Here is a 57,201-nt window from a genome sequence, read left to right as displayed (position 1 = left end):
CGGCGGCGGCCCGGCCCAGGGCCAGCGCCCGCCGCAGGGCCAGGGCCAGCGGCCCGCCCAGGGTCCGCGCTCGCCGGGCGCCTACGGCCCGCCCGGCAACGGCCAGGGCCGCCCGCCCCAGCGAGGCGGAGACGGCTACGCCGACCGCAACTACCGCCCCGAGGAACGCTTCGACAACCCCGGCTACCGCCGCTGACGCGACTCAGCAATTGCCGGGAGGGGTCGGCCCATCGGGCCGGCCCCTCCCGCTTGCTATTCGAGCTCGCCGGAATTCGTCCGGTTCGGAGCTTGGTTGCCGGGCGGGCCGGTGGCCCGCGACGGCCTTGATCACCGACTGGCTTTCCGCTGAATCGGGGACTGGTGCTACGCCGTATCTCCGGCGTTTGGTGTTGATCTTCAGACGCGGCGCAGGACCGCCACCACTCTTCCCATGATCGTGGCGTCGTCGCCGGGGATCGGGTCGAAGGCCTGGTTGGCGGGCATGAGCCAGACGTGGCCGTCGCGCTGGCGGTAGCTCTTGACCGTCGCCTCGCCGTCGATCATGGCGGCCACGATGTCGCCCGCGTTGGCCGTGGGCTGCTGGCGGACCACCACCCAGTCGCCGTTGCAGATGGCCGCGTCGATCATCGAGTCGCCCTTGACCTCGAGCATGAAGACGTCGCCCTCGCCGACCAACTCGCGCGGCAGGGGGAAGAACTCCTCGACGGCCTGCTCGGCCAGAATCGGACCGCCGGCGGCGATGCGGCCGAGCAGCGGCACGTAAGCCGGCTGCGGGCGGGCGTGGCGCATGGCCTCGTCGTCGACCATCTCGCTGGGGGCGCGCACGTCGACGGCTCGGGGGCGGTTGGGATCGCGGCGCAGGAAGCCCTTCTGTTCCAAGGCTTTCAGCTGGTAGGCGACGCTGGACGGGGAGACCAGGCCGACCGCCTCGCCGATCTCGCGGACGCTCGGTGGGTAACCGTATTGCTCGACCCAGCTGCGGATGAACTCGAGGATGCGTCGTTGGCGGGCGGTGAGGTCGGCAGTCACCAGGTCGGGGAAGTGGCTGACCACGGGCGTGACGGCCCGCAGTTTGGGTGCCCCCTCACCGCGGGCTCGCGCCGGGGAACGACGCTGGGTGATCTGTTGTTGCCGGCTGGTCCGGTCGTCGGTCGACACGTCCGCCCTTCCTGTCGGCCAGTGCCTGTCGGCACGTGGTGCGCTCGCGGAGCCGGTTTCTCGCCGTGGGGATGGCGGTTGCCCGGCTGACCCTCTGACGGGAAACCGTAATCGGAGGGTGCGACATATTCAAACATCTGTACGACTTTCTTCCGGCGTGTCGCTCGGAAGTGCTCGACTTCCGTACGCGTGTTCTGATAGACCGTCGTACGGGCGTTCGATCGAACGGGTGTCCTACGGACTTTGAGAGGGTCGACCATGGTGGCGCACGACGTTCGGCGGGTCGAGCCGCCGCTGCGGCTGACGCGGCGGGGGCGGGCCGCGGTGCTGGTTCTCCTGGCGTTGATGGCCTCGCTCGCGAGTGCCGTGTTGTTCACCACCGCGTCGCGGGCCGACGATCAACCGGCCGGCGCGCTCCCTACGATCACCGTCCACGAGGGCGACACGCTGTGGGACATCGCCGCCCGTGTGCAGCCCGGCCGGAACGGCCGCGATGCGGTCGCTGATCTTCGCCGGATCAACCACCTGACCGACTCGAGCTTGACTCCGGGTCAGACTTTGATCTTGCCGAGAACGTGACGCAGTGCTGGCCTTTTCGGAACGAAAGCGCCGCCCTGTGTAGCGGGCGGTACACCGCACGTGTTGAGGCGGAAAATACGGCGCGTCGGCACGCGCTTCGCTTGCGTCGGCGTCCGCATCGGCTTACCGTCTACCCCAACATCTAGTAGTTACAAGGGTGTAAGTCATCCACTGGTTGGGGTTCCCCTCCCCGGTTCATCCACAGGCTGTTGACGACGGCGCACAGTTAGCGACGTCGTTTTTGGCGTGCCCGGAGGACAATGGAGAGGGCTCGGAAGGAGATCGAGGTGCGCTGCCCGTACTGTCGCCATGCCGACTCGCGCGTGGTCGACTCACGTGAGGCCGACGACGGAGCTCTGATCCGTCGCCGCCGCTCGTGTCCCGAGTGCGGCAAGCGTTTCACCACGGTCGAGGAGGCGGTCCTCGCCGTAGTGAAACGCAGTGGCGTGACCGAGCCCTTCAGCCGGACGAAGATCATGAGCGGGGTCCGCAAGGCCTGCCAGGGCCGGCCCGTCGACGAAGACTCTCTCGCGCTGCTCGCGCAGAAGGTCGAAGAGACGATCCGGGCCAAAGGTGCGGCAGAGATCCCCAGCCATGAAGTGGGTCTCGCGATCCTCGTCCCGCTACGAGAGCTCGACCAGGTGGCTTATCTGCGGTTCGCCAGCGTCTACAAATCCTTCGACTCGCTCGACGAGTTCGAGAAGGAGATCAGTGCGCTGCGCGAGGCGGCGGCGGTTCGCGTCGCCGGGAGCAAGTGAAGACGAGCAGTTTTTGACGAGGGGGAGCGGTATGGCCGGGGACGGCATCACAGCAGGGAAGCAGCGCAGCCGTGCGAACGGCAGCGCGCCGGCCGGGGGGCTGCGGGTCGAGCGGGTCTGGACGACTGAGGGCGTCCACCCGTACGACGAGGTCGAGTGGGAGCGCCGCGACGTCGTCATGACCAACTGGCGGGACGGCTCGATCAACTTCGAGCAGAAGGGCGTCGAGTACCCCGCGTTCTGGAGCGTGAACGCGGCGAACATCGTGACGACCAAATACTTCCGTGGCGCCGTCGGCAGCCCGGAGCGGGAGTGGTCGCTCAAGCAGCTGATCAACCGGGTCGTCGAGACCTACCGCAAGGCCGGCGAGCAGCACGGCTACTTCTCCACCCAGGCGGACGCGGAGCTGTTCGACCACGAGCTGACCTGGATGCTGCTGCACCAGGTGTTCAGCTTCAACTCGCCGGTGTGGTTCAACGTCGGCACCAAGTCGCCGCAGCAGGTCAGCGCCTGCTTCATCCTGTCGGTCGACGACTCGATGGACTCCATCCTCGACTGGTACAAGGAGGAGGGGCTGATCTTCAAGGGCGGCTCCGGCTCCGGCGTCAACCTGTCCCGCATCCGCTCGTCGAAGGAACTGCTGTCGTCCGGGGGGACCGCCAGCGGACCGGTGAGCTTCATGCGCGGCGCCGACGCCAGCGCGGGCACCATCAAGTCCGGTGGCGCCACCCGCCGGGCCGCCAAGATGGTCATCCTCGACGTCGACCACCCCGATATCGAAGAGTTCGTCACGACCAAGGCGCGCGAGGAGAACAAGATCCGCGCGCTGCGGGACGCCGGCTTCGACATGGACCTGGGCGGCGCCGACATCGTCTCGGTGCAGTACCAGAACGCCAACAACTCGGTGCGGGTCAGCGACGAGTTCATGAAGGCGTACGAGGACGGCGGCCAGTTCGGTCTGCGCAGCCGCCTCGACGGCTCGGTGATCGAGCAGATCGACGCGAAGAAGCTGTTCCGCGACATCGCCCAGGCCGCGTGGGAGTGCGCCGACCCGGGCATGCAGTATGACGACACCATCAACGACTGGCACACCAACCCCGAGACCGGCCGGATCACCGCGTCCAACCCGTGCTCGGAGTACATGTCGCTGGACGACTCGTCCTGCAACCTGGCCTCGCTCAACCTGATGAAGTTCCTCAAGGCCGACGGCGGCTTCGAGGTCGAGAAGTTCGTCAAGAGCGTCGAGTTCATCATCACCGCGATGGAGATCTCGATCGCGTTCGCCGACTTCCCGACCGAGAAGATCGGCGTCACCACCCGCGCCTACCGTCAGCTCGGCATCGGGTACGCGAACATCGGCGCCCTGCTGATGGCGTCCGGCCTGCCCTACGACTCGGAGGGCGGCCGCGGGGTCGCCGCCGCCATCACCTCGCTGATGACCGGCACGGCCTACCGCCGCTCCGCCGAGATCGCCGGCGTGGTCGGCCCGTACGAGGGTTACGCCCGCAACGCCGACGCGCACAAGCGGGTCATGCGCAAGCACGCCGCCGCCAACGACGAGATCAAGACCACCAACCCGGTCGCCACCGAGATCGTCCGCGAAGCCACCAAGCAGTGGCAGAACGGCCTCAAGATCGGTGACAAGAACGGCTGGCGCAACGCCCAGGCGTCGGTGCTCGCCCCGACCGGCACCATCGGCCTGATGATGGACTGCGACACCACCGGCATCGAGCCCGACCTGGCCCTGGTCAAGTTCAAGAAGCTCGTCGGCGGCGGCTCGATGCAGATCGTCAACCAGACGGTGCCGCGCGCGCTGCGCAGCCTCGGTTACCCCGAGGAGCAGGTCGAGGCGATCATCGAGCACATCTCCGACCACAGCAATGTCGTCGACGCGCCCGGCCTCAAGCCGGAGCACTACGCGGTGTTCGACTGCGCCATGGGCGAGCGGGCCATCGCCCCGATGGGCCACGTGCGGATGATGGCGGCCGTGCAGCCGTTCATCTCCGGCGCCATCTCCAAGACGGTCAACATGCCGGAAACGGCGACCATCGAGGAGATCGAGAACATCCACTACCAGGGCTGGAAGCTCGGCCTGAAGGCACTAGCGATCTACCGCGACAACTGCAAGGTCGGCCAGCCGCTCTCGGTGGCCAAGAAGCCGTCCGCGGCCGTCCCGGTGGCCGAGGCCGAGAAGGTCGTGGAGAAGGTCGTCGAGTACCGCCCGGTCCGCAAGCGGCTGCCGAAGAAGCGCCCGTCGGAGACGGTGTCGTTCTCGGTCGGCGGCGCCGAGGGCTACCTCACCGCGTCGTCCTACCCGGACGACGGCCTCGGCGAGGTCTTCCTGAAGATGTCGAAGCAGGGCTCGACCCTGGCCGGCGTCATGGACGCCTTCTCGGTGGCGATCTCGATAGGGCTCCAGTACGGCGTGCCGCTCGAGACGTTCGTCGGCAAGTTCACCAACATGCGCTTCGAGCCCGCCGGCATGACCGACGACTCGGACGTCCGCATGGCGGCGTCGGTGATGGACTACATCTTCCGGCGCCTGGCGCTCGACTTCCTGTCCTACGAGGCCCGCGCCGAACTCGGCATCTTCACGGCCAAGGAGCGCGCCGCGCAGGTGCAGGCGGAAGCGGCCGCCGAGGCGGCCGGCGTCTCCACCGACCTGGCCGGCATGGCCGCGTCGGCGCCGGTGTCCGCCCCCGTGGGCGCGGCATCCACCCCGGCCGAGGTCGAGAAGGCCGCCCCCACGAGCGTCGGCTCGTCGACGGAACTGCTCGAGATCGTGATGGGCCAGGCAGCGGACGCCCCGCTGTGCTTCACCTGCGGCACCAAGATGCGCCGCGCCGGCAGCTGCTACGTGTGCGAGGGCTGCGGCTCAACCTCCGGCTGCAGCTGACCACCACCTGACGAACCGCCCGGCCCCCACGCGGGACCGGGCGGTTCGCCGTTCCTCGTCTGCGTGCTCAGCGCGGTGGAATAGGCCCGGCCACGGCGGTGGACTCGCGGACCACCAGGCGGCCGGGCTGGCGGATGACGCCGGCGTGGTGGTTGCCGTCGAGCAGGGCGAACAGGTGCTGGGCCGCGGTGGTGCCGAGTTGTTCCAGGTTGAGGTCCACCGTGGTCAGCGGGGGGCGGCACTCGGCGGCCAGCACCTCCCAGTTGTCGTAACCGACGATCGCCACGTCTTCGGGGACGGTGCGGCCCAGGTCGCGCAGGGCCTCGGTCACGCCCGACGCGATCTGGTCGCTGCCGCAGAAGATCGCGTCCACGTCGGGGTGGGAGGCGAGCAGGCGGGAGGTGGCGTGCCGGCCCCAGCGCTGGGACCACTGGCCGAACAGCGGCTCGCCGATCAGCGGCAGGCCGGCGGCGTCGAGGACCTCCCGCAGGGCCGCCGCGCGGTCGCGGGCCGCCCGGTAGCCGGGGTCGCCGGTGATGTGGGCGATCTTCTTGCGGCCCAGGGACACCAGGTGCTCGGCGGCGAGGCGGGCGCCGCCCGCATCGTCGGCTATGACCGACAGGTCGGAAGGGTCGTCTGACTCGCAGTACGCATACACCACCGGAACGGGAATCTCCGCAGTCAGCGACGGCCGGACCTCGTTGGAGTCGCCCAGGATGATGAAGCCGTCGACCTGCCGCGCGAGCAGCGTGCGGATGTAGTGCCGGCGGCGGATGGCGTCGCCGCGGGCGTCGCACAACAGCACGCTCATCTGTTCGTTGCCCAGCGCGTTCTCCGCGCCGAGCAGCACCGGGATCGCGAAGCGGGCCGCCGACAGCTCGTCGGTGAGCAGCCCGACCGTCCGGGTGTTGCCCGAGATGAGGCCCCGGGCCAGCACGTTGGGCTGGAACGACAGCTCCTCCGCGGCCTGCCGCACCCGCTCGCGGGTGGCGGCCGCGACCTCGGCCCGCTCGTTCAGCGCCTTCGACGCGGTGGCCACCGACACCCCGGCCCGCTTGGCCACGTCGGTCAGCGTCACCTGCGCGCGTTTCCTGCCCACCGCACACCCCTCGAAAAGTTTTCGGCAGCATAGCACCGAGTCCATCTTGGAGATCGACGGAAACCGACCGTTGACAGTGGCGAAACACACTGCAACCATTCCCGAAAAGGTTTTCGTTCCATTTCGGAGGGTGGCGCGATGACGGGACCTGTCGAGCCGAGAAGAGGAGCCGTGCGGCCGGTGAGCGTGCGGCTGACCGGCGGCTTCTGGGCGCGGCGCCAAACGGTCAACGGCACCGCGACCATGCGGCACAGCCGCACCTGGATGGACCGGCTCGGCTGGACCGGCAACTTCCGGGCGCCCGGCACGGCCGTCACCCGGGGCCGCGAGTTCAGCGACTCCGAGGTCTACAAGCTGGCCGAGGCGCTCTGCTGGGAGTCGGCCCGCCCCGGCGGCGAGCCGCACGACGACGAGCTGGCCGAGCTCACCGCCCTGATCGGCGGCGCGCAGGACGCCGACGGTTACCTGCACACCGCGTACGGCCGGCCGGGCCAGCCGAGGCGGTACAGCGACCGGCATTTCGGCCACGACCTGTACTGCGCCGGTCATCTGATCCAGGCGTCGGTGGCGGCCGCGCGCACCGGCCGGGCGCCGGGCCTGCTCGACATCGGCATCCGGGCCGCCGACCACATCTGTGCCGAGTTCGCCGACGACGGCTTCTGCGGCCACCCCGAGGTGGAGACCGCGCTGGTCGAGCTCTATCGGGTGACCGGCGAGCGGCGCTACCTCGACCAGGCCGCCGCCTTCGTCAACCGCCGCGGTCACCGATCGCTGCCCGAGCACGAGTTCGGCTGGCAGTACTTCCAGGACGCCGTCCCGATCCGGTCCGGCACGGTTTTCCACGGCCATGCCGTCCGGGCGCTGTATCTGGCCGCCGGCGCCGTCGACGTGGCTGTCGAGACCGGCGACGACGAACTGCTCGAGGCGGTGGCCCGGCAGTTCGACCGCACGCTGGCCCGCCGCACCCACCTCACCGGCGGGATGGGCTCCCGGCACATGGACGAGAGCTTCGGCGAGGACTTCGTGCTGCCGCCCGACCGGGCCTATTCGGAAACCTGCGCGGGCGTGGCCACTGTCCAGCTCGCGCACCGGCTGCTGCTGGCCACCGGCGATCCGCGTTACGGCGACATCGTCGACCGGGTGCTGCACAACGTGATCGCCACCTCGATCGCCGATGACGGCCGTTCCTTCTTCTACGCCAACACGCTGCAGCAGAGGACACCGTCCGAGGCGCCCACCTTCAAGAAGTTCAGCGGCGGCGCCCGGGCCCCCTGGTTCGAGGTGTCCTGCTGTCTCAACAACATGGCCCGGCTGATCGCCTCGCTCGGGAGCTACTTCGCCACCGAGGACTCCGGCGGCGTTCAGCTGCACCAGTTCGCGCCGATGCGGGTCGAGGCGGGCGGGATGGTGCTCGACGTCGACACCGGTTACCCGGACGACGGTGTGGTCACGGTGACCGTGGTCGAGGCGCCGGCGGTTCCGCGAACACTGACCCTGCGTGTCCCGGAGTGGGCGGCCGGTGCGGACGGCGTACACCGGAGGGTTTTTCAAGCCGGGGAGCGCATCCGTCTCGACCTGCCGATGCGCCCCCGGTGGACTTTTCCCGATCCGCGGGCTGACGCGCTGCGCGGATGCGCGGCGGTCGAGGTCGGCCCGATCGTCATGTGCGCCGAGTCGACCGATCAGGAGGACGGCGTCCACCTCGACGAGATCCAGGTCGACACCTCGGTCGCACCCGAAGCCGGCGCGGCGAAAGGCCGCCGCGCCAAACCGGCCGATTCCGGCTGGCCGTACCGAAGTCACCGTCCCGCCCTCGAACGCCCTGATCCGGTCGTGGTTCCGCTCCTCCCGTACCACCGATGGGCCCGCCGTGGCCCGTCCACGATGCGGATCTGGCTGCCGACAACCTGAAAGGGAGGTACGCGATGCCGCATCCCCGGCTGGCACTCGCGTTGACGACCGTAATGACCGCAGCGGTGCTGACTCCCACGGCGCCCGCATTCGCAGCCCAGACCATCGGCTATCCGACCTTCTCCGGGCCCGCCCTCCCGGCGATGCCGGCGGCGATGACCACCGGCAACACCATGCAGGCGATGTACGACGCGGAGAAGAGCGGCACCGATTTCTGGATGGATCGGCTGCTGTCCCGCTCCGGCAACGATCCGGCCGGCACCTGGCTGATGAGCCGCGGCCGCGCCGTGTTCATGAAGACCCACACCCCGTCCGTGCTGGGCTTCGGTGGCGCCGTCGCGTACTGGGAAAGCATCAACGACCAGGCCGCGTTCACCGTGACTGCCGGGTCGGGCACCTGGACCGAGCAGGTGGCGTCGCGGTGGCAGGCGCCGAGCCACTGGAAGAGCGTCCATACCAACGGATCGCTCCGGATCAATCAGACAAAGTTCATCACCCAGAACGACGTGGCGGTCGACAACCTGACGATCACCAACACCGGCTCGTCCTCGCAGACGGTGGCGCTGAGGGTGACCTCGCCCTATGCGACGACGGTCAGCGGCTCGGAGCTGACGGGTCAGGTCGCCGTCAAAAACGGACTTACCACGATATTTCCCCGACTGTCCGGGGACAGCTTCGCAGCGGCGAGCGGCGCCCTCACCCGATCGGTCACCCTGGCGGCCGGCGCCACGACCACCGTCAAGATCCAGCTCGGATTCGTGGCGAGCGAAATCCCCGAATCGCTGTCCGAATACAACGCCTACAAGGCGCTGACCCCGGACAACGCCTTCGCCGCCCAGGTGCGGACGTACAACCAATGGTGGGCCGACAACGTCCCCTACCTCGACGTCCCCGAGCCGGCGATCAAGAAAGAGATCTACTACCGCTGGTGGCTGATGCGGTTCAACTATCTCGACGCCAACATCCCCGGCCAGGACTTCCAGTTCCCCACGTCGGTCGAGGGCGCCCTCGGCTACAACAACGCGATCGCGCTGACCCAGCCGATGCACATCGACGACCTGAAGTACCTGCGTAACCCGGCGTACTCGTACGGCCCGTGGCTCTCAGTAGGACAGGTGTCCAAGGGCGGCCGGTTCATGGACAACCCCGGTGACCCGGAGAACTGGTCGAACAGTTACACCCAGTACATCGCCGAGGCGGCCTGGAAGAGCTTCGAGATCCACGGCGGCCAGCCGGCCATCGCCGGCAACCTCGCGAAATATGCCGAAGGCGATGTCAAGGGCCAGCTCTCCTACTACGACCACAACAACGACGGCCTGATCGAGTACGACTGGGGCGCGCTCACCGGCAACGACGCGGACGCCGTCTCGTTCGACTGGAAGTCCGGCAACATGGACCGGGCCGAATCCGCCTATGTCTACAGCGGAGCCGTCGCCGCCGCCCAGGCCTATGCCGCGATCGGCAACACCGCCAAGGCCGCCGAGATGCAGGCCACCGCCGACCGGATCAAGAACGCGATCGTCACGTACCTCTGGGATTCCACGAACAAGCTGATCGAGCACCGGCACATCGCGTCGAACAGCCTGGTCCCCTGGAAAGAGATCAACAACTATTACCCGTACGCCGTCGGCGCGATGCCGAACACCGACGAGTACAAGCAGGCGCTGCGCCTGTTCGCCGACCCGGCCGAATATCCGATCTTCCCGTTCTACACGGCGAACCAGAAGGACAAGGCGCTGGCCGCCGCGGCCGGCTTCCCGGGCAGCAACAACTTCTCCACGATCAACTCGACGGTCCAGTTCCGGCTGTACTCGAGCGTGCTGCGCAACTACCCCAACCAGTGGATGACCGCCGAGGACTACAAGAAGCTCCTCTACTGGAACAGCTGGGCGCAGTACATCGGCGGCAACACGGCCTGGCCGGACGCCAACGAGTTCTGGGCCGACTGGAACGCCGGCACCTCCACGATCGACTACCGCTCGTGGATCCACCACAACATCCTCGGCAGCAGCAACTGGACCGTCATCGAGGACGTGATGGGCCTGCGCCCGCGCACCGACAAGCAGATCGAGCTGTCCCCGATCAGCATCGGCTGGCCCAACTTCGCGGCCAACAACCTGCGCTACCGCAACGCCGACCTGAGCATCGTCTGGGACGACCCGGCCGACGGCGTGGTCAAGTACGCCGGCATCCCGCAGGGCTACTCGATCTTCGTGAACGGCACCCGGGTGGCCACCGTCGACAAACTGGTCCCGCTGACCTACAACCCCGACACCGGTGCGGTGACATTGCCCGCCGGCGGCAGCGTGACCTACAGCCAGGCGTACGCCGGGCTCCAGGCGCCGACCCAGGTGGTGCAGGGCAGCGCCCAGATGGTCGACATGTTCAACAAGGCCGGCGTCGACCTGACCGCCGACCTGCCGAATTACGCCTTGAATGCCGCGACGACGGCCTCCTACACCACGTCCGGGACGGCCGGCGCGAACGCGGTCGACGGCTTCCCGATCAACGAGCCGCTCTGGGGCACCTACGGCTCGCCGAACGCCACCGACTGGCTCGAGCTCAACCTCGGCCAGCAGCGCACGGTCAACGAGGTCCGGGTCTGGTTCCGCAACGACCGGGCGACCAACCACTACCGGCAGCCGTCGTCGTACCAGGTCCAATATCTCAACGGCAGCACCTGGACCACCGTCGCGACCGCCGCCGGCCAGGCCAACTACAACGTGGCGCAGTTCCCGGCGGTCAGTGCGACCCGGCTCCGGGTGCAGGTCACCCACGCGAGCGGGGTCAAGACCGGTATCACCGAGGTCAAGGTGGCCAATCGCGGCGGCGTGGTGACAAACGCCAACAAGGCGCCCAGTGCCACGCCGACGGCCAGCTACACGTCCTCATGGGAGAGCGTCGCGGCCCTGAATGACGCCATCGACCCGCCGTCGTCCAACGACACCGTCAACCGGCGCTGGGGCACCTGGCCCGATACCGGTGAGCAGTGGGGCCTGCTGACCTGGCCCGCCGCGCAGTCGCTGTCAAGCGCGGACGTCTATTTCTTCGACGACAACGGCGGCGTACGGCTGCCCGCGTCGTGGAAATTGCAGTACTGGAACGGAACCGCCTACGTCGACGTGGCCGGCGCGTCCGGCTACCCGACCGCACTGAATCAGTACAACCACGTCACCTTCACGCCGGTGAGCACGACCCGGCTACGGGTGCTGCTGCAGAGCGGCACCGCGTCGGTCGGCCTGCTCGAGGTCAAGGCTTTCTAGAAAGGATCGGCCCTTGAAACGATGGCTGTGCGGCACCGTCGCCGCCCTGCTCGTGGTCGGTGCGGCCGGGTGCGGAGGAGACTCCGGGTCCGGCTCCGCCGAACCGGACAGCGGCGCCAACCTCACCCTGTGGACGCGCGCCGCGACCGAGACCATCTCCAAGCAGTACGCCGCGGCCTACAACGCCACCCACAAGAACAAGGTGCAGGTCACCGCGTACCCCAACGAGGAATACCCGGCCAAGATCGCGTCGGCGGCCGGTGCCCGGGCGCTGCCCGACCTGTTCGCCTCGGACGTCGTCTTTGCCCCGCAGTACGCGTCGCAGGGCCTGTGGCTCGACATCACCGACAAGTTCAACGCACTACCGATCAAAGACAAGGTCGCACCCGCACACGTACGCAACGGAACGTGGAACAAGCGCAACTACGCCGTGCCGCACACCATCGACATGTCGGTGCTGCTCTACAACAAGGACCTGTTCACCAAGGCCGGGCTCGACCCGGAGAAGCCGCCCACCACGCTGAAGGAGTTCGCCGACGACGCCCGCAAGGTCGACAAGCTCGGCGGCGGCGTCAACGGCACCTACTTCGGCGGCAACTGCGGCGGCTGCAACGTCTTCACCATGTGGCCGTCGGTCTGGGCCGGCGGCGGCGACGTGATGAACGCCGACGGCACCGAGAGCACCGTCAACAGCCCGGCGATGAGCGACGTCTTCGCCCTCTACAAGCAGCTCTACGACGAGGGAGTGGCCGCGCCGGCGGCCAAGGACGAGGCCGGGCCGACCTGGCTCGGCGCCCTGCAGAGCGGCAAGATCGGCATCGCGCCCGGCCCGTCGGCCTGGCTCGGCGTCATCGAGGAGAAGGCGACGTTCAAGGTCGGTATCGCCCCGATCAGCGGCCTCGACGGCGGCGAATCCACGTTCGTCGGCGGCGACGCCATCGGCATCGGCGCTACCAGCAAGAACGCCACCGCCGCCTGGGATTTCCTGTCCTGGACGCTCGGTGACGACGCCCAACTCGAGGTCATCGCCAAGAACAAGGGCGTGCCGGTCCGCACCGACCTGGCCAGCAACAAATACTCCGCCGCCGACCCGCGGATCGTGGAGATCAACAGTTTGATGGCGAAGGGCAAAACCCCGTACGCCAAGAATTTCAACGCCACCTACAACGACCCGCAGAGCCCGTGGGTCACCGCGTTCCGGGGCGCCTTGTTCGGCCCCGACCCGCAGAAATCCCTGAACGACGGCGCCGCCGCGTTGACGTCCGCCCTGCAGAAGTAGATCCCGGCCCGCCCGTCGGTTCGACGGGCGGGCCGCCACAACCGGAGAGATCTGATGACCTTGCTAGCTCCGCCTCGGCCGACGGTGCGCGAGGCGCTTCCGGCCCGGCGCGGTTTCCGGCGGCGGAGCCGATGGATCGGCGCCCTCTACGCCGCGCCGACCGCCTTCGTGGTGGGCCTGTTCTTCGTGGTGCCGCTCGGCCTGGTCGCCTGGATGTCGCTGCACCGCTGGCCGCTGCTCGCCCCGCCGACGATGAACGCGCCGGCCAACTTCGCCGGCCTCAGCGACGACGACCTGCTACGCACCGCGGTCTGGTTCACTCTGAAATACACGGTCGTGGTGACCGTCCTGCTGTTCGCGCTGTCGTTCGGTCTCGCCCTGATCGTCCAGCACTCCGGCCGCCTCGTGACGATCCTGCGCACCGCCTACTTCCTGCCCGCCGCGGTCGGCTTCGCCAGCGCGTCACTGCTCTTCCTGGGCCTGCTCAGCGACGAGATCGGCCCGATCAACGGCCACGTCAGCGGCAGCCCCGCCAATGCCCTCGGCGCCGCGGTCGGCCTGGTGCTGTGGCGGTTCGCCGGATTCAACATGCTGATCCTGCTGACCGGCCTGCAAGCAATACCGACCGAGGTGTACGAGGCGGCCCGGCTCGACGGCGCCTCGGCCTGGCAGGCGTTCCGGAACATCACGGTGCCGTTGATGCGCACCACGATCGCGCTGGTGCTGACCCTGATGGTGACCGGTTCGCTGCTCGCCTTCGACCAGTTCTGGATCCTCACCCGCGGCGGCCCCGACAACAGCACCACGTCGCTCGTGATGGTCATCTACCGCAAGGCCTTCATCGAACTGGACCTCGGCTCGGCCGCCGCCGTCTCGGTCGTCCTGCTCGCCGTCCTCGTCGTTCTCAACGCCGTGCAGCTGACCGTGCTGCGCCGCCGTTCGTAGGAGCCCGCGATGCGCATGTCCCGGATCACCGGCGCCGCCCTCGCCGTCCTGTTCCTGTTCCCGCTGGCCTGGAGCGCATGGGCGTCGGTGCGCACGCCGAGCGGTTTCGGCCTGGAGAACTATTCGCGGCTGTTCACCGCCGACAACGGCATCCGCTTCGAGCACGTCGTCAACAGCGTGGTGGTCAGCGGGCTCACCGTCGGCGGCACGCTGTTCGTCGCCACCCTCGGCGGCTACGCCTTCGGCCGTTTCCAGTTCCCCGGCAAGAACGCGCTCTTCCTGCTCACGCTGGCGATTCTGATGGTCCCGTACGCCACCATCCTGATTGCTCTTTATGTGCTGCTGGGCTGGCTGGGCCTGCAGGACTCGCTGATCGGCCTCAGCCTGGTCCTGATCATGTTCCAGCTGCCGTTCTCGATCTTCATGATGCGTAACGCGTTCGAAGCCATCCCCGCGGAGCTGGAGGAGTCCGCCCTGATCGACGGCTGCGGCAGCCTGGCCGTGCTGACCCGGGTGCTGCTGCACGCCGTCCGCCCCGGCCTGATCACGGTGGCCCTGTTCGCGTTCCTGACCTCGTGGGGCGAGTTCTTCGCCCCGCTGATCCTGCTCAACTCGACCGGCAAGTTCACGATGATGCTGGCCGTCGTGAACATGCGGACAGCCACCTTCGGCGCCATCGACTACCCCGCGCTCGAGGCCGGCGTGACCGTGATGGCGATCCCGTGCCTGCTGCTGTTCCTGATCCTGCAACGCAGCTACGTCCGGGGCTTCATGTCCGGCGCCCTGCGCAGCTGACCACCCGACTCCCGCAACCGACTCCCCGCAACGGCCGCCGCCGGTGGTCCGACGCGGAACTGGCTCGGCCGCTCCCCATACGCCGATCCCTATCTGGACGGCGCTCTCGACAACGTGCGGTTCTACCACCGGGGCCTGACCGCCGCCGAGGTGTCGGCGTTCGCGGCCAACGGCTCCTGAGATCCGTGGCGAAACGGGAGGGGCGTCGGCCCGAGGACCGGCGCCCCTGCACCCCCGTACCTCAGCCGATCTTGATGATCTTTGCGACGCTTGGCACGCCGTTGGCGTCCAGAGCGAACAGCATCCAGTAGCCGGGCACCGCGATGCCCTTGTCGGCCGGGATCGTCAGGTTGTAGCCGCCGCTTGCTGCCGTCGGGGTCAGCGACAGCCGCCGCTGGTCGGTGTCGACGGAGTGGGTGGCGGTGCCCATCCGGATGATCGAGAAGGCGCTGACCGCCGCCCCGGTCTTCACGTTGATCGTCGCGCCGTTCGCCGCGGTGGCCGGGGCGCTGGTGATCGTGGGGCGGGCGGCCGGTGCGCCCGCCGCGGTCAGCAGGTACGGCGGGGTGAAGATCTGCCCGTCGAAGTGGTTGGTGTCGCAGTTGTCGCCGCAGAGCCCGCCGCCGGCGCTGAGGATCCGCGCGTCCGGGAGGAGCAGAGCGACGCTGTGGTAGGTCCGCGGCACCGCCTGGGTGGCCATCGTCGTGAACGTCTCGGTCGCCGGGTCCCACAGTTCGGCGTTCATCACCGCGGTGTTGTCCGAGAACGGCACCGCGAAGTTCTCGCCGCCGACCACGAAGACCTTGCCGTCGGGCAGGACGACGCTGTTCTGGAACGCCCGGGTGTTGGCCATCGAGGCGACCTTCTTGCTGGTCACCGTGCTGCCGCTGATGGTCAGGACGTAAGCGTTGGCGGTGGCGTCGGAGCTGTCGTAACTGGGTGCCCCGCCGATGGTGAGGATCTTGCCGGTGTCGTACATGACCGCGTTGCCGTTCATCGCGTCACCGTCGGCGCCGCGGGTGCCGGCCGAGGCGACCGAGCCCTGGCCGCTGATCGTGTACCAGTTCATCTTCTTGCTCGGCCCGGCCTGCAGCACCTTGTTGCCGCTCCACGCGAACAACCAGGCGTGGTTGTCCTTGCGGTAGTCGCCGCCAGTGGTGCTGGTGTCGGCGGTCAGCATCGGCACCACGTCGGCGCCGGGCAGGGACGTCCAGCCGGCCGCGGCCGACCAGACCTCGCCGCTCTTGTGGTCGACGTCGAGGCCGCCCTTGCCGCCGTTCCACGAGCCACCGATGGTGAACACCCGGCCGTCGCCGAGCGTCACGCTCGACTGGTAACCACGCCCGATCGTCATGTCCGGCCCGCGGGTCCAGGCGTCGGTCGCCGGGTTGTAGATGCTGGTGGCCGACGCGTCGTTGCCGCCGGTGACCATGATCCGGCCGTCCGGCAGCACCGAGATGCCGGGGCAGAACATGTCGTGCCCGGTCTCGGTGACCTCGCGCTGGGTGACCACGCCGGTGGCCGGGTCGTAGGTGGCGGTCAGCGTCCGGCCGGTGCCGCCGACGTAGTCGTTGTTCCAGGACGCCGACCAGGTGAGCACCTTGCCGTTGGGCAGCACCGCCGCCGCGACCGGGATCAGCGGGAAGCCGACCGGCGCGCTCCAGGTGCCGCGGCCGGCGACGACCGAGCCGCTCGGGCCGAGCACCCAGAACTCGGCGGCGGTCGCCCACGGCCCGGTGTTGCTGGTGGTGATGATGATCCGCACGTATCGGGCGGTGGTCGCCGGGAAGAGCACGGACTGCTGGGCGACCGAGTTCGGCGAGAACGCGGCCGTGATCCGGTCGGTCCAGGTCGCGTTGTCGGTCGACGTCTGAATCCGGTACTGGCCGATCAGGCCGTTGAGCGAGGAATCCTGCCGGGGCAGGTAGGACAGGCCGCCGATGAGCTGGCTCGACTTCATGTCGATCGTGTAGGTGTGCGGGAAGTCAGGCACGTCCGACCCGCTCCACACGGTGTGCCAGAGGGTGTCGGTGTTGCCGTCGATGGCGTTGACGGCCCGGTCGTCCTCCTCGGCGGTCTCCTGGGAGTCGGCGGTTGCGGCCCAGCCGGTGCGGCTCAGTCGCGGGTCCGCTCGGCCGAGCAGGTTGATCTCGGCGGCCGAGGTCCACGGGCCGCGGCGGCCGGCTTCGGTGACGGCGGTGAGGCGTACGTATCGGGCCAGTTCCGAGGTGAACGTCGTGGTCTGCGACGTGGTGAGGTCGGCGAACGAGCCGGTCGCCACGTTCGGCGACCAGGTCGCGCCGTCCATGCTGGTCTCGATGCGGTACTGGCCGATGTCGCCGTACTGCGCGCCGTCCTGCCGGGTCAGGTAGCTGAGGCCGGAGACCAGGTTCGCCGCGTGCATGTCGATGGTGAACGTGTGCGGCAGTGCGGGCGAGGCGTCCTGCCACTGGGTGTGCCAGTAGGTGCCGGTGTCGCCGTCGATCGCGTTGGCCGCCTTGCCGTCCTCGCCCGCGGTCTCCTGGCTGTCCGCGGCGACCGTCCAGGCGGTGCGCGGCAGCACCGGGTCGGTGCCGCCGAGCAGGTTGATCTCGGCGGCGGTCGCCCAGGTGACCCGCTTGCCGGCCTCGGTGACCGCGGTGAGCCGGACGTACCGCGTGATCACCGTGCTGATCGTGACGGTCTTGACCGTGGCGGTGTCGGCGAAGGTGCCGGTGGCGACGTTCGCGCTCCAGGTCGTCCCGTTGTCGCTGACCTGCACCTTGTACTGCCCGATCCGGCCGTTGGCGCCGGTCAGGGGAAGGTAGGTGAGGCCGCTGAGGGCCACCCGGTTGTGGGTGTCGATCGTGATCGAGTGCGGCATGGCGGTGGTGGTGCTCTTCCACGCCGTGGCCGTGTTGTCGTCGAGCGCCTTGGCGGCCTCGAACCCGGCGACGGCGGTGTCCGCGGCGGCCGTCCAGCCGGTCTTCGGCAGGGGCGCGGCCGTGGTCACCGCGACCGGCACCGCGCGGGGCATCACGTGCTTCGCGTGCTCGTCGGCGCCGCCCGCCGCTGATTCGCCCGGCGTCGGTTGGTGCAACGCCACCGCAACGCCGGTGAGCAGGCACAACACCGCAGTAGCCGCCGCTCGGGACAACAGCCTGCCTGGCACGCGCATTTTTCCCCCGTGTGGTGTTTCTCGTCCGGGCATATCCAACGCGGCGAGGGCGAGCGGCGCATCCGACGAGCGGTCAGATGACGGCCCAGGAAGGGACTGTTCTGCGGCCTCGGAGCTTTAACGAGTAAGTTTCGGTGAGTGACCGCCGCCGACGTCGACCGCCCGGAACTCGAGCGCCCGGAACTCGAGCGGGCCAAGGTCGCCGTCGCGGCCACCTTCGCGACCAACGGCCTCGCCTTCGCCGGCTGGCTGGCCCGCGCCCCCGCGGTGCGGGCCGATCTGCATCTCTCCGCCGCCGGGTTCGGCCTGCTGTTGCTCTGCATCTCGGGCGCCGCGATCATGTCGATCCCGCTCTCCGGCCCGCTCGTGCAGCGGGTCGGCCCCGCCCGGACCATCCTGCTCGGCAGCAGCTCGATGGTGCTCGGCCTGATCGGTCTCGGCACCGGCACCCTCACCGGCACGGTCGCGATCGCGGCGGTCGGGCTCGTGCTGGTCGGCGCGGGCAACAGCGCCTGGGACGTCGCCATGAACGTCGAGGGCGCCGACGTCGAGCGCCGCCTCGGCCGCACGATCATGCCGCGCTTCCACGCCGGCTTCAGCCTGGGCACCGTGCTGGGCGCCGTCGTCAGCGCCTTGGCGGCGGCCTGCGGCCTGCCGATCTGGGCGCAGCTCTATCTCACCGCGGCGGTGGCGGCGGCGATCACTTTTCCGACGGTACGGCGTTTCCTGCCGCACGTGGCCGGTCGTGCGGACCGTCCCGGCGCGATGCGTGTCGCCCAGGCCTGGCGTGAGCCCCGCACCATCCTGATCGGACTGATCATGCTGGGGTTCGGCTTCGCCGAGGGCACCGCGAACGACTGGCTGGCGATCAGCCTGGTCGACGGTTACGGCGCGAGCGAGACGATCGGGGCCATCGGGTACGGCTCGTTCGTCACCGCGATGACGCTGTCCCGCCTCTTCGGCGGCTACGCCATCGAGCGCTGGGGCCGGGTGGCCGTCCTGCGTGCCACGGTGGTCTCCGGGATGGCCGGCCTCCTCCTGGTGATCTCCGGCTTCGCGGTGCCGGTGGCCCTGCTGGGCGGCCTGCTGTGGGGAGCGGGCTCGTCGCTGGGCTTCCCGGTGGGCATGAGCGCCGCGGCCGACGATGCGGCCCGCGCCGCGATCCGGGTCTCGGTGGCCGGCTCGATCGGGTACGGCGCCTTCCTGGCCGGCCCGCCCCTGATCGGCGTGCTGGCCCAGCATTTCGGCGTCCTGAACGCGATCCTCTGCGCCCTGGTGGCGTTGCTGATCGGCCTGCTGGCCTCGGGGGCGGCGAAGCCGCTCCGCTGATCACGCGGCCGTAGCGGGCGCACGGCCGTTCGTTGCAGCCAGGCCGCACCGGGCGGACGGGACTCGTGCTGCCCCCGTACTCAAGAAGATTGATTTATGGTTTGGCATGGATTTTGACGAGTCGGCAGTGATTCGGGCCGGTCTGGCGGCGGCGCCCGAGGCGGTGTGGGCGGCGTTGACCGAGGCGGGTGCGCTGCAGCGGTGGTATTGGCCGGAATCGGTGCATCCACGAGTGAAGTCCGATCCCGTGGTGGGTGGGCGATTCGGGATCGATGCGGATGGTATGGGGTTTGCGGGGGAGTATCTGGAGCTTGATCCGCCTCGCCGGATGGTGCAGAGCTGGCGCTGGGCGGGCGACGATCGGGACTCGCGGGTGACGATCGAGCTGAGTCCGGAGGGTGACGGCACCGACCTGGTCGTCACGCATGACCGGGTGGATGCCGCCACCGCGCAGATGTACCGTGCCGGGTGGGAGAGTTGCCTGGCGCGGCTGCCGAGTTATCTCAGCGGTGCGCCGTCAGGAAATCGGTGATCACGTTCGCCAGCACGGCCGGCTGCTCGATGACCATGGCGTGCGAGGCGTCCGCGAGCTGGAGATATTGCGGGTGCCCGGCGGCGGAAGCCTGCGCGACGAGGTAACGACGGTGCGCCGCGTAAAGGTCGGCGAACGGCTCCTGCTCGGGCAGGTCGCGCGTCGGAAGCACCAGCAGCTCGGGGCAGGTGGTCGCGGCATAGACCGTGGTCAGGTCGAGTTCGTTCATGAGTTTGCGCAGTTGCGACGTGGCCGCGGCGGACGGGCGGGTCGACGTCTCACCGTTCTCGTGCACCAGGTTGCGACGGAAACCCTCGATCCATACCTTCTCGTTGGCGCCCATGTCGCGGGCCGCCGCCTGCTGGCGTTCGACCAGGTCGGGCAGTTGGTCGGCGGGGATCACCCGGCCGCCGAGGGCTTCCATCTGGTCGAAGATCGCGTGCAGCCGGGCCAGCTCGGCCACCGCCTTCTCCGGATCGAGCCCGGGCAGATGCGCGGGCAACGTCGGTGGCGGGTTGCCGTCAAGGCTGATCACTGCCGGTGACTCCGGGTGACGCTGACCCCAGAGCGCGGCGAGCATGCCGCCCAGGGAGTGGCCCACCACGGCGGGCCGGTCCAGCTCGAGTTTCTCGACGACCGCGGCCACGTCGGCCAGGCCCGCCTCCCAGGTCCAGACCCCGTCGCCGGAGCGGCCGTGTCCGCGCAGGTCCATGGTGATCACCCGGTGGTGCGGGCGCAGCGCCCGGGCCAGCGTGGTGAGCTGGGCGAGGTTGCCGCCGGCGCCGTGCAGGAGCAGCAGCGGGGGCTGGTCGCCGCCGAAGTCGCGGATCGCGATCGGCAGCTCTCCGGCATCTATCAGACGATCGTTGATCATGGGTTCTCCTCGGAGGCGGTCGCGGATGGCGGCGGACGGCACGCCGCCGTCGGGATGACGGGGCAGGCGGCCGCGCCGCACCAGGTCGTGGACGCCCTGGCGGGTGATGCCGAGCATGGCGCCGGCGGTGGCGTAGGAGACCGACTCGGCCCACGGGTGACCGGCCCGCACGGCGATGACCTGGCCGAGCGGGGTGGCCCACCACTCGGGCGGCGGGTCGAAGGGGCGGTCGCTGGGGTAGAGCGTGGCGATCAGCCGGGCCGCGGCCAGCGTGGCCTCCCGATCACTGCCGTGACGCATGGTGTCGGCCCAGCGGCGGGCCCGGAGCGTGACGATGCGCCGCAGCGCGTCGACCGCGTCGTCCCCCTCGAGCAGCACCTCGAGCGGGTCGAGCAGGCGGACGTCGAGGAGCCGCACGATCTGCTCGACGAGGTCCACGGGGTCAGATCCTCGCGGCCCTTGACATCACGTGTCAAGTCACGTTGCGTGTTCGCAAGGTGCCTGGTGCGGCCTTTCGTGTTATGGCCGGGCAAAGTACGGTTCTCCCCGAAAACACTCGGGAGGATGGACAGTGCGTTCGCGTCTCATCGCTGTTGCGCTGCTCCTGGTTACCGTGGCCGGGTGCGACAAAAAGGATAAATCTTCCGAGGATGACGCCCTTCCGCCGGTCGACGTCGTCGAGCAGCCGGCCGCCTCGGCCGGTGGCGCCTGCATCCTCTGGGACTGGGACTTCATCACCGACAAGATCGGCGTCAAGTTCGAAGTGGCCGCCTCCGACCAGGTCGACGACACCTCGACCTGCGTCGTGCAGACCATCGCCACCGACTACCCTGACCTGGCGCTGAGCGTCGTGGAGAGCACCCAGGCCGACGCGAAGCTGTTCAACTCCGAGCTCAAGCCGGAGAAGGCCACCGCGATCAAGGGTCTCGGCAAGGCTGGTTACCGGCTCAACACGGCCGCGAGCGGCACGCACGGACCGGTCGTCGAGATCGGCTGGCTCAGCGAGGCGAAGCAGCTGCAGACGCTGCGCTTCACCTTCGCCAAGACCGCCAAGGCCGCCGACGTGACGGCCATGAACTCCAAGCTGCTGAACCTCGCCAAGGCGATGGACACAACAGCGGGCTAGCTTTTCTCCCTGCGACGCTCTCAGTGCGCCGCCACGAAGACCCGCGACGCCACCTCGCGCGGCAGGCGGATCTTGTCGCCCGAGCGGTCGATGGTCACGGCGTCACGTTCCTGTGCCACCGTCACCGTCGTGCCCGGGTCGATGCCCGCCGCGTGCAGCTGGCGCAGCACGTCGGAGTTGGTCTGCACGCTCTCGCAGATCCGGCTGACCACCACACTGCCGGTCAGCCCCGGGAACGCCAGGTTGCGCTCACCCGTGCTGACGTCGACCGCATCGTCGTCGCGATCCCCACCCAGTGTTTCCAAACCCGGAATCGGATTACCGTACGGCGAACGCGTCGGCCGGTTGAGCAGCTCGTAGACCTTGCGCTCGACGGAGTCGCTCATCACGTGCTCCCACCGGCAGGCCTCCTCATGGGCTTCCTCGTAAGGCATGCCGATGACGTTGACCAGCAGCAACTCCGCAAGCCGGTGCTTACGCATGACCGCCACGGCTGCCACCCGGCCGGCCGGGGTCAGCACCAGATGGCGATCCCCCTCGACCGTGAGCAGGCCGTCGCGCTCCATCCGGGCAACCGTCTGGCTGACCGTCGGACCGCTCTGGTGCAGGCGCTCAGCGATGCGGGCCCGTAGGGGCGGCACACCCTCCTCCTCCAATTCGAGGATGGTCCGGAGGTACATCTCGGTCGTGTCAACAAGATCATTCAAGGTGCGGCCCTCCCAGCAGCGATATTACCTCGTTACAAGGGCTTGACAGCGGTGTGCCCGGTCGCGCCGTGGCAGCATGGCGGCATGGCAGACCGGACGACCGCCGTGGTGTGGGACCAAGCCCTGCTCGACTACGACATGGGTGACCACCCGCTCAATCCGGTACGGGTGGAGCTGACCATGGCATTGGCCCGCGAACTCGGCATCCTGGACCGCCCCGGGGTGCAGATGATCACACCACGTCCGGCGGCCGAGACCGACCTCCTGCGGGTCCACCACGCCGACTATCTCGACGCCGTGCGGCTGGCGCCCACCGATCCCTTCTTCCGTGGCTGGGGTCTGAACACGGAGGACAATCCCGTCTTCGACGGAATGCACGAGGCGTCGGCCCGGATCTGCGGCGCCAGCATCGCGGCGGCCGAGGCCGTCTGGCACGGTACGGCGAATCGTGCCGTCAACGTCTCCGGTGGCCTGCATCATGCCATGGCGTCCCGGGCCGCCGGGTTCTGTGTTTACAACGACCCGGCCGTCGCCATCGCCCGGCTTCTCGACCAGGGCGCCCAGCGGGTGGCCTATGTGGACGTCGACGTGCACCACGGCGACGGCGTCCAGGCCGCCTTCTGGAACGACCCGCGGGTGCTCACCATCAGCCTGCACGAGACGCCGCTCGCCCTGTTTCCGGGCACCGGCTTCGCCGACGAGACCGGTGGCCCCGACGCGGCCGGCACCGCGGTCAACGTGCCGCTGCCACCCGGCACCGGCGACGCCGCCTGGCTGCGCGCCTTCCACGCGATCGTCCCGTCCGTGCTCCGCGCCTACGCCCCGGAGATCATCTTCAGTCAGTGCGGCGCCGACGCTCACCGCCTCGACCCGCTCGCCGACCTGCGCCTGTCCGTCGACGGCCAGCGCGCCGCCTACCTCGCGATGCGCGACCTGGCCGACGAGCTGTGCGACGGCCGCTGGGTGGCCCTGGGCGGCGGCGGATACGCCCTGGTCGAGGTCGTCCCGCGGGCCTGGTCGCACCTGCTCGCGGTGGCCACCGGCGAGCCGCTCGACCCGGCCACCCGCACGCCGTCCGGCTGGCGCAAGCTCGCCGCCGAACGCTGCCCCCAAGGGGTGGTGCCGGAGACGATGACCGACGGCGCCGAGCCGGAGATCCAGGCCTGGCAGCCGGGCACCACCCCGGACGCCGTCGACAAGGCGATCCTCGCCACCCGCGTGGCGGTGTTCCCACTGCACGGCCTCGACCCGCACGACCCCCGCGACTGAGATTCGCACGCCCACGACCGAAGGAGCCCGACGTGGAGAAGGACGCCGACGTTCTGCTCTCCGACGGCACCGCCGTCCACCTGAGGCAGATCCGCCCCGAGGACGCTCCGCTGATCGTGGAGCTGCACTCCCGGATGAGCGACCGCACCCGCTACCTGCGCTACTTCTCGCCCTATCCGCGCATTCCGGAGCGCGATCTGAAGCGGTTCGTCAACGTCGACCACCACGACCGGGAAGCGTTCGTCATCGTCAGCGGCCGCAACATCACGGCCGTCGGGCGGTACGAACGGCTCGGCGCCGGCGCGCCGGAGGCCGAGGTCGCGTTCGTGGTCGAGGACGCCCACCAGGGCCGGGGCATCGGGTCGGTGCTTCTCGAGCACCTCGCGTCGGCGGCCCAGGAGAACGGGATCAGCCGGTTCGTCGCCGAGGTGCTGCCGGAGAACGGCGGCATGCTGCGGGTGTTCAGCGACTTCGGCTATCAGGTGCAGCGCAAGTACGCCGACGGGGTGGTGCACCTGGAGTTCCCGATCGCGCCCACCGAGAAGTCACGCGAGGTGCAGGAGAACCGCGAGCACCGCACCGAGGCCCGGTCGATCGCCCGGCTGCTCGCGCCGCGCGCGGTGGCGATCTACGGAGCAAGTGCGAGCGGCCAGGGGATCGGCGCGGCGATGCTGGGCCACCTGCGCGACGGCGGCTACGCCGGCACGATCGTGGCGGTCAACCCGCGCGCCAAGCGGGTGGCCGGCCTGCCCGCGTACAAATCGGCTGCTCTTGCCGGCGCTGAGATCGATCTTGCGCTGATCGCGGTGCCGCCGCGCAGCGTTCCCGACGCGATCGCCGACGCCGCCGCGAGCGGCGCGGGTGGAGTGGTGGTGGTTTCGGCGGGATTCGCCGAGATCGGCGCCAAAGGCGCCGCCGCGCAGCGACGGCTGGTGGAGCTCGCGCACGCGGCCGGGCTGCGGGTGGTCGGCCCCAACAGCATGGGAATTGCCAACACATTGGTACGCCTCAACGCGACGCTCGCGCCTCGACTGCCTTCCTCCGGACGTGTCGGGTTTTTCAGCCAAAGTGGCGCTTTGGGGGTAGCGCTCCTGGCCGAGGCCGATCGGCGCGGGCTCGGACTGTCGAGCTTCGTGTCGGCCGGCAACCGCGCCGACGTGTCCGGCAACGACCTTCTGCAATATTGGTACGACGATCCCGGCACCGACGTCGTGCTGCTCTACCTGGAGACCTTCGGCAACGCCCGCAAGTTCGCCCGGCTCGCCCGGCGGATGTCGCGGGTCAAGCCGGTCGTGGCGGTCGCCTCGGCCACCCGCCCGCCCGGCCTGACCGGGGGCCTGCCGGGGCCGGACGCGCACGCGGTCACCGCGCTGTTCGCCCGCTCCGGCGTCATCCGGGTCGACACCGTGCAGGAGATGTTCGACGTCGGCCTGCTGCTCGCGCACCAACCACTGCCAGGCGGCCGCCGCGTTGCGGTGGTCGGGAACTCGTCGGCTCTGTCGCAGCTGGCGGTCGTCGCCTGCCGGGCGGCCGGGCTGGCCGTGGCCGAGGGCTATCCGCACGACGTCAGCCCGCAGGCCGGCGCCCACGACTTCGCCGACGCCCTCGCCGACGCGGCCGTCGACGACCGGGTCGACGCCCTGGTCGTGGTGTTCGCGCCGCCGCTGCCGGGTCAATTGCCGGATGAGGACGCCGACTTCGCGGCCGCGCTGGCCAGCGTCGCCCTGGCCGGGGAGAAGCCGACGGTGGCGACGTTCCTGCTGGGCAACCTGCCGTCCCGCGTCCCGGCGTACCCCTCGGTCGAGGAAGCGGTCCGGGCGCTCGCCCGTGTCGCCACCTATGCCGAGTGGCTCCGCCGCCCGCCCGGGGTCGTGCCCGTCCTGTCCGACGTGGACCCTTCCTCTGCCGATATCGAAGGACCGCCGTCCGAGCTGCTGGCCGCCTATGGGATCTCCGTCGTGCCGTCGACGCTCTGCACGTCGCTCTCCGCCGCGCTGGAGTCCGCCGCCGCGCTCGGATATCCGGTGGCCCTGAAAGCTGCCGGTGGCGCGCTGCGGCACCGGATCGACCTGGGCGCGGTGCGGCTGGCGCTGGCCGACGCCGATGATGTTGCCGCCGCCTATGAGGATTTATCCCGAAACTTTGGGCCAGATGTGCTCGTACAGACCATGGTCGCGCCCGGCGTTGCCTGCACCGTCGAGGTCGTCGAGGATCCCGCGTTCGGGCCGGTTGTCGGCTTCGGGCTGGGCGGGGTCGCCAGCGAACTGCTCGGCGACCTGGCCTGGCGGGCCGCCCCACTGACCGACCGCGCCGCCGAAGCCCTGGTCGACGAGCCCCGGGCGGCGCCGCTCCTGCACGGCTACCGCGGCTCGGCCCCGGTCGACCGGGCCGCCCTGATCGACCTGCTGCTGCGGATCGGCCGGCTCGCCGACGACCACCCCCGCCTGCGGTCGCTGATGCTCAACCCGGTCCTGGCCCGCCCCGACGGCATCTCCGTGCTGCACGTCGCCACCGAGATCGGCTCGCCGGCGTTGCGACCCGACACCGGCCCGCGCCGCCTGCGGAACCCGTGAGAAGGTCATCTCCGTGCGTGCATTGGTGCAGACCGTGAGCCGAGCCAGCGTGACCGTGGACGACGAGGTGGTCGGCAAGATCGAGGACGGGCTGCTCGTGCTGCTCGGCGTCACCCACGACGACACCGCTGAGACGGCTCGTGAGCTGGCCCGCAAGACCTATGAGGTGCGCATCCTCGACGACGAGAAATCGGCGTCCGACCTCGGCGCCCCACTGCTCGTGGTCAGCCAGTTCACCCTTTACGGTGACGCCCGCAAGGGCCGCCGTCCCACGTGGAGCGCGGCCGCCCCCGCCGCGGTCGCGGAACCGCTGGTCACCGCGTTCGTCGAAGCCCTGCGCGCCCGGGGCGCCACGGTCGAAACCGGGCGCTTCCGGACGCACATGCTGGTCGAGAGCGTGAACGTCGGCCCGCGTACGTTGTTGCTCGAGCTCTAGAAGAACAATCCGCGGCGCTGCGCCGACTGACGCAGCCAGTTGTCGAGCTGGCCGGCCCAGTCGACCCGGTCGACGGTCGCGTAGTCGACATCGAACCGGCCGAACGAGTCGTGCCCCTCGCTGAGGAACCCGCCCCGCTTGTCGACCTCCAGCACCACCTGAAGGCGCTGCGGAGTCGCGATGAAGGTCAGTTCCAGCTGGTTGATGCCGCTCGCGTACGCCGACGGCGGGTGGAACTCGATCTCCTGGTAGAACGGCAGTTGCTGCTCCGCCCCGTACACCCGGCCGCTCTCGACATCCGCCCGGCTGAACCGGAATCCCAGCCGCAGGAGAGCCTCGAGGATCTTCTCCTGAGCCGGCAGCGGGTGCACCGCGACCGCGTCCAGGTCCGACTTGTCGACCGCGCGGGCGATCTCGAGCTCGGTGGTCAGCCCCATCGTCATGCCGTGCAGATGTTGCCCGTACACCTCGGTGATCGGTGTTTCCCATGGCACGTCGAACCGGAACGGCACGTCATGCCGGGCGCCGGCATCCAGGCGGAACGAACCGGTCAAGCGCTGGCGGTGGAACTCCTGGTCGGTGTTGTACTCACTGTCGCCGCTCTCCACCTCGATCCGGGTGATCAGGCCGACCGCGAGGTACTCCACATCGACCGGGTGGTCGCCGCCCTGGACCTGCACCTGCCCCTCGAGGAATCCGCCGGGCCGGCAGTTGGGGTTGACCAGCACGGTCTCGACGGACGGACCGCCCACGCCGAACGCCTGCATCATTCGCTTGAAGACCATCGAACCGAATCCTCCTCGGGAGCGTTTCAAAAACACTATCGGCGCACGACAACACCCCAGAACCGGCATTTCGACCGCTTGTCGGCTTAGCGACGTCAGGGTTCTCCCTGATTCATGCCACCTGGACGCTTGCCTCACCTCCGCTTAACGCGTCCCGGGCCAAGCTATCGATCACCGGAACGAATGCGGCTGGGACGCATACGACGGTTACCAGCGGGGAGGGGACTGAAAGGTGGTCCTGCAGATGATGAAGACGGCGGATGACACCAACAGCATGACGGACGGTGTCGAGCTCCTGACCGACCTGGACGCGACGGACGAGCGTGGTGTCTCCGCGGATCTGGTCCGGGCCTACCTCAACGGCATCGGTCGCACCCGCTTGCTGACCGCGGTCGAGGAGGTCGAACTCTCCAAGCGCATCGAAGCCGGCCTGTACGCCGACGAGAGGCTCCCCAAAGCCGGCGACGACCTCGCTCCACTCCTCAAAATCATCGTTGCCGAGGGCAAGGCCGCCAAGAACCACCTGCTCGAGGCCAACCTCCGGCTGGTAGTCAGCATCGCGAAGCGGTACACGGGTCGTGGCATGGCGTTCCTGGACCTCATCCAGGAGGGCAACCTGGGCCTGATCCGCGCGGTCGAGAAGTTCGACTACACCAAGGGCTACAAGTTCTCGACGTACGCCACCTGGTGGATCCGGCAGGCGATCACCCGCGCCATGGCCGACCAGGCCCGCACCATCCGCATCCCGGTCCACATGGTCGAGCAGGTCAACCGCATGGTCCGCGCCCGCCGCGACCTCGCCGCGACGCTCGGCCGCGAGCCCGGCATCGCCGAGATCGCCAAGGCCATGGACGTGCCCGAGTTCCAGGTGATCGAGCTGATCTCCTACGACCGCGAGCCGGTCAGCCTCGACCAGGCCGTCGGCGAGGACGGCGAAAGCGCCCTCGGCGACTTCGTGGCCGCTGCCGGCGACAACCCGGCCGCAACGGTCGGCCAGGGCGAACTTCGCAACGAGGTGGAAATCGTCCTCGCCACGCTGTCCGAGCGCGAGTCCGCGGTGATCCGTCTCCGCTTCGGCCTGGACGACGGCCGCCAGCGCACTCTCGACGAGGTCGGCCGCGAGTTCGGCCTGAGCCGCGAGCGCATCCGCCAGATCGAGAAGGTCACGATGCTCAAGCTTCGCGACCCCGAGCGCGCCTCCCGCCTGGAGGCCTACGCCGGCTGACGCCGGAAAACCATCCATCGCCCGGCGGTGCTCCTCTTCCGCCGGGCGACGGCTTTTTCACGTACGGGGTAAAGCTGCGTCCCGCACCCGAGCGACCGCCGCGCCGATCATCGCCACCTCGTCCGGCGACATGGTGAGCTGCCGCCGCCGGAAGACCGCCGCCTCGTCGAGCAGCCGCACCGGATCGCCCGGCGCAAGCTCCAGGAACAGATCCACCATGATCCCGGCCCCGTCGACCAGCGGATGCTCGATCGAACCGATGGCCACCTGAGCCAGGATCAGAGCACTGAGCGCCGTGTCGAGGTCGCTCACCCCGTCACCGGCATTGCACCAGTCGATCACCACCGGCCCGCGCCGCGTCAGCAGCACGTTCTCCGGATGCAGATCGAGATGAACGATCGTGTCCGCACTGCTGCCCGCGCTGCCGCCGCCGCGGGGCGGCAGGTCGTGCAGCCGGCGCAGGAGATCAGTCAGGATGGCGACGCCGTCCGGAATGGACAGTTCGCCGGTCAGCGCCGCCTGCGCGAGCGTCGGCCCGTCGAGCCGTTCCATGACGAGGTCGGCGCCCTGCGCGGCATATACCCGCGGCACCGGGAAGCCGAGGCCGCCGACATACTCCATGACCTCGGCCTCGCGGGCCACGTCCGTCCCGTTGCGATAGCGGCGCAGCACCCGATCGTCGCCCAGCGCGAAGACGTCAGCTTCCCGCCCCGCCGCGAACGGTTTCGCATCCATGCGGCGACGGTAGCGGTCTCAGTCGACCGCGTTGCTGCTGGCGTCGCTCGTGTAGCCGTCGACCGGCGTCTCCATGGCTCCGGTCGTCGCGTCCCCGGTAGTGGTGTTCGCCACACCCGGGCCGGAGCGCGGGCGCGTCCGGAAGCTGTTCGGCCCCGCCGTTCCGCCGGTGGTGGTCAGCACCCCGTGCTCCGGGTGCGGCCCACCGTCCTGAAGCTGGTCGACATCAGTGCCGGCTGCGAGCGTGCTGGACAGCCCGGCCTCGTCATCGCCCTTCTCCGGCCGGTAACTGTTCGGCTCGTCGAAGATTCCCGGTCCGTAGTCGCTCCCGGCGATCTCCCGCTCGATGCTCTCGTCCGAGTCGCTCATTCTCGTCTCCTTCCGGACAGCCGGCCATGAGCCGGCGGGCCTTGGCCTTCCTGGCTTCCACGGCCGTTACCCATCCTCGGCACGACATTGGCACTTCTCCGGCGATCCGTACAGTGATCCGCGTCGCCGCCAACCCCACGCCGACCCGTTGACCGGCGACGGCATGATGCGAGGGGTGCGCAAGGCGATCATCTTTGACCTGGACGGAACGATCATCGACACCGAGACGCCCGAGTTCGTCTCATGGCAGGAGATATACGCAGCCCACGGCACGACCCTTGACCAGGCAGTCTGGTCACAGTCGATCGGCACCGCGGACTCCGGCTTCGACCCGTACAACCACCTCGCCTCGCTGACCGGCAAGCCGATGGACCGCGCCGCGATTCGCACGGCCCGCCACGCCCGCTTCGACGATCTGATGGCCAAGGCCGAACCCCTCGAAGGCATAGTCGACTGGCTCGACGAGGCCCGCGACCTGGGCTTGCGAATCGGCCTGGCCTCCAGCTCCGGCAAGATTTGGGTGGGCCGATTCCTGGACGCGCTCGGCCTGCGCGACCGGTTCGAGGTGCTGGCCACCCGCGACCGGGTAGAACGAAGCAAGCCCGCCCCCGACCTGTACGAACTGGCCCTCCACGAACTAGGCGCACTCCCGAGCGAGGCGCTGGCCGTAGAGGATTCCCCCAACGGCATCGCCGCAGCGAAGGCCGCCGGCGTGTTCTGCGTGGCAGTCCCCAACCCAATCACCATCGCCCTCTCGATGAACGCCGCAGACGTGGTCCTGAACTCCCTCACCGACCACCCACTGCACGACTTCCTCGACGCCTGACCCACCGGCCCCGCAGCCACATCCGCCAGCCACCCAGACCACACAGCCGACGTGACTGCTCTGCGCTTGGGCTGCTCTGCGCTTGGGCTGCTCTGGGCTTGGGCTGCTCTGCGCCTGGGCTGCTCTGCGCCGGGTTTGTCCCGCGCCTCGGCCGCTCCGCGCTGGGGCTGTCCCCGCGCCCGGGCTGTCCCCATGCCCGGGCCGCGCCAGACGAACTCTGTCTTGCCGCGGTGCCTCCCGCCGCCGCGAGCCGAGCCGGTGTGGTCGGCGGGCTTCGGGCCGGAGTCGGGAGCGTGGTTGGGGGTGTCACGATGTCTCCCGCGGTGGGCCGATGTGGCGGAGCCCGGCGCGGGCAGGGAGGACGCTTCCGGCTAAGGCCAGGAGCAGGCAGACTGCGACAGCGGCGGCTGCGGTCGGCCAGGGCACGGTCAGCGGCAGCGTGCTTCCGGTTTGCGACCGCAGGCCGACCGTCGCGCCCCACAGGGCGATGATCGCGGCGCCGCCACCGAGGCCTGCGCCGATGGTGACGACCAGCGTTGACTCGCCGGCGACCGCGAGCAACACCTGGCGCGGTGTGGCGCCGGCGAGTCGCAGGAGGCGGTAATCCGGTGCGCGCCGGGCCGTAGCCATGAACAGCGTGTTAGCCACCGCGAGTGCGCCGTAGCCGACGGACACGCCGATCAGCAGGAGCGTGAAGATCCAGACGAGCCGGTCTTCGTCGGCGTCGGCCTGGCGTGAGTAGGTAGCGACGTCGACAGCGCGTGCGCCGACGGCCGCGGCCTGCGACGCGCCGGTGGGCAGCGGCAACGCCGTGGCCAGGGCAGACGGGTCATGTTCGCGCACCGTCTGTCGGCTCACAAGGAAGTCCGCCGGAATCGTGCCGTCCGCCGCGACCCCGACGATGCGCAACGGCCGCCTCACCCCGTCCGCGAAGCTCACCTCGATCGCATCGCCGAGTCGCAATTGCAGCTGAGCGGCCCGCCACCCGATGATGACCACCGTGTCCGGCGCAGCAAGAGCCGGCCCACGGTCGCCGGCGGCCGGTGAGGCCGGATCGAGACCGATGGCGGGCGCCACTGTGCCGTTCAAGTAGAGCTCCGTCGGTAGCGGCGCAGCGCCGGCCGCCGTGTCGGTCAACCCCGGCGTGCCGTCCGGGATCAGGACCGTGCCCGTTCCGGCGGCATCGGCTCGGCGGCTCGCGTAAGCAGCCGTGCTGGCCTGCACGTTTCCCGCGATGAAGACCGCGAACGCGACAGTCAGCAGAACCGGTGCCGCCGTCGATGCCGTCCGCCGCGCACCGGTCAGCGCGCTCTCCCGCATCACCGTGCCGATCGGCCCGCGCACCGGACGCAGGACCACCCAGACGATCGGCGGGACCGCGGCCGGCGCCAGCACGGTCGCGGCCATCACCAGCGCCATCACACCGAGCAGCGCGAAGGTTGCCAGGTCGCTCAGATCGTCGGTAACGAGCGTGGCCGCACCGGCCGCCACCCCGAGCGCGGCGAAGAGGAGACCGGCGATCCAGCGAGGCCGGGTCATCGGCCGGTCGTCCACGGCAGCCTGCCGTAACGCCTCGAGTGGCCCGATGGCCGATGCCCGCCGTGCGGCAAGCACCGAACCGGAGACGGCGATGACCGGCCCGGCCGAGAGACCGGCGAGCAACGGCCACAGATGAACGCCAACGGAGAAGGACTCCGGCTCGAAACCCGCGTCGACCAGCACTCGGCCGATCACGGGCGCGGCGAGCGTGCCGAGCAGGGTGCCCGCAACGCCGGCGATGGCACCGACGACCGCAGCATCCCGCATGATCATTCGGCGAACCTGGCCCGGTGTAGCGCCGACAGCACGCAGCAGGCCGAGCTCCCGGCGTCGCTGATGGACGGTGAGCGCGAAGGTGGAGGCGATCACGAAGGCGCATGCGAACACCGCCAGCGCGGTCATGCCGGTCAGCACCTGCATGCCGATCCACCGGGTGCGGGCGTCGGATCTCGACTCGAGATCACCGAGCGCGGCGCCGTGCAGAATCGTCGCACCGGGCGCGGCCTGCCGGACCTGTTCCGGGTCGGGGTGCCCGGTGAGACCGATCATGCGGACGCCGGGAGCGAAGGCAGTCGCCGTGCCGTCGGAGACGTAAAGCCGATCGGCGTCGACCAGACCGGCGACCGTCCACTGTGCCGGACCGGGCGCGGTCAGGATGGTCACCGCGCTGCCCACCGGCAGACCCAGACTGCGCGGGACCACGATCTCCCGGGCGGACTGTGCCGGCCGGCCGGCGACCAGCGAGTCCGAGGCCAACGCGGAACTCGCCCAACCATGCGCCTCCTGGACGGTCGTCACCGGTTTGCCGCCGAGCACCGGCTGCGCATAGAAGCGCCGGTCGGGAACCGCGACGGCGACTCCCGGCACGGCCGCGAGCCGTGCGGCGAGGGCGGTTGCCTCGGCGGACGACCATGGCCGTGACTCGGGGAACGGGTCGGCCGGTGTGCTCACCCCCGGACTCCGCACCGCCACAGCCACGGCGGCGAATCGATCCGGCACCTGCGGTTTGGCCGATGCGAGGAGAGCCAAGGTGAGGGTGACGATCGCGGTGCCGAAGAGGACCGCGACAAACGCGCCCAGGCGATCTCGCGTCAGCATGTCGCCTCCACCGCCGCCATGCGGGTCGCGATCGACTCGGCCGACGCGGCCGCGAGCCGGTCGATCAGCTGGCCGTCGGCCAGCAGGAGCACCTGATCGGCGACCGCTGCGGCGACCGGATCGTGGGTGACCATGACGACCGTCTGGCCGCGCTCGTCGACCAGATCGCGCAACAGGCCGAGGACCTGCCGCGACGTGTGCGCGTCGAGCGCGCCGGTCGGTTCGTCGGCGAACAGCACGGCCGGCCGGGTGAGCAGGGCGCGGGCGATGGCGACCCGCTGCTGCTGGCCGCCGGAGAGCTCGACCGGGCGGTGCCGTGCGCGATCGGTGAGGCCGACCCGGGCCAGCGCGGCGGCAAGCTCGGCCTCGTCGACGCGGCGCCCTGCGAGGCGTGCGGGAAGAGCGACGTTTTGCGCGGCGGTGAGCGACGAGATCAGGTTGAACGCCTGAAAGACGAAGCCCACCCGCTCTCGGCGCAGCACGGTCAGACCGGTCTCGTCCAGGTCGCCCAGGGTCACTCCGTCGAGCACCACCTCGCCGCCGGTCGGCCGCTCCAGCCCGGCAGCACAGTGCAGCAATGTGGACTTGCCCGAGCCGGACGGGCCCATCACGGCGGTGAACGTGCCGGCCGGAAGGTCGACCGTGACACCGTCGAGGGCAGTCACCTGGTCGGGGCCGGCGCGGAACTCCATGCGCAGATCGCGGAGCGAGACCATCGGTGTCGTCATGGCTGTCGACGATCCTCGACCGAGGCGCGGGTGTAGTCAGACCGTGGTCCATAGATGCGAGCCCGAACTTCAGACCCTGGTCTGACGCGCCGCTCGTCCTCCCTCATTAATGTCTCGGGCATGACCACCGCCGCGCCTTCCGTGCTCCTCCGGGGCCTCAGTCGTGGCCAGCTGCTCGCCTCCGACGCGCTGCTGGCCGTGGCGGTCGCGGTGCTCGGGTGGATCGCGGCCCTGGAGGTTCCGCTGCCGTCGCGCCCCGGCTGGCATGAGCCACCCTGGGTTTCATTCCTGATCGGAGTGTCACTGGCGGTGCCGGTCGCCGCGCGGCGGCTTCGCCCGGCCGGCGCGGCATGGTTCGCGTTCGTCCTCGCCGCGGCGGTGACGGCAGGTGGGGTGATCCCCGACTATGCCGGGGTGGCTCCGACGGTGGTGCTCGGCCTCGTTCTCTACACGGCCGGCCTCGAGCTCGACCGCCGCTCGTCGGTGCGCATCGTCGTGATCGGCCTGGGCACGACGGCGGCGGTGTTCGGGTGGGCGGCCCGGGAACCGTTCGAGGTGTTGCTGGTGACGTGGGTTCTCGGGGCCTGCTGGACGATCGGGCGCACGATCCGTGAGCGCCGCGCCTACGCGACCCGGTCCGCCGAGCAGGCCACCGAGTTGGCCCTGGGTGAAGAACGACTACGCATCGCCCGCGACCTGCACGACATCGTCGCGCACAGCATGAGCGTGATCGCGGTCCGGGCGACGGTGGCCGATCACATCGCCGACGTGAACCCGCAGCAGATGCGGGAGTCGTTGCAGGTCATCGCCGCCACCAGCCGAGACGCCCTGACGGAGCTGCGCCGGGCGCTTGCCGTGCTTCGTGCCGAGGCAGTCGTCGTCCCGGCTCCCGGGCTCGCCGACCTCGAAAGACTGGCCGCGGCCGCCCGCAGCGCGGGCCTGAGCGTCGACCTGCAGATGCGCCGTGTCGACTCGCGGCCGGAGGGCGTCGATCTGAGGGTGAGCGGCGTCGACTCGCGGCCGGAGGGCGTCGATCTGAGGGTGAGCGGCGTCGGCTCGCTGCCGGAGGGCGTCGGCCTCACGGTGTTCCGGCTGGTGCAGGAAGCGCTGACCAATGTGCTCAAACACGCCCACGCCACACGATGTCGCATCGATGTCGTCATCGCCTCTGACGAAGTCCGTGTCGAGGTAATCGACAACGGCCTGACCGGCACGCTCGCCGATCGCACCGCCGGGGGTCGCCCGGCGGCCGCTACTGCCGAGCGCGGGGCGAACGAGGCGATGTGTGACGGGATGAGTGCGGCCGTCGACCGGGCGATGACCGGTGCCCGTGAGGGTGGAGCGGGCGAGGCGGTGCCGGTCGGGATGAGGGCGGCCGCCGACGGGGCGATCGGTGATCGTGAGCGTGGGGCGGGCGAGGCGGTGTGGGGCGGGAGGTGCGACGCCGCTGACCGCGGGGTGGCCGGTGCCGGCGGACACGATGTGGGCGGGGTGGGGCAGGGGTTGATCGGGATGCGGGAGAGGGTCGCGATGTTCGGGGGCGAGTTGGTGGCCGGGCCTGGGGCCGAGGGCGGGTGGACGGTTGCGGCGACACTTCGGTACCGGTCATGAGCGAGGTCCGGGTCGCTCTCGCCGACGATCAGGCGCTGTTGCGGGCCAGCTTCCGGATGCTGATCGACCACACGCCCGGGCTCGCCTGTGTGGGTGAGGCCGCTACCGGCAGGGAGGCCGTTGAGGTCGCTCGCCGGGAGCGGCCGGACGTGGTTCTGATGGATGTGCGGATGCCCGAGATGAGTGGCATCGAGGCGACCCGGGAGATCTGTCAGGGCGTCGCGGCGTTGCCGACCCGGGTGATCGTGCTGACGACGTTCGATCTGGATGAGTATGTGTTCGGGGCCGTTCGGGCGGGCGCCAGCGGGTTTCTGCTCAAGGAGGTGCTGCCCGACGAGCTGATTCGGGCGATCAAGGTGGTGGCGGCCGGCGAGGCATTGCTGACGCCGGCGGCCACGCGGCGGCTGATCTCGGCCTACGTCGCGCAGCCCGAGCGCCGGGTGAAACCGTTGCCCGAAATGACGGCCCGGGAGCGAGAGGTGCTGGTGATGGTGGCACGGGGTCTCTCGAACGAGGAGGTCGCCAACGATCTCCATCTCAGCATGGGGACGGTCAAGACCTACGTCGGTCGTCTTCTCGCCAAGCTCGGCGCCCGCGACCGGGCTCAACTCGTGATGATCGCCTACGAGACCGGCCTGCGCTGAGCGGTCGGGGCGGAAGAAGGTGCGGGCGTCTGGACCAGGGCGGACGGGTTAGCGGCAAGATAGGGCCATGACGCTCAGCCTGCCGATCGACGACGAGGCCAACAAGCTTCTCTCTGCTGACCCCCTCGCGCTGCTTGTTGGCATGGTGCTCGACCAGCAGATCCCGCTCGAGAAAGCGTTCACGTCGCCCTGGGTGCTCGCGCAGCGGCTCGGGCACGCGCCTACGGCTGTCGAGTTGGCCGAGTTCGATCCGGAAGGGCTGGTGGCGATCTTCGCTACGCCGCCGGCGCTGCATCGGTTCCCCAAGGCAATGGCGGGCCGGGTGCAGGAGGTGTGCCGGGCGCTCGTCGAGGATTACGACGGCGAGGCGGCCAACCTCTGGACGGGTGTGGCGGACGGCAAGGAGCTTCTGAAGCGGGTGGCCTCGCTGCCGGGGTTCGGCAAGCAGAAGTCGCTGATCTTCGTGGCTCTGCTCGGCAAGCAGTATGGGGTGCAGCCGGCGGGGTGGCGGGAGGCCGCGGGCGGATACGGCGAGGTCGGCTCGTTCAAGTCGGTGGCCGACATCGTCGACCCGGAGTCGCTCGGCAAGGTGCGCGCCTACAAAAGAGAGATGAAGGCGGCGGCCAAGGGCTGATTCAAGGTGGTCCATTTCGCGTCGCCAGCGCGTACATCGATGCCAGGATTTGCAAGGTAGGCGGGGAAGCTCAGCGACACCGCGAAGCTGGCGAGGCGTACGGCGAGGGCTGGCGCCAAATGTGACGGCTGGGCCATGGATGGCGGTGCGTCCCCGAGGATTCCGGTGAATCTGGCGCGCATGACACCGCCGGGCACCGCCGACAAAGGGGAGACCACTCCCATGCCCTTGACCACGAGCACCTCGAACGGGCGCGCCGACCATGTCCGGTCGGTTCGGCCCAACCCGACTCCGGTTTCCACCCGGCCACCGCGCGGGGGAGACACTGAGGCCAACCGGCGGCAGGCCCGGTCCGTCGCCAAGCAGCAGCAGGCCGCCGAGCGGATCGCGTCGGCCACCGCTGAGATCTCCGCACAGAACGCCGAGGCGGCCGAGTCGTCCCGGCAGCTCACCGAGGCGATGCAGCAGATCTCGGCCGGCGCCGAGGAGGCGTCCGGCGCCACCCAGGAGAGCCTGGCCGCGATGAACCAGGTGGAGGAGCGGGTCGGCGGCCAGGAGCAGACCACGCGCCAGGTCGCCGAGCTCAGCCAGGCCCTGCAGAGCCTGCTCAACGAGACCCGCGCCGGCATCAGCGGCCTGCTCGCCAACGTCGAGGGGGCATCGAACCGGCAGACCGAATCCGTCGTCACCATCATCGAACTGGAGAAGCAGGCCGACGAGATCGGGGAGATCGTCAAGACGGTCGCCCATATCGCCGACCAGACGAATCTGCTGGCCCTGAATGCGGCGATCGAGGCAGCCCGGGCCCGGCAGCACGGCAAAGGTTTTGCCGTGGTCGCCGACGAGGTCCGCACGCTGGCCGAGACAAGTGAGCGCAGCGCCCGGCAGATCCGTGACCTGATCGACGAGGTGCGGTCCAGCGTTACGGAAATCGCCTCGGGTGTGCAGTCGTCCGCCGAGATCGCGCGGGCCGAGGTGGAGAAGGGCAAGACGATCACCGGTCAGCTGGAGACGATCCGGGCCGATATGGGTTCGATCATGGCGGGCGCTACCGAGATGGCCGGCGCCGCCCAGCAGTCGATGAAGTCGACCGCGACCGCGAAGACCCGGTCGGAGGAGATCGCGGCGGCGGCCGAGCAGCAGTCGGCGGCCTGTGAGGAGTCGTTGCAGACGGTCAACCAGCAGACCCAGGCGTTGCGGCAGAGCGAGCAGGCGGCCGAGGCGTTGTCGGAGATTTCCGAGACTCTGCGCAGCAGTACCGACATCGCGAAGAGCGCCGAGGACGTGGCCAGCGCGGCCGAGGAACTGTCCGCGGCGGTCGAGGAGATCAACCGGGCGGCGGGGCAGATCAACACGGCGATCAATGAGATCAACGCGGGGGCGCGGACGGCCGCGGAGAAGGGTCAGGAGACCGCCGAACTGGTTTCCAAGATCGAGCAGGGCGCCCAACTGTCGGAGAATCGTGGCGGCGCGGCGGTCGAGCGGGCCGACCAGATTCTGTCGATGCTGGTCACCAACAAGGACGCGGTCGGCTCGATGATCGAGGCGATCGACCGGGCGGCCCGGGAGGGCATCGACAACGTTCGCAAGGTCAGCGAACTGGAGCAGATCTCTCGTCGGATCGACAAGATCGTGGACGCGATCGCGAACGTGTCGATCCAGACGAACATGCTGGCCGTGAACGGCTCGGTCGAGTCGGCCCGGGCCGGCGAGTTCGGCAAGGGCTTCGCGGTGGTGTCGACCGACATCCGCAACCTGGCCCGCGATTCGGCCGAGAACGCCGACCGGATCAAGGACCTGGTCAAGTCGGTGCAGGACCGGATCGTGCAGGTGCGCAGCGACCTCGAGGAGACCAGCCGCCTGGCACTCTCCGAGGTGGAAGCGGCCAAGGTGACCACTGCCCGGCTCGAGGAGATCGAGCGGGACACGCAGCAGGTCCGGTCGGGTAACAACGAGGTGCGCGAGTCGGCCCAGCAGATCTCCTCGGTGCTGGGTGAGGTGAAGACCGGCCTCGAGCAGATCGCCACCTCCGCCAACCAGGCCGAGCAACTGGCCGGCCAGGCATCGAGCGCGGCCCGTGAGCAGGCGCAGGGTGCGGAGGATCTCGCCGCCGCCGTGGAGGAGATCGCGGCGCTTGCCGACGAGCTCCAGAACGCCGCCTAGGGGGATGCGATGAGCATCGACGACGATTCGGCGATCGAGGACGGCAACGCCGACTACGTCACCTTCGACATGGCGGGGGAGCGGTACGCGTTCCCGATGATCCGGGTCCAGGAGATCATCCGGATGCCCGCTGTGGTGAAGGTCCCGCTCGGCCCGCCGTCTCTGGAGGGTCTGGCCAACCTACGCGGCCGGGTTCTGCCGGTGGTCAGTCTGCGTAGCTGCTGCGACATGCCGGGCGCCGCCCACGACGAGACCACCCGGGTGATCGTGGTGGACGGCGGGGTGCCGCTCGGTTTCGTGGTGGACCGGGTGGCCAGCGTGATCAGCATCGACCCGGCCGCGATGGAGTCCGCCGATTCGGTGCAGTCCACGGTCAACTCGGACGTGCTGATCGGCGTAATCAAGTCGGACGGTGGTGCGATGACCAGCGTGCTGGACGTGGACCGCCTGGTGGGCAGCCAGTTCGACGCGCTGGCGGCCCGGGTCGGGAGCGGGGACACCGGCGCGACGAGCCGGATGGTGCCGCCGGAGCAACGCGACGAGGACGCGGAGAGCGACGACACGCTCGAGCTGGTCAGTTTCGCCGTCGAGGGGCAGGAATATGCGCTGCCGATCGACCAGGTGCAGGAGATCGTGCAGGCGCCGGAGTCGGTCAGTCATGTGCCGAACGCGGGCAGCCGCGTCCTCGGCGTGATCGACCTGCGCGGCCGTCTCCTGCCGGTGGTGAGCATGCGCCGGGTGTTCGGCCTGCCGGTCACCGACCTGGAACCGCAGAACCGCATCGTCGTGGTTTCCCTGCGGGACAAGAGTGTGGTCGGGGTCGTCATGGATACCGTCCGCGAGGTGCTGCGTGTCCCGCATCAGTTGGTTGCGCCGCTGCCGTCGTTCGTGGCCGGCGACGGTCGCAAGAGTGAGGTCGAGTCGGTGTGCCGGCTGGAGGACGGAAAGCGCCTCGTGTCGGTGCTGAGTGTGAACCGGATGTTCGACTCGCCGGAGGTACGCAACGAGATCGCCGAGCATCAGAGCCGGGAGGAGACCGCGGAGATGGCCGAGGATCAACGGGCCGCCGACGATGGCCGGGGCGACGAGGAACTCTTCGTCGTGTTCCGGCTGGACGAGGAGGAGTACGCCGTCGACGTCGACGCCGTACAGGAAATCATCCGGGTGCCGGAAGCCCTGATCCGGGTGCCCAGGTCCTATGAGTTCGTCGAGGGCCTGGTCAACCTGCGCGGGACGGTGCTGCCGGTGGTCGATCTGCGTACCCGGCTGGGTCTGGAGCACGCCGAGCGGGATGAGCGTCAGCGCATCGTGGTTCTGATCATCGGCGGGGTCCGTACCGGCTTCATCGTTGACTCGGTGGCCGAGGTGGCCCGGGTCGGCCGTCAGGTGCTGGAACCGGCGCCGGAATTGTCGGCCGAGCAGGCCCGGCTGGTCTCGCGGGTGGCGAACCTGCCGGAGCAGAAGCGCATGTTGCTGCTGGTGCAGGTGGACCAGTTGCTGGCCGCCGAGCAAGCTCAGGCGCTGGAAGAGGTCCTTGCCGAGGAAGCCCTCGCGGCGGTCTGAAGAGTGGCTAACTCCGTCCTGGTCGTCGACGACTCGGCGCTGATGCGCCGGGCGATCAAGGGGATCCTGGCCGAGACCGGCGAGTTCGAGGTGCACACTGCCCGCAACGGGGTGGACGCGCTCGATCAGTTGGGCCGGGTCCATGCCGACGTGATCACGCTGGACGTGAACATGCCGGAGATGGACGGCCTCTCCTGCCTCGCGCAGATCATGGAGCAGCACCCCACCCCGGTGGTCATGGTGTCGTCGCTGACCGAACGGAACGCGCTGGTCACGCTCGAGGCCCTGGAGCTGGGTGCGGTCGACTTCGTGCCGAAGCCGGGCGGAACGGTCTCGCTGAACATCGACGAGGTGGCCGGCGAGCTGATCACCAAGGTCCGTGCGGCCTGTTCCGCGCGGCTGGGGCGCCGGGCGGTCAGGCGTACGCCGGAGGCGCCGCCACCGATTCACGACACCGTGCCGTCCGGTGCGGTGGATCTTCTCCTGATCGGTTCCTCGACCGGCGGCCCGCAGTTGCTCGCCGACCTGTTGCCGCAGTTGCCGGCCGGCCTCGGCGCGCCGGTCGTGGTCGCCCAGCACATCCCGGCGTCGTTCACCGCCCCGCTGGCCCGCCGGCTCGACGGCCTTTGCTCGCTACGGGTCCACGAGGTCGATCGGATCGAGACGGTCCAGCGAGGAAACATCTACTTGGGCCGGGGCGGCGCCGACGTGGTGGTGGCCCGGCGCACCGACAGTCTGATCGTGAAAAGCGTGCCGTCGAGCGCGGCTTACCGGTGGCACCCGAGTGTGGACCGGCTGGTCGCGACGGCACGCCGGCACTGCGAACCGGCCCGGCTGGTCTGTGTGCTGCTGACCGGGATGGGTGACGACGGCGCCGCGGAGATTGCCGAGGTGCACGCGGCCGGCGGCCGGACCATCGCCGAGGCCGAGGAGACCGCTGTGGTCTGGGGGATGCCGGGCGAGCTGGCCCGGCGGGGCGGAGCGAGCGCGGTGCTCCCGTCGTACGCGATCGCCGACCGGTTGGCCGACTGGGTCCGCTGAGCGAGCACAAGGAGAGGGAGAAGTCGTGGGACTCGTCCGCCGCAAGGCAGAGCCGGAGCAGGAACCGCAGGCCGTCTCGCCCGACGACCTGATGCGGCAGCTCGACGACCCGGACCCGGAGGTGCGGCGGGTAGCGGCGCTCAGCCTGGACGGGGTGGCCAAGGCGGTGGAGAGCCTGCTCGACCGGGTCGCGGCGGAGCGGGAATCGGCGGTGCGAGACGCGATGCTCACCACCCTCGCCGCACACGACTCCGACCAGGTCGCCGCGGGGCTGGCAGTGCATCTGGCCAGTGATGACGCCGAGCTGCGCACGGCCGCGGCGGAGGCTCTGGCGACCATGCCGGCCTCGGTCCCGGCGATCATTCCGCGGCTTCTCGAGGACCCCGACCACGACGTACGGGTGATGACCGCGATGGTGCTCGCCGACCTGTCGCATCCGGAGTCGCTCACTTGGCTCACCGTGATGATCAAAGACGACCCGCATCCCAACGTGGTGACGTCCGCCATCGACGCGCTGCTGCCGTCCCTCGGCCCCGAGCACACCGAGCTGCTGGAACGCGCGGTGCGGCGCTTTCCGGACGATCCGTTTCTGCGCTTCACCGTCGAGGCGGCGCTGCGATGACCTCGGCCGCCACCGGCACCGCTCTCACCGGCGCCGATTTTGAGAAATTCCGCGAGTACTTCTACAAACGCACCGGGATCCACTTCGCCGAGTCGAAGCGGTACTTCGTCGACAAGCGCATCGATCACTGTGTGCGGGCCGGCGGCTTCGACACGTTCGCGGCCTGGTTCGCGACGCTGCGTCTGGGCGATCAGCCGGCCCTGTTGCAGGAACTGATCAACCAGCTGACCGTCAACGAGACGTATTTCCTGCGCGAGGATTATCAGTTCGACGCCCTGCTCAACGCCATCCTGCCCCAGGTGCTGACGGCGCGTGGCGGGCCGGGCCGGATCGTCGGGCCGGTGAAGATCCTCTCGTTGCCCTGCTCGACCGGCGAGGAGCCCTACTCGATCGCCCTTCGCCTGCTGGAGGAGTGGCCGCACATCGACACCGTGGACGTGGAGATCCACGGTGCCGACATCGACAGCGAGGTGCTGGCCCGGGCCGGGCACGCCAGCTACGGCGACCGGTCGCTGCAGCGGGTGCCGAAACCGTGGGTGGCCAAGTACTTCAACTCGGTCGGTGCCGGGCGTTACCAGCTGGACGAGGGCATCCGCGGCGCGGTCAGCCTGCACCAGATCAACATTTGCGACACCGCCGCCATGCGGGCCTTCCGCGACTTCGACGTGGTGTTCTGCCGCAACGTGCTCATCTACTTCGACGAACTGTCCAGCCGGCGGGCGGCCGAGAACCTGTACGGCGCAATGCGCCCTGGCGGGTACCTCTTCCTCGGGCACTCCGAGTCGATGAGCCGGATTTCCCCGATCTTCACCCCGACCCGCCTGCCGGAGGGCATCGTCTATCAGCGACCGACCGGAGCGAAGTGATGACCGAGACTCTGCCGTTGGTGCTCGTCGTGGACGACGCGGCCACGGTCCGGATGTACCACAGCACCCTGCTGGGCGACGCCGGCTTCGGTGTGCGGGAGGCGGCCAACGGCCTCGAGGCGGTCGAGGCCGCCCTCACCACCTCCTTCGACTTGTTCGTGGTGGACGTGAACATGCCGAAGATGAACGGCTACACCTGCGTGGAGACGCTGCGCTCGGAAACGGTCGGTACGGCCGCGCCGATCGTCATGATCAGCACCGAGGACCGGCCCGGCGACGCCGACCGGGCGTACGCCGCCGGCGCCAACCTCTATCTGGTCAAACCGGTGGCACCGGATCGCCTGGTGCGGATCGCCCGGCTGCTCACGGCCGGACGGAGGGTAGTCGCATGAACCCGTTGCTCGCTCAGTTCCTGGCCGAGGCCGCCGACCTGCTCACCCAGGTCGACGAGGGTCTGTTGCAACTGGAGCGCACGCCCGGCGACCCGGAGCTGGTCAACGAGGTATTCCGCGCCGCGCACACGTTCAAGGGCTCGTCCGGTCTGTTCGACTTCCCGGAGCTGACCAGGCTCACCCACGCGGCGGAAGACCTGCTCGACGCGATTCGCAGCGGGGTGTTGCCGCTGGATTCGGGGATGACCGACGACCTGCTGGCGGCGTTCGATCTGATCCGGGGCTGGCTCGCACACGTCACCAGTAACGAGTGCCTGCCGGGTACCGCCGGCGCCGACGCGGCCATTCTGATCACCCGGTTGCGGGCTCCGATCGGTGGGGAGGCCGTCAAGGCGGCGGCGGTGACGGGCGCGGCGCCGGTGCGGCGGGATCTGGCACCCGCCTGGCTGGCCTACTTCGACGAGGAGTGGCTCGCGGACACCGCCGGCTGGCTGCGGACCACCTCGGCGCAAATGCGATTCATCAGGTACGTCCCGGATTCGGGGTGCTTCTTCCGTGCTGAGGACCCGCTGCATCTGATCCGGCAGCTGCCGGCGCTGGAACGGCTCGGCGTGATCGAGCCGACGGAGTGGCCGGAAGCCGCGGACTACGACGAGTACTCCTGCCTGGTCGCCTTTGTGTTCGCGGCCCGTGCCGCGGTCGGCGAGATCGACTACCTGTTCCGCTACGTCAGCGACCAGGTGGAGGTCGTCGACCTCGACGGCGACACCATCCAGCGCTTCCTGTCGGGTGAGATCCAGCTCGATGCGATGGATCAGGCCGAGGCTGCTGAGGACGGCGGGCCCAGCATCGCCGCGACCAGGTCGCCGTCCGACCCCGACCTGGTCGCCGATGCGAGGGCGATTCTCACCGCCGCCCTCCGGGCCCTTGCGATCAACCCGACCGGATCGGTTCACCTGGTCTCGATCGCCAACGCGATCACGGCCGCCGCGAACGCCCTCGGCGATCCTGTCGAGATCCGCGAGCCCGAAGTGGTCACCCTCACCGCGACCGTCACGCGATTGCTCGGTGACACCCCACCGCCCGAGGAAGCGGTGACCATCGCTCCGATCGAACCGATCCCGATCGACCGGGGCCGTGCCGACGACCCCGGCGGCCAGGTCGGCAGCCGCACCCTCAAGGTCGACCAGGAGAAGGTCGATCATCTGATGGAGCTGGTCGGTGAGCTCAACGTGGCCAAGAACGGCCTTACCTTCCTCGCTCAGGCGGCCGAGGAGGAATTCGGCACCCGGGCCCTTTCCCGCCGGATCAAGGACCAGTACTCCGGCATGCACCGCATCGCCGAGGAGCTGCAGGCCGCGGTCATGGACATCCGGATGCTGCCGCTGTCGGTGGCGTTCTCGCGCTTCCCGCGCCTGGTCCGTGACCTGAGCCGGCGGCTCGGTAAGACCATCGAACTGGTCCTGGAGGGCGAGGACACGATGGCCGACAAGGACGTCATCGAGGCGCTCGCCGACCCCTTGGTGCACCTGGTGCGCAACAGCCTGGATCACGGCGTGGAGACGCCCGACGAACGGCGAGCGGCCGGTAAGCCGGGCACGGCCCGGATCACCCTGGCCGCGGTCGCCGACGGCGACGCGGTGATTGTGGAGATCTCCGACGACGGGCGCGGCATCGACGCGGCCCGGGTGCGGCGCAAGGCGTACGAGAAGGGTCTCATCTCCGAGGAGGAGCTCGAGACCCTCAGCGACGCGGACGCGGTCGACCTGGTTTTCCGTCCGGGGTTCTCGACCGCCGAGCAGATCTCCGACCTTTCCGGGCGGGGCGTCGGGATGGACGCCGTCCGGGCCAGCGTGGAAAAGCTCGGCGGTGCCGTCACCATGCGCTCCGAGCTGGGCACCGGTACGTCGACCCGGCTGCGCCTGCCGCTGTCGATGGCGGTGACCCAGGTGATGGTGGTCAGCGTGGCCGGGCAGCGTTTCGGCATCCCGGTCGACCTGGTGGTGGAAACCGTCCGGGTGCCGGCCGCCGAGATGAGCCGCGTGCTGCATCAGGAGGTGGTGGTGCTGCGCGGCGAGGTGGTCCCGGTGGTCGACCTGGCCCGCGCTCTGGACATGCCGTGGCAGCCGGACAGCGCGGCCGACCGGGCGGTCCTCATCGCGAGTGTCTCCGGGCATCGGGTGGGGTTGCTGGTGGAGCAGTTCCACCGGGAGGTCGACGTGATCCTCAAGCCGATGGAGGGCCTGCTCGCGTACGCCGACGAGTTCTCCGGCACCGCGCTCCTTGGCGATGGCCTGGTGCTGCTGGTGCTGAACATGAAGGAGGTGCTGGGTCTTGCCGCTCGAGTTGGGTGACAACACCGCGACGCTGACCGGGGTCGTGACCGTCGACGAGGTGGAGGAGCTGGCCTCCTGGCTGCGGGCGACCGCGAAGCCCCGGGTCAACCTGCGAAAGTGCAACCATCTGCATACCGGCGCACTCCAAGCAATGCTGCGTTTCCGACCGAAGGTAAGTGCGGCACCGACCGACGCCTTTCTGGCCGGGCAGGTGCTGCCGTTGCTCGTGGGGAGCAGCGGCATGCCGACCCGACAAGGAAGCGAACCTCCATGACCACCGTGATGCTCGTCGACGACTCCGCCACCATGCTCATGAGCCTGAAGTCCATCCTGACCAAGGCCGGTTACTCCGTGGAGACCGCGGAGCACGGCAAGGAGGCGCTCGACAAACTCGGTAAGGGCGTCAAGCCCAACCTGATCATCAGCGACGTGAACATGCCGCAGATGGACGGGATCACGTTCGTCCGGGAGGCCCGCAAGGCGCCCGGTATGCGTTTCACCCCGATGCTCATGCTGACCACCGAGTCGGAGCAGACCAAGCGCACCGAGGCCAAGACCGCGGGCGCCACCGGCTGGCTGGTCAAGCCGGTCGCTCCGGACCAGCTCCTCGGGGTGATCAAGCAGGTTCTCCCCGGTGCCTGATGGTGCCCCAGCCGCCTGGAGGTAACGCCATGCCCGGTCTGCTCCGCCGGTCCGGCTCGTTCGCTGCGGAAGCGGATGAGCCGCCGGTGCGCGGGGCCGTGGTGGCCGATGCGCTGCGCCCGGTACCGGAATTCTGTGACGTCATCGACGCGCACATCAACGACGTGATCGAGCAGACCGGCGAGGCCGCCGAGGCGATCGTCCGGAAGATGCTGACGATCGACTCGATGGCGGAGGTGATGTCCGGCGACGTGTCTCAGCTGGCCGGCACGCTGGGCCACGTCGAGACCGAGTTGACCAGGGTGGCCGGTGCCAACGATCAGTTGGTGGATCGGCTGGTCCGGTACTTCATGTACCGCGACGAGCAGATCCACCGGCTGGTCGACGAGATGCGTGGGCTCAAGCAGCACGTGAAGGAGATCGAGGAGGTCAGCCGGGCCACCAACATCCTGGCTCTGAACGCGATGATCGAGGCGGTCAGGGCGGGTGACAAGGGCGAGGGCTTCGCGGTGGTCGCCGACGAGGTACGCAAGCTGGCCGACCGATCCCGCCAGGCGGCCAACGGCATCGGCAGCAGCATCGCCGACCTGACCAGCCGCCTGGACCACGTGCTCTCCGACGACAGCGACTTCGACCGGGACAACGCGGTCGCCGAGACGGCGGCGGATACGGCGATGACCCGGCGGCTGGCCGCCATCGCCGGCGCCCAGCGGGAGATGTCGGAGATGGTGTCGACGATCCTGCACAATGCGTTGCAGGCGGCGAGTCAGGTCGAGGCCAGTTCGTCCGCGCTGACGAGCGAGACCACCGGCGCGGTGGGGCACGTGCAGTTCCAGGACATCAGCCGGCAGATGCTCGAACACGTGCTGGCCGCTCTCGCTGATGTCCGCCGGCAGTCGGACGATCTGGTGGCTTACTCCGAAGGAGCCCTCCCGGCGGAGATCCTGCGGGAGAGGATGATCCAAGTCGACGAACTGCGGGCCCGCCATGTCATGGGCCGCCAACGGTCGACGCACGCGGCTAGCACGGGTGAGCAGGCGGATAGCGACAGCGCGCCGATGATCGAGCTGTTCTAGAACGGGGAAAACATGACGGCGAGCAATGCGTACGGACAGGATTGCCCCACCGAGCAGGAGGCGCTGGAGGCGCTGGCCGAGCTGGTCGACCGCCGGATGGCCGAGGGCATCTGGGACCTCTCCGCCCGCGAGCTCGGCCTTCGCCGCCCGCTGTCCGACCCGGCCGACCTGCGCCGGGTCGCCGAACACATGATGACCGTCGGTGACCTGCTGCGGGTTGCCGGCCGGTCCACCAAGGTGCGGGTCATCACCTACGAGGCGCTGAGCCGGACGGTGACTTCATGACGGCTCTGCTGAGCGCTTATCACCCCGCGATCCGGACCGTGGACCGGCTCGTCGACCTGGCCCGGCTCGGTCTCGACCGGGAAGCCGAGCGGCCCTTTCTGCGCGACCTGGTGGATCGCGTCGCTAATTGTCTGGACACCCCGTTCGCGATGATCGACGTGCTCCTCAACGACGCCCAGGTGTTCCTGGCCGGCCACGGCCCGGTGCCGGAGTGGATCCAGGAGTCCGGCGGCACGCCGCTGGAGTGGGCGTTCTGCCAGCCGCTGGTCACCGAGCGGGTGCCACGCTGCGTCGCGGACCTCACCGTCGATCCGCTGTTCCACGACAACCCGCTGGTCACCATCGCGGGCGTTCGGGCGTACGCGGGCGCGCCGCTGGTGTCGCTGTCGGGGCATGTGCTCGGCGGGATCTGCGGGCTGGACGTCAAGCCGCGCGTGTTCAGCCGGGCCGAGCTTGTCTTCCTCCAGGCGACCGCCGCGGAGGTGGTCGAGCGCCTGGAGGAAAGGGCCGACCGACCCTGATTTGCACATGAGCGTGTGAACGGTGCAAGTATGAGGGGTCGATCGGAGAACCCCACCGTGAAGAAACAGCCGGTCCTGATCACCGACGCCGCCCGCAGCCAGGGCGACCAGTACCGCAGCCGGCAGGTCCGCTACGTGACGATGATGAGCGTGCGGGCCGGTTGTCTGATCCTGGGAGCCGTCCTGGTCAGCGTCCGCCCGCCGTGGCTGGGGCTCTGGCTCATCCTCTGCGCGGCCGGCATGGTCTTCCTGCCCTGGTTCGCCGTCCTCATCGCGAACGACCGCCCGGCGCGGACCAAGGACGAGCGCGCCGCCGCGGCCTTCGAACGCGAGCAGGAACAGCAGGCCGCGTTGGTGCAACACCCGGTCGAAGAGGTGGAATACCTGACGATCGACGGCGAGCACTGGACCGCCGCCGAGCCCGAGCGGGACCGCAAGCTTTAGGGGCGGGCGCCGATCTGGCTCACCGCTTCGGCGCCCAGTGCGGCGCCGGCCGCGAGCGCCGCCTCCGGCGTGCCGCCGGAACACCAGGAAGCGATCAGTCCGGCGGCGAAGGCATCGCCCGCCCCGGTGGGATCCTTCATCGGTACGCGCTCCGACCGCCCCCGCCGGACCGGGCCGTCCCCGGCCCACCAGGCGCCGGCCGCACCCTGTTTGACCACGACGTGGCGCACGCCCGCGGTCAGCCGGGCCGCCTGCTCGGCCGGTTCACCGGGCCCGGCGAGCACCTCCGCCTCGTCCGCGTTGCACAGGAGCAGGTCGGTACCCCGTACCCAAGCCAGGAAAGCCGAGGCGCCCACCGACCGCAACGGCGCCGCCGAGGCCGCGTCGACGCTCGTCGTGATGCCTCGTTCCGAGGCCGCCGTCAGGGCGGCGAGGCCGGCCGCCCGGGACCCCTCATGCAATAGCGGATAGCCGGAAAGGTGCAGGTGCCGGGCCTGCGACGCCTCGATCGCATCGACCACGGCGGCCGGATCGAGCAGCAGTGACGCGCCTCGGTCGGTGATCATCGTGCGTTCCTCCGGCCCGGCCAGCACCACCACGCTGCCGGTCGGCGCGCCGGCATGCGCCCGCACCGCACAGCGCACCCCGGCCGCGACCAGCTCGGCCACCCGGTCCCGGCCGGCCGGATCGTCCCCGACCGCCGCCACCAGAGTCACCGCCTGGCCGGCCCGGGCCAGCCAGGCCGCGGTGTTCGCGGCCTGGCCGCCACCGCGCACCGTGATCGAGGCATTCGTGTCCGACCCGATCTGGATCGGACCCGAGTGCTCCACCAGCACGTCGGTGACCAGGTCGCCGACGACGACGATCACGCGCTGAAGCCCACCGGGGCCGGCGCCGGGGAGTGCGCCGCCGCGATCTGCGCGGCGAGGGCCGCGTTACGCAGGATGATCCGCACGTTGACCGCGAGGCTCTGCCCCTCGGTGCTGGAGTGGAAGTGCGACAGCAGGAACGGGGTGACCGCCTTGCCGGTGACATGGTTCTCGGCCAAAAGATCAAGACCTTCGGCCAGCGTACGGTCGTGCAGCGCCGGGTCGAGCTGCTCGTCGATCGGCAGCGGGTTGGCCAGGATCATCGCGCCCGCTCCGGCGCCCTGGTCGGTGCGCGCCCGCATGACGTCGGCGACCTGCTCCGGGGAGTCCAGCTCCCAGTCGATGTCGAAGCCGCCGTCGGTGATGAAGAAGCCCGGGAAGCGCTTGGTGCGGTAACCGGCGACCGCCACCCCCAGCGTCTCGAGGCGCTCCAGGGTGGCGCCCACGTCGAGGATCGACTTCACCCCGGCGCAGACCACCACGATCGGCGTGCGGCCGAGCGTGACCAGGTCGGCCGACTCGTCGAAGCTGACGCTCGCCTCCCGATGCACCCCGCCCAGGCCGCCGGTGGCAAACACGCCGATCTCGGCGGCCGCGGCCACCGCGCTGGTGGCGGCGACCGTGGTGGCGCCGTCGGCCCGCTTGGCGGCGGCCACCGCCAGGTCGCGCACGCTGAGCTTGGCGACCCCCTCGGCGAGCGCCAGGTGCTCGATCTGGCTGTCGTCGAGGCCGACGATCAGGTCGCCGCCGATCATGCCGATCGTGGCGGGCACGGCGCCGTTGTCCCGGACGGTCTGCTCGATCTCCCGCGCCACCCGCAGATTGTCCGGGTGGGGGAGACCGTGGGAGATGATCGTGCTCTCCAGCGCGACCACCGGCCGGCCGTCCCGGCGGGCACGGGTCACGTGCTCGCCGTATCGAATCGCAAAGTCAGTCACCATAGCTACGGTACGGTGCCGATCACTCCCGCCGACGTTGGACCGCTTCGGCGTGAGGTGTCAGACTTGCTGGTTGAAGCTTGCATACCGTCCGCCGCGCTCGGGGCTCCGGCGGGTTCATTCTGAAGGGCTGATGTCGTGACCACGCAGATCCTGGAACGGCCGGAGACCAAGGAAGCCGACACCGGACCGGAGATGTTCCACTACGTCCGCAAGGAGAAGATCGCCGAGAGTGCCGTCATGGGCACCTTCGTGATCGCGCTGTGCGGGGAGAAGTTCCCGGTGACCCGGACGCCGAAGAAGGGCGCCCCGGTCTGCCCGCAGTGCAAGGAGATCTACGAGGCGATGAAGCACTGAGCTTCCTACTCGTCGCCGACCTCATCGGCGTCGCGGTCTTCGCCGCCTCGGGCGCGTCGGCCGCGATCGTCAAGCGGCTCGACCTGTTCGGTGTCGGGTTCGTCGGCTTCGTGGCCGCGCTGGGCGGCGGCATCCTGCGTGATCTGGTGATCGGCGCGGTGCCGCCGCTGGCGTTCGCCGACTGGCGCTACGCCCTGGCCGCGGTCCTCGCGTCGATCGCCGTCTTCTGGCTGCACCCCCAGCTCACCCGGCTGCGCCGGACCGTTCTGGTCCTCGACGCGGCCGGGCTCGGCCTGTTCACCGTGACCGGCACGCTCAAGGCGCTGGACGTCGGCGTGCCGCCGGTCGGGGCGTGCCTGATCGGCATGCTCACCGCGATCGGCGGCGGCCTGGCCCGCGATCTGCTGACCGGCGAGATCCCGGCGGTCCTGCAGCGTGACATCTACGCGATCGTCGCTCTCGGCGGAGCGATTCTTGTCACCATCCTCCGGGAGATCGGCCTCTCCGGGCCGGCCCCGATGGCCCTTGCCGCCGTGCTCATGACCGGTCTGCGGCTGCTGGCGCTGCGCCGGAGGTGGTCCGCGCCGATCGCGGTGCCCTGACCGCACTGTGTCTATGCTGGGTGCCGCCTCCGTCCGCGGAGGTGATTTTGTTAGGGGGATTTGTCCGGCGTGAGCCCGCCTTTACCGAACCTCGAAACCTTCCCGCCGTTGCGTGCCTGGCAGCGGAAGGCCCTGGTCACCTACCTTCGCCGCAGCGGTCCGGACTTCATGGCCGTCGCGACGCCGGGCGCCGGCAAGACCACGTTCGCCCTGCGTATCGCGGCCGAGCTGCTCGCCCACGGCACCGTCGAGGCGGTCACCGTGGTCTGCCCGACCGAGCACCTCAAGTCGCAGTGGGCGAACGCCGCGGCCCGGGTCGGCATCCAGCTCGACCCGATGTTCCGCAACTCCGACGTGCACTCGTCCCGCGACTTCCACGGGGCCGTCCTCACCTACGCCCAGGTCGGCATGGCCCCGCAGGTGCACCGCCGGCGCACGATGACCCGCTCGACGTTCGTCATCCTCGACGAGATCCACCACGCCGGTGACTCGCGCACCTGGGGCGACGGGGTCAAGTCCGCGTTCGAGGAGGCCGACCGGCGGCTGATGCTCACCGGCACGCCGTTCCGTTCGGACGACAACCCGATCCCGTTCGTCAGCTACGAGCGGGGCGACGACGGCCTGCAGCGGTCCCGGGCGGACTCGATCTACGGCTACTCCGAGGCGCTGCGCGACGGCGTGGTGCGGCCGGTGCTCTTCATGGCGTACTCGGGGGAGACCCGGTGGCGCACCAACGCGGGCGACGAGCTGGCCGCCCGCCTCGGCGAGCCGATGACCAAGGACCTGGTCGCCCAGGCCTGGCGCACCGCCCTGGACCACCGCGGCGACTGGATGCCGCAGGTGATGCGGGCCGCCGACGCCCGGCTGAGCAGGCTCCGCGCGCACGGCATCACCGACGCCGGCGGCCTGGTCATCGCGAGCGACCAGCAGACCGCCCGGGCGTACGCGAAACTCCTGCACGACATCAGCGGCGAGCCGGCGGTGGTGGTGCTCTCCGACGACGAGGGCGCCTCCGGCCGGATCGCCTCGTTCGCCGCCTCCGAGCAGCGCTGGATGGTCGCGGTCCGGATGGTCTCCGAGGGCGTCGACATCCCGCGCCTGGCTGTCGGCGTCTACGCCACCAGCGCCTCCACCCCGCTCTACTTCGCGCAGGCGATCGGCCGTTTCGTGCGGTCGCGGCGGCCGGGCGAGACCGCGACGGTGTTCCTGCCGAGCGTGCCGCACCTGCTCGGCCTGGCCAGCGAGATGGAGGCGCAACGCGACCACGTGCTCGGCGCGCCCAAGCAGAAGGATGGCCTCGACGACGACCTCCTCGACCGCGCGCAGCGGGAGGAGGACGCCTCCGGCGAGCTGGAGAAGCAGTTCGAGGCGCTGGGTGCCAGCGCCGAGCTGGACCAGGTCATCTACGACGGCACCTCGTTCGGCACCGGAGCCGGCAGCGGCACCGTCGAGGAGGAGGCCTACCTCGGTCTACCCGGTCTGCTGACGCCGGACGAGGTGACCATGCTGCTCAACCGCCGCCAGACGGAGCAGCTGGCCGCGCAGAAGCGGCAGAAAGCCGCTGAGCCGGTCCCGGAGCCCCGAAAACCGGAAGTCGTGGTGCTGTCGGCGGGGGAGCGCCGAAACAGCCTGCGGCGGCAGCTGAACACCCTCGTGGCCGCCCACCACCACCGCACCAACCTGCCGCACGGCAAAATCCACGCGGAGCTGCGCCGGCTCTGCGGCGGCCCGCCCAGCGCCCAGGCCACGATCGAGCAGCTCGAGGAACGGATCGCGACGATCCAGACGCTCTGAATCCCGTCATGTTAAGTCCTCTTGACGTTAAGAACTCTTGACGTCACGATGGACGCATGACGACGAACCTGTTCGATCGCGTGGTGCAATGGCATCTGGACTTCGACGGCGACCTCTACGGCGACGAGCGGGAGCGCCTCCGGTGGTACGAGGGGATCGCGACCGCAAGCTCGCTGCAGTCGATGCTCATCCCGTGGGCGGCGGCGATCATGGTGTGGCCGCTCGGCAAGCCCGCGGTGCTGCCGCTCGCCGTCGTCCTGGTGCTCCAGTGGGTGACAATGCTGGTCGGCACGGTCTACGTGACTCGTCGCAAGGTCGACACGACCCCGCGCAGCTGGACCGCCAAGCGCCTGACCGTGACCGTGCTGATGGCCGGGCCCTTCTTGGTCTTCATGGTCGGCGCGCTCTACGTCTTCGACCCGGCTGGCGACACGTGGCGCGGGGCGGCGGTCGGCGGCGTGCTCGGCGGGGCGCTCTCCATCGTGGCCATGGTGCTGAAGATCCGGCGGCGGGATCGGCTCGAGGTGCTCGCCGTGGACGAGGACTGATGGCGCCGGCATCCGGGCCGGTCCGGGCGGCTGAGGCCGACGGCGCGGCGGGCACCCGGATCCGGGCCGCCCGCAAGGAGGCAACCCTCACCCAGCAGGGCCTGGCCGCCGCCGTGGCGGTGAGCCGGCAGACCATCATCGCGATGGAGACCGGCGATTACGCGCCCTCGGTCTATCTCGCGATCAAAATCGCCAGAGCGCTCGACGTGAGCGTCGAGAGTCTCTGGGGGACAGAACAATAAACAGGGGCGCCCCACACCTGGGCGCCCCTGCCTTACGTCTGTCTTCGGGGATCTAGTTGGAGTTAGACATCATGTCCGCGCCGCGCCACGTGAACTCCGGATCCGCCGCGTACTGCACTGCGATCTTCACCAGGTCTTCGGCGTACCGGTTGGCGTGGTGTCCGCAGAACACCAGCTCACTTCCACCAGCCAGGGTCAAACGGAGCTTTCCGGCTGCATTGCAGCGGTCGCACCGTTCATCGGCTGCTGTGCCGGCCACACTTCCCGCCGGCGGCGTGAGGGTCGGGGTCATCGCCTTCCTCCTCTGTTCGTCACCGATGAACATGTTCCTCGGCTACTGCTCACACATCGTGCAACACCCTGCACCGTTGCAGCCTTCCCACGGGGCCTCAGGGGGACCGAGGTCACACGTGTTCCGACTAGTGTGCCGTGATCCAAGGGTGCCACGTCAACGATCACTTCTGCACAACGGTCTGATCACCACCCGACGATGTACGAGTGGTGACCAAACAGACACGTTGTGTTGACTGAACGACCTAGTCCAGGTAATCCCGGAGGACCTGCGACCGGGACGGGTGTCGCAATTTCGACATCGTCTTCGACTCGATCTGCCGGATGCGCTCACGGGTGACCCCGTAGACCTGGCCGATCTCGTCCAGCGTGCGCGGCTGGCCGTCGGTCAGGCCGAAGCGGAGCCGGACCACGCCGGCCTCGCGCTCGGAGAGCGTCTGCAGCACCTGCTGCAACTGGTCCTGCAGGAGCGAGAAGGAGACCGCGTCGACCGCGACGACCGCCTCGGAGTCCTCGATGAAGTCACCGAGCTGGCTGTCGCCCTCGTCGCCGATCGTCTGGTCGAGCGAGATCGGCTCGCGAGCGTACTGCTGGATCTCCAGAACCTTCTCCGGAGTGATGTCCATTTCCTTGGCCAGCTCTTCGGGCGTGGGCTCGCGGCCCAGGTCCTGGAGCAGCTCACGCTGTATGCGGCCGAGCTTGTTGATCACTTCCACCATGTGCACCGGGATGCGGATGGTGCGGGCCTGGTCGGCCATGGCGCGGGTGATCGCCTGCCGGATCCACCAGGTGGCGTACGTCGAGAACTTGTAGCCCTTGGTGTAGTCGAACTTCTCGACCGCGCGGATCAGGCCCAGGTTGCCCTCCTGGATCAGGTCCAGGAACGCCATGCCACGACCCGTGTACCGCTTCGCCAGCGAGACCACCAGTCGGAGGTTGGCCTCGAGCAGGTGGTTCTTGGCGCGCTCGCCGTCCCGGACGATCCAGCGCAGGTCGCGCTCCATCGTCCGTTCGAGCTTCTCCTCGCCCTCCTCGCAAGCGCGAAGGCGCTCGGCGGCGTAGAGCCCGGCCTCGATGCGCTTGGCCAGCTCGACCTCCTGCTCCGCGTTGAGCAGCGGAACCTTGCCGATCTGCTTGAGGTAGGCGCGAACCGAGTCGGCCGAGGCGGTCAGCTCGGCGTCACGCCGGGCCTGCTTGAGCGCCTCCGACTCCTCGTCGTCCCACTCGAAGTCGCCGTCGGTGGCAGAACTCGCCGCGTCGGCGGCGGCAGCCGCCACCACCGCGGGCGGTTCCTCGACGACGACGTCCTCGATCTCGGCCGCGAGTTCCTCGGGATCGATCTCGCCGTCCGCGGGGCCTTCCTCGCCGGGCTTGCCCGGCACCGCCTTCTTGGCGGGACCGGCGGCGGCCGCCTTCTTGGCCGGCCCCGGCTTGGCACCGGCGGCCGCGGGTGCGCCCGCGGGGGACTGCTTGGGCGGCGCCGCCTTCTTGGCCGGCGCGGCCTTGGCGGTGGTGGCCTTGGAGGCGGGTGTTGCGGCGCGAGCCGCGGCGACCTTGGGCCGGCGAGTGCTCGCCGAACCGTCGACGACCACGGTGATTCCGGCGTCGACGAGACCACGAAGAATCTTCTTGGCCTGGGTCGGGTTTACCTCGGCCGACTCGAGCGTGCGAGCGACCTCCGCCGACGTGAGCTGCCCGCCCGCGCCCTGTGCATGGGCGATCAGGGCCTCGGTGAGAGAACGAACGTCGGCACCGTTCTGGTGGGCTTCTGTCACGAAAGACCTTCCGGAGGCGATGAGTTGCACGGCCATGAGCCCAGCGCAGCGCACGGCGAAGAGGCTGGCCGGATGTTGGTGTGGGGACCCCCGGGACGCGAACGATCGGGCATCTGACGCCCGCGAAGCGGTGGGTAGGCGTGAATTGTAGCGCCGTCCGGCGAGATCCTCCCGCCGCAGCACGCCGCAAGGGGGTCGCCGACCTCGCCGGAGACGTGTGGCGAGAGGATGTTAGCCGAGGAAAGGGCGGACAAGTGAGTGAGATTCGGACAACATCGACGGCCGACGAGTTGCTCGAGATCGCGCTCCCGATCGCTCGGGAGGCGGCCGCGACAGCCCACCGCATGCGTGCCGAGGCGATCACCGACGTCGAAACCAAGAGCACGCTCACCGATGTCGTGACCGCGGCGGACAAGGCGGTCGAACGTCAAGTGATCAAGGCGTTGCGTTCGGCGCGCCCGGGTGACGGCGTGCTCGGCGAGGAGTATGGCGATTCGGCCGCTCCGGAGCCCGGCGCGGTGCGCTGGATCCTCGATCCCATCGACGGAACGGTGAACTACCTCTACGGCCTTCCGCAGTACGCGGTCTCGCTGGCCGCCGAGGCGGACGGCGTGGTCGTGGCGGGCGTGGTGATCAACGCGGCGACCGGCGACGAGTGGACCGCCACGCTCGGCGGCGGCGCCTGGCGCGAGGGCCGGCGGCTGAGCTGCTCCGAGCGCACCGAGCTGTCCCAGTCACTGGTGGGCACCGGGTTCGGCTACGACGCCAAGCGACGCGCCCACCAGGGCGCCGTGCTGGCTCAGTTGATCACCCAGGTGCGTGACATCCGCCGGTTCGGCGCCGCGGCGCTCGATCTGTGTGCGGTCGGCGAGGGCCTGCTCGACGCGTACTTCGAGAAGGGTCTCAATCCGTGGGATCATGCGGCCGGTGGCCTCGTCGCGACGGAAGCCGGCG

53 protein-coding genes and 1 pseudogene (2 of these 54 only partly in view) are annotated in these 57,201 nt (G+C 69.5%); 40 read left to right on the top strand and 14 right to left on the bottom strand.

Annotated elements, in window-relative coordinates:
* On the top strand, positions 1–196 hold the final stretch of the coding sequence (locus AB0E90_RS29685; RefSeq protein WP_360412893.1) for a hypothetical protein. 1,583 nt of this gene lie to the left of the window's left edge; only the last 196 of its 1,779 coding nucleotides appear in the window; its start codon lies beyond the left edge, outside the window; it ends in the stop codon at positions 194–196.
* A gap of 200 nt (positions 197–396) precedes the next feature.
* Here AB0E90_RS29685 and lexA read toward each other — a convergent pair whose 3' ends face one another.
* Positions 397–1,122, bottom strand: a complete 726-nt coding sequence (lexA, locus tag AB0E90_RS29680; RefSeq protein WP_360413367.1) for a transcriptional repressor LexA — start codon at positions 1,120–1,122, stop codon at positions 397–399.
* Between the two features lie 294 nt (positions 1,123–1,416).
* Here lexA and AB0E90_RS29675 point away from each other — a divergent pair, with 294 nt between their 5' ends.
* From AB0E90_RS29675 to AB0E90_RS29665, 3 genes are all read left to right on the top strand, one after another.
* Positions 1,417–1,737, top strand: a complete 321-nt coding sequence (locus tag AB0E90_RS29675) for a LysM peptidoglycan-binding domain-containing protein (RefSeq protein WP_360412890.1) — start codon at positions 1,417–1,419, stop codon at positions 1,735–1,737.
* A gap of 287 nt (positions 1,738–2,024) precedes the next feature.
* Positions 2,025–2,495 carry a transcriptional regulator NrdR gene (gene nrdR, locus AB0E90_RS29670; protein ID WP_360412887.1) on the top strand — a complete coding sequence of 157 codons (471 nt, stop codon included), beginning with the start codon at positions 2,025–2,027 and terminating at the stop codon, positions 2,493–2,495.
* Positions 2,496–2,526: 31 nt separating this feature from the next.
* The gene (locus AB0E90_RS29665) at positions 2,527–5,391 is read left to right on the top strand and encodes a vitamin B12-dependent ribonucleotide reductase (RefSeq protein ID WP_360412884.1); all 2,865 of its coding nucleotides are present in this window, start codon (positions 2,527–2,529) and stop codon (positions 5,389–5,391) included.
* A 67-nt stretch (positions 5,392–5,458) separates the two neighbouring features.
* Here AB0E90_RS29665 and AB0E90_RS29660 read toward each other — a convergent pair whose 3' ends face one another.
* Positions 5,459–6,490 carry a LacI family DNA-binding transcriptional regulator gene (locus AB0E90_RS29660; RefSeq protein ID WP_360412881.1) on the bottom strand — a complete coding sequence of 344 codons (1,032 nt, stop codon included), beginning with the start codon at positions 6,488–6,490 and terminating at the stop codon, positions 5,459–5,461.
* Positions 6,491–6,628: 138 nt separating this feature from the next.
* Between AB0E90_RS29660 and AB0E90_RS29655 the strand changes: the two genes are divergently transcribed.
* The 6 genes and pseudogenes from AB0E90_RS29655 to AB0E90_RS29630 form a co-directional block, all read left to right on the top strand.
* Complete coding sequence (locus tag AB0E90_RS29655) at positions 6,629–8,401, top strand: beta-L-arabinofuranosidase domain-containing protein (RefSeq protein WP_360412878.1); 1,773 nt, start codon at positions 6,629–6,631, stop codon at positions 8,399–8,401.
* Positions 8,402–8,415: 14 nt separating this feature from the next.
* On the top strand, positions 8,416–11,664 hold the full coding sequence (locus AB0E90_RS29650; RefSeq protein WP_360412875.1) for a discoidin domain-containing protein: 3,249 nt from the start codon (positions 8,416–8,418) through the stop codon (positions 11,662–11,664).
* Positions 11,665–11,677: 13 nt separating this feature from the next.
* Positions 11,678–12,943, top strand: a complete 1,266-nt coding sequence (locus tag AB0E90_RS29645; protein WP_360412872.1) for a sugar ABC transporter substrate-binding protein — start codon at positions 11,678–11,680, stop codon at positions 12,941–12,943.
* A gap of 54 nt (positions 12,944–12,997) precedes the next feature.
* Positions 12,998–13,888, top strand: a complete 891-nt coding sequence (locus tag AB0E90_RS29640; protein ID WP_360412869.1) for a sugar ABC transporter permease — start codon at positions 12,998–13,000, stop codon at positions 13,886–13,888.
* A 9-nt stretch (positions 13,889–13,897) separates the two neighbouring features.
* Positions 13,898–14,683: a carbohydrate ABC transporter permease gene (locus tag AB0E90_RS29635; RefSeq protein WP_360412865.1), complete on the top strand. Its 786-nt coding sequence runs from the start codon at positions 13,898–13,900 to the stop codon at positions 14,681–14,683.
* Between the two features lie 45 nt (positions 14,684–14,728).
* Positions 14,729–14,863: pseudogene (locus AB0E90_RS29630) on the top strand (LamG-like jellyroll fold domain-containing protein); the annotation flags it as partial.
* 61 nt (positions 14,864–14,924) lie between these two features.
* On the opposite strand, the gene AB0E90_RS29625 reads toward AB0E90_RS29630, so the two are convergent.
* Entirely contained in the window at positions 14,925–17,840 is a 2,916-nt protein-coding gene (locus AB0E90_RS29625) for a discoidin domain-containing protein (RefSeq protein ID WP_360412862.1), read from the bottom strand.
* A 138-nt stretch (positions 17,841–17,978) separates the two neighbouring features.
* Here AB0E90_RS29625 and AB0E90_RS29620 point away from each other — a divergent pair, with 138 nt between their 5' ends.
* Together AB0E90_RS29620 and AB0E90_RS29615 are read left to right on the top strand one after the other, a co-directional pair.
* Positions 17,979–19,169, top strand: a complete 1,191-nt coding sequence (locus AB0E90_RS29620; RefSeq protein ID WP_360412859.1) for an MFS transporter — start codon at positions 17,979–17,981, stop codon at positions 19,167–19,169.
* Between the two features lie 106 nt (positions 19,170–19,275).
* Entirely contained in the window at positions 19,276–19,701 is a 426-nt protein-coding gene (locus AB0E90_RS29615; RefSeq protein WP_360412856.1) for an SRPBCC family protein, read from the top strand.
* On the opposite strand, the gene AB0E90_RS29610 is transcribed toward AB0E90_RS29615, so the two are convergent.
* The gene (locus AB0E90_RS29610) at positions 19,673–21,013 is read right to left on the bottom strand and encodes an alpha/beta hydrolase (protein WP_360412853.1); all 1,341 of its coding nucleotides are present in this window, start codon (positions 21,011–21,013) and stop codon (positions 19,673–19,675) included. The two genes, AB0E90_RS29615 and AB0E90_RS29610, sit on opposite strands and share 29 nt — an antisense overlap.
* A 133-nt stretch (positions 21,014–21,146) precedes the next feature.
* On the opposite strand from AB0E90_RS29610, the gene AB0E90_RS29605 reads away from it, so the two are divergent.
* Positions 21,147–21,701, top strand: a complete 555-nt coding sequence (locus AB0E90_RS29605) for a hypothetical protein (RefSeq protein WP_360412850.1) — start codon at positions 21,147–21,149, stop codon at positions 21,699–21,701.
* Between the two features lie 20 nt (positions 21,702–21,721).
* On the opposite strand, the gene AB0E90_RS29600 is transcribed toward AB0E90_RS29605, so the two are convergent.
* Entirely contained in the window at positions 21,722–22,408 is a 687-nt protein-coding gene (locus tag AB0E90_RS29600) for a metal-dependent transcriptional regulator (RefSeq protein WP_360412847.1), read from the bottom strand.
* Between the two features lie 84 nt (positions 22,409–22,492).
* Here AB0E90_RS29600 and AB0E90_RS29595 point away from each other — a divergent pair, with 84 nt between their 5' ends.
* From AB0E90_RS29595 to dtd, 3 genes are read left to right on the top strand one after another with little or no spacing between them, the layout of a single operon-like run.
* Positions 22,493–23,677, top strand: a complete 1,185-nt coding sequence (locus AB0E90_RS29595) for an acetoin utilization protein AcuC (protein ID WP_360412844.1) — start codon at positions 22,493–22,495, stop codon at positions 23,675–23,677.
* 32 nt (positions 23,678–23,709) lie between these two features.
* Entirely contained in the window at positions 23,710–26,250 is a 2,541-nt protein-coding gene (locus tag AB0E90_RS29590) for a GNAT family N-acetyltransferase (RefSeq protein WP_360412841.1), read from the top strand.
* A gap of 13 nt (positions 26,251–26,263) precedes the next feature.
* Positions 26,264–26,686, top strand: coding sequence for a D-aminoacyl-tRNA deacylase (dtd, locus tag AB0E90_RS29585; protein ID WP_360412838.1), 423 nt, complete (start codon positions 26,264–26,266; stop codon positions 26,684–26,686).
* Here dtd and AB0E90_RS29580 read toward each other — a convergent pair.
* Positions 26,683–27,471 (bottom strand): sporulation protein, encoded by a 789-nt coding sequence (locus tag AB0E90_RS29580; protein WP_360412835.1) that lies wholly within the window; start codon positions 27,469–27,471, stop codon positions 26,683–26,685. The genes dtd and AB0E90_RS29580 overlap by 4 nt on opposite strands.
* A gap of 244 nt (positions 27,472–27,715) precedes the next feature.
* Between AB0E90_RS29580 and sigB the strand changes: the two genes are divergently transcribed.
* Entirely contained in the window at positions 27,716–28,696 is a 981-nt protein-coding gene (gene sigB, locus AB0E90_RS29575) for an RNA polymerase sigma factor SigB (RefSeq protein ID WP_360412832.1), read from the top strand.
* 57 nt (positions 28,697–28,753) lie between these two features.
* Here sigB and AB0E90_RS29570 read toward each other — a convergent pair whose 3' ends face one another.
* Positions 28,754–29,431: a phosphotransferase gene (locus AB0E90_RS29570; RefSeq protein ID WP_360412829.1), complete on the bottom strand. Its 678-nt coding sequence runs from the start codon at positions 29,429–29,431 to the stop codon at positions 28,754–28,756.
* An 18-nt stretch (positions 29,432–29,449) separates the two neighbouring features.
* Positions 29,450–29,800 carry a hypothetical protein gene (locus AB0E90_RS29565; protein WP_360412826.1) on the bottom strand — a complete coding sequence of 117 codons (351 nt, stop codon included), beginning with the start codon at positions 29,798–29,800 and terminating at the stop codon, positions 29,450–29,452.
* A gap of 175 nt (positions 29,801–29,975) precedes the next feature.
* Here AB0E90_RS29565 and AB0E90_RS29560 point away from each other — a divergent pair, with 175 nt between their 5' ends.
* Positions 29,976–30,626, top strand: a complete 651-nt coding sequence (locus AB0E90_RS29560; RefSeq protein WP_360412823.1) for an HAD-IA family hydrolase — start codon at positions 29,976–29,978, stop codon at positions 30,624–30,626.
* Between the two features lie 306 nt (positions 30,627–30,932).
* On the opposite strand, the gene AB0E90_RS29555 is transcribed toward AB0E90_RS29560, so the two are convergent.
* Both AB0E90_RS29555 and AB0E90_RS29550 read right to left on the bottom strand, forming a co-directional pair.
* Positions 30,933–33,263: an ABC transporter permease gene (locus AB0E90_RS29555; protein ID WP_360412820.1), complete on the bottom strand. Its 2,331-nt coding sequence runs from the start codon at positions 33,261–33,263 to the stop codon at positions 30,933–30,935.
* On the bottom strand, positions 33,257–33,991 hold the full coding sequence (locus AB0E90_RS29550; protein WP_360412817.1) for an ABC transporter ATP-binding protein: 735 nt from the start codon (positions 33,989–33,991) through the stop codon (positions 33,257–33,259). Before AB0E90_RS29550 ends, AB0E90_RS29555 begins: the two co-directional genes overlap by 7 nt.
* A gap of 120 nt (positions 33,992–34,111) precedes the next feature.
* Between AB0E90_RS29550 and AB0E90_RS29545 the strand changes: the two genes are divergently transcribed.
* From AB0E90_RS29545 to AB0E90_RS29470, 16 genes are all read left to right on the top strand, one after another.
* Positions 34,112–35,602 (top strand): histidine kinase, encoded by a 1,491-nt coding sequence (locus AB0E90_RS29545; protein ID WP_360412814.1) that lies wholly within the window; start codon positions 34,112–34,114, stop codon positions 35,600–35,602.
* Entirely contained in the window at positions 35,599–36,246 is a 648-nt protein-coding gene (locus tag AB0E90_RS29540) for a response regulator transcription factor (protein WP_360412811.1), read from the top strand. Before AB0E90_RS29545 ends, AB0E90_RS29540 begins: the two co-directional genes overlap by 4 nt.
* Before the next feature lie 67 nt (positions 36,247–36,313).
* Positions 36,314–36,880, top strand: coding sequence for an HhH-GPD-type base excision DNA repair protein (locus tag AB0E90_RS29535; protein ID WP_360412808.1), 567 nt, complete (start codon positions 36,314–36,316; stop codon positions 36,878–36,880).
* A gap of 222 nt (positions 36,881–37,102) precedes the next feature.
* Complete coding sequence (locus tag AB0E90_RS29530; protein ID WP_360412805.1) at positions 37,103–39,043, top strand: methyl-accepting chemotaxis protein; 1,941 nt, start codon at positions 37,103–37,105, stop codon at positions 39,041–39,043.
* 9 nt (positions 39,044–39,052) lie between these two features.
* Complete coding sequence (locus AB0E90_RS29525; RefSeq protein WP_360412802.1) at positions 39,053–40,606, top strand: chemotaxis protein CheW; 1,554 nt, start codon at positions 39,053–39,055, stop codon at positions 40,604–40,606.
* 3 nt (positions 40,607–40,609) lie between these two features.
* Positions 40,610–41,647 carry a chemotaxis-specific protein-glutamate methyltransferase CheB gene (cheB, locus tag AB0E90_RS29520; RefSeq protein ID WP_360412799.1) on the top strand — a complete coding sequence of 346 codons (1,038 nt, stop codon included), beginning with the start codon at positions 40,610–40,612 and terminating at the stop codon, positions 41,645–41,647.
* Positions 41,648–41,672: 25 nt separating this feature from the next.
* Complete coding sequence (locus tag AB0E90_RS29515) at positions 41,673–42,269, top strand: HEAT repeat domain-containing protein (protein ID WP_360412796.1); 597 nt, start codon at positions 41,673–41,675, stop codon at positions 42,267–42,269.
* Entirely contained in the window at positions 42,266–43,135 is an 870-nt protein-coding gene (locus tag AB0E90_RS29510; protein ID WP_360412793.1) for a protein-glutamate O-methyltransferase CheR, read from the top strand. Before AB0E90_RS29515 ends, AB0E90_RS29510 begins: the two co-directional genes overlap by 4 nt.
* On the top strand, positions 43,135–43,527 hold the full coding sequence (locus AB0E90_RS29505; RefSeq protein WP_360412790.1) for a response regulator: 393 nt from the start codon (positions 43,135–43,137) through the stop codon (positions 43,525–43,527). The genes AB0E90_RS29510 and AB0E90_RS29505 overlap by 1 nt, the downstream gene beginning before the upstream one ends.
* Positions 43,524–45,881 (top strand): chemotaxis protein CheA, encoded by a 2,358-nt coding sequence (locus tag AB0E90_RS29500; protein WP_360412787.1) that lies wholly within the window; start codon positions 43,524–43,526, stop codon positions 45,879–45,881. The genes AB0E90_RS29505 and AB0E90_RS29500 overlap by 4 nt, the downstream gene beginning before the upstream one ends.
* Positions 45,862–46,137 (top strand): hypothetical protein, encoded by a 276-nt coding sequence (locus tag AB0E90_RS29495; RefSeq protein ID WP_360412784.1) that lies wholly within the window; start codon positions 45,862–45,864, stop codon positions 46,135–46,137. Before AB0E90_RS29500 ends, AB0E90_RS29495 begins: the two co-directional genes overlap by 20 nt.
* Positions 46,134–46,505, top strand: coding sequence for a response regulator (locus AB0E90_RS29490; protein ID WP_360412781.1), 372 nt, complete (start codon positions 46,134–46,136; stop codon positions 46,503–46,505). Before AB0E90_RS29495 ends, AB0E90_RS29490 begins: the two co-directional genes overlap by 4 nt.
* 29 nt (positions 46,506–46,534) lie before the next feature.
* On the top strand, positions 46,535–47,581 hold the full coding sequence (locus AB0E90_RS29485; protein WP_360412778.1) for a methyl-accepting chemotaxis protein: 1,047 nt from the start codon (positions 46,535–46,537) through the stop codon (positions 47,579–47,581).
* 12 nt (positions 47,582–47,593) lie between these two features.
* Positions 47,594–47,866, top strand: coding sequence for a hypothetical protein (locus AB0E90_RS29480; RefSeq protein ID WP_360412775.1), 273 nt, complete (start codon positions 47,594–47,596; stop codon positions 47,864–47,866).
* Positions 47,863–48,387 (top strand): GAF domain-containing protein, encoded by a 525-nt coding sequence (locus AB0E90_RS29475; RefSeq protein ID WP_360412772.1) that lies wholly within the window; start codon positions 47,863–47,865, stop codon positions 48,385–48,387. Before AB0E90_RS29480 ends, AB0E90_RS29475 begins: the two co-directional genes overlap by 4 nt.
* A 57-nt stretch (positions 48,388–48,444) precedes the next feature.
* On the top strand, positions 48,445–48,831 hold the full coding sequence (locus AB0E90_RS29470) for a DUF3099 domain-containing protein (RefSeq protein ID WP_360413364.1): 387 nt from the start codon (positions 48,445–48,447) through the stop codon (positions 48,829–48,831).
* Here the strand turns inward: AB0E90_RS29470 and AB0E90_RS29465 are convergent.
* Positions 48,828–49,700, bottom strand: coding sequence for a PfkB family carbohydrate kinase (locus tag AB0E90_RS29465; protein WP_360412769.1), 873 nt, complete (start codon positions 49,698–49,700; stop codon positions 48,828–48,830). The genes AB0E90_RS29470 and AB0E90_RS29465 overlap by 4 nt on opposite strands.
* Positions 49,697–50,638 carry a pseudouridine-5'-phosphate glycosidase gene (locus tag AB0E90_RS29460; protein WP_360412766.1) on the bottom strand — a complete coding sequence of 314 codons (942 nt, stop codon included), beginning with the start codon at positions 50,636–50,638 and terminating at the stop codon, positions 49,697–49,699. The genes AB0E90_RS29465 and AB0E90_RS29460 overlap by 4 nt, the downstream gene beginning before the upstream one ends.
* 138 nt (positions 50,639–50,776) lie before the next feature.
* Between AB0E90_RS29460 and AB0E90_RS29455 the strand changes: the two genes are divergently transcribed.
* The 5 genes from AB0E90_RS29455 (at position 50,777) to AB0E90_RS29435 (ending at position 54,181) form a co-directional block, all read left to right on the top strand.
* Entirely contained in the window at positions 50,777–50,995 is a 219-nt protein-coding gene (locus AB0E90_RS29455; RefSeq protein ID WP_360412763.1) for a DUF3039 domain-containing protein, read from the top strand.
* Complete coding sequence (locus tag AB0E90_RS29450) at positions 50,962–51,597, top strand: trimeric intracellular cation channel family protein (RefSeq protein WP_360412760.1); 636 nt, start codon at positions 50,962–50,964, stop codon at positions 51,595–51,597. Before AB0E90_RS29455 ends, AB0E90_RS29450 begins: the two co-directional genes overlap by 34 nt.
* A 69-nt stretch (positions 51,598–51,666) precedes the next feature.
* The gene (locus AB0E90_RS29445) at positions 51,667–53,391 is read left to right on the top strand and encodes a DEAD/DEAH box helicase (RefSeq protein WP_360412757.1); all 1,725 of its coding nucleotides are present in this window, start codon (positions 51,667–51,669) and stop codon (positions 53,389–53,391) included.
* 56 nt (positions 53,392–53,447) lie between these two features.
* Complete coding sequence (locus AB0E90_RS29440) at positions 53,448–53,939, top strand: hypothetical protein (RefSeq protein ID WP_360412754.1); 492 nt, start codon at positions 53,448–53,450, stop codon at positions 53,937–53,939.
* Complete coding sequence (locus tag AB0E90_RS29435) at positions 53,939–54,181, top strand: helix-turn-helix transcriptional regulator (protein WP_360412751.1); 243 nt, start codon at positions 53,939–53,941, stop codon at positions 54,179–54,181. The genes AB0E90_RS29440 and AB0E90_RS29435 overlap by 1 nt, the downstream gene beginning before the upstream one ends.
* A 52-nt stretch (positions 54,182–54,233) precedes the next feature.
* Here AB0E90_RS29435 and AB0E90_RS29430 read toward each other — a convergent pair whose 3' ends face one another.
* Both AB0E90_RS29430 and AB0E90_RS29425 read right to left on the bottom strand, forming a co-directional pair.
* Entirely contained in the window at positions 54,234–54,473 is a 240-nt protein-coding gene (locus tag AB0E90_RS29430; protein ID WP_127506672.1) for a hypothetical protein, read from the bottom strand.
* Positions 54,474–54,717: 244 nt separating this feature from the next.
* Positions 54,718–56,247, bottom strand: a complete 1,530-nt coding sequence (locus AB0E90_RS29425) for an RNA polymerase sigma factor (protein WP_360412748.1) — start codon at positions 56,245–56,247, stop codon at positions 54,718–54,720.
* A gap of 254 nt (positions 56,248–56,501) precedes the next feature.
* On the opposite strand from AB0E90_RS29425, the gene AB0E90_RS29420 reads away from it, so the two are divergent.
* Positions 56,502–57,201: the 5' portion of an inositol monophosphatase family protein gene (locus AB0E90_RS29420; RefSeq protein WP_360412745.1), read on the top strand. The gene runs 122 nt beyond the window's last position; the window shows 700 of its 822 coding nt (coding positions 1–700); it begins with the start codon at positions 56,502–56,504; its stop codon lies beyond the right edge, outside the window.

The organism is Actinoplanes sp. NPDC026619, from assembly GCF_040638295.1.
In the GTDB taxonomy this organism is placed as follows: domain Bacteria; phylum Actinomycetota; class Actinomycetes; order Mycobacteriales; family Micromonosporaceae; genus Actinoplanes.
The sequence above is the reverse complement of the archived record's forward strand: the minus strand, read 5'-3'. Positions and strand labels throughout refer to the sequence as shown.

Excerpts from the sequence above, each read along its gene's own strand:
- AB0E90_RS29615 (WP_360412856.1), top strand. The coding sequence starts at position 19,276 with ATGGATTTTGACGAGTCGGCAGTGATTCGGGCCGGTCTGGCGGCGGCG.
- AB0E90_RS29480 (WP_360412775.1), top strand. The coding sequence starts at position 47,594 with ATGACGGCGAGCAATGCGTACGGACAGGATTGCCCCACCGAGCAGGAG.
- AB0E90_RS29665 (WP_360412884.1), top strand. The coding sequence starts at position 2,527 with ATGGCCGGGGACGGCATCACAGCAGGGAAGCAGCGCAGCCGTGCGAAC.
- AB0E90_RS29505 (WP_360412790.1), top strand. The coding sequence starts at position 43,135 with ATGACCGAGACTCTGCCGTTGGTGCTCGTCGTGGACGACGCGGCCACG.
- AB0E90_RS29530 (WP_360412805.1), top strand. The coding sequence starts at position 37,103 with ATGCCCTTGACCACGAGCACCTCGAACGGGCGCGCCGACCATGTCCGG.
- AB0E90_RS29525 (WP_360412802.1), top strand. The coding sequence starts at position 39,053 with ATGAGCATCGACGACGATTCGGCGATCGAGGACGGCAACGCCGACTAC.
- AB0E90_RS29655 (WP_360412878.1), top strand. The coding sequence starts at position 6,629 with ATGACGGGACCTGTCGAGCCGAGAAGAGGAGCCGTGCGGCCGGTGAGC.
- AB0E90_RS29435 (WP_360412751.1), top strand. The coding sequence starts at position 53,939 with ATGGCGCCGGCATCCGGGCCGGTCCGGGCGGCTGAGGCCGACGGCGCG.
- AB0E90_RS29565 (WP_360412826.1), bottom strand. The coding sequence starts at position 29,800 with ATGAGCGACTCGGACGAGAGCATCGAGCGGGAGATCGCCGGGAGCGAC.
- AB0E90_RS29485 (WP_360412778.1), top strand. The coding sequence starts at position 46,535 with ATGCCCGGTCTGCTCCGCCGGTCCGGCTCGTTCGCTGCGGAAGCGGAT.
- AB0E90_RS29555 (WP_360412820.1), bottom strand. The coding sequence starts at position 33,263 with ATGCTGACGCGAGATCGCCTGGGCGCGTTTGTCGCGGTCCTCTTCGGC.
- AB0E90_RS29540 (WP_360412811.1), top strand. The coding sequence starts at position 35,599 with ATGAGCGAGGTCCGGGTCGCTCTCGCCGACGATCAGGCGCTGTTGCGG.
- AB0E90_RS29545 (WP_360412814.1), top strand. The coding sequence starts at position 34,112 with ATGACCACCGCCGCGCCTTCCGTGCTCCTCCGGGGCCTCAGTCGTGGC.
- AB0E90_RS29625 (WP_360412862.1), bottom strand. The coding sequence starts at position 17,840 with ATGCGCGTGCCAGGCAGGCTGTTGTCCCGAGCGGCGGCTACTGCGGTG.
- AB0E90_RS29635 (WP_360412865.1), top strand. The coding sequence starts at position 13,898 with ATGCGCATGTCCCGGATCACCGGCGCCGCCCTCGCCGTCCTGTTCCTG.
- AB0E90_RS29570 (WP_360412829.1), bottom strand. The coding sequence starts at position 29,431 with ATGGATGCGAAACCGTTCGCGGCGGGGCGGGAAGCTGACGTCTTCGCG.
- AB0E90_RS29475 (WP_360412772.1), top strand. The coding sequence starts at position 47,863 with ATGACGGCTCTGCTGAGCGCTTATCACCCCGCGATCCGGACCGTGGAC.
- AB0E90_RS29650 (WP_360412875.1), top strand. The coding sequence starts at position 8,416 with ATGCCGCATCCCCGGCTGGCACTCGCGTTGACGACCGTAATGACCGCA.
- AB0E90_RS29430 (WP_127506672.1), bottom strand. The coding sequence starts at position 54,473 with ATGACCCCGACCCTCACGCCGCCGGCGGGAAGTGTGGCCGGCACAGCA.
- AB0E90_RS29535 (WP_360412808.1), top strand. The coding sequence starts at position 36,314 with ATGACGCTCAGCCTGCCGATCGACGACGAGGCCAACAAGCTTCTCTCT.
- AB0E90_RS29510 (WP_360412793.1), top strand. The coding sequence starts at position 42,266 with ATGACCTCGGCCGCCACCGGCACCGCTCTCACCGGCGCCGATTTTGAG.
- AB0E90_RS29640 (WP_360412869.1), top strand. The coding sequence starts at position 12,998 with ATGACCTTGCTAGCTCCGCCTCGGCCGACGGTGCGCGAGGCGCTTCCG.
- AB0E90_RS29490 (WP_360412781.1), top strand. The coding sequence starts at position 46,134 with ATGACCACCGTGATGCTCGTCGACGACTCCGCCACCATGCTCATGAGC.
- sigB (WP_360412832.1), top strand. The coding sequence starts at position 27,716 with ATGATGAAGACGGCGGATGACACCAACAGCATGACGGACGGTGTCGAG.
- AB0E90_RS29500 (WP_360412787.1), top strand. The coding sequence starts at position 43,524 with ATGAACCCGTTGCTCGCTCAGTTCCTGGCCGAGGCCGCCGACCTGCTC.
- AB0E90_RS29440 (WP_360412754.1), top strand. The coding sequence starts at position 53,448 with ATGACGACGAACCTGTTCGATCGCGTGGTGCAATGGCATCTGGACTTC.
- AB0E90_RS29595 (WP_360412844.1), top strand. The coding sequence starts at position 22,493 with ATGGCAGACCGGACGACCGCCGTGGTGTGGGACCAAGCCCTGCTCGAC.
- AB0E90_RS29675 (WP_360412890.1), top strand. The coding sequence starts at position 1,417 with ATGGTGGCGCACGACGTTCGGCGGGTCGAGCCGCCGCTGCGGCTGACG.
- AB0E90_RS29580 (WP_360412835.1), bottom strand. The coding sequence starts at position 27,471 with ATGGTCTTCAAGCGAATGATGCAGGCGTTCGGCGTGGGCGGTCCGTCC.
- AB0E90_RS29550 (WP_360412817.1), bottom strand. The coding sequence starts at position 33,991 with ATGACGACACCGATGGTCTCGCTCCGCGATCTGCGCATGGAGTTCCGC.